This is a genomic window from Paraburkholderia phymatum (assembly GCF_040965635.1).
Lineage (GTDB): Bacteria > Pseudomonadota > Gammaproteobacteria > Burkholderiales > Burkholderiaceae > Paraburkholderia > Paraburkholderia phymatum_B.
This window is the reverse complement of sequence record NZ_JBFRCH010000008.1, coordinates 171575-229245: the sequence shown is the minus strand read 5'-3', so window position 1 is coordinate 229245 and position 57671 is coordinate 171575. Positions and strand designations below refer to the sequence as shown.

Genomic DNA, 57671 nt, shown 5'->3' with positions numbered 1-57671 from the left:
GAGCATGAAGGGTGACGGCAAGCCCGTGTCGTTCATCGAAGATTGCGCAGTTCCGCTCGAACATCTCGCCGAATACACGAGCCGGCTGACGGACGTGTTTCATCGCAACGGCACGGAAGGGACGTGGTATGCGCATGCGAGCGTCGGCACGCTGCACGTGCGGCCTATTCTCGACATGCGCCGCGACGGCGCGAAGAAGATGCGTGCGATCGCGGAAGAAGCGGCCGCGCTCGTGCGCGAATACAAGGGCGCGTATTCGGGCGAGCATGGCGATGGCCTGTGCCGCGGCGAATGGGTTGCGTGGCAGTACGGTCCGCGTATCAATCAGGCGTTCAGCGAAATCAAGGCGCTCTTCGATCCCGACAACCGGATGAATCCGGACAAGATCGTGCGTCCGCCGAAGATGGACGACGCGCGCAACTTCCGCTTTGCGCCCAGATACAAGATACATTCGTTGAAGCCCGCGCTCGACTGGTCGTCGTGGAATGTCGAGCGCGATCCGCTGACGGGCGTGGAAACGGCGCCGGGAACGGGCAGCGATCTCGCGGGCGGCCTCGCGAAAGCCGTCGAGATGTGCAACAACAACGGGCATTGCCGCAAGTTCGATGCGGGCACGATGTGTCCGAGCTATCGCGTGACGAAGGACGAGCAGCATGTGACGCGTGGGCGCGCGAATACGTTGCGGCTTGCGCTGTCGGGGCAGCTCGGCGCGGATGGGCTCGCTAGCGAGGACGTGAAGGATACGCTCGATCTGTGCGTGTCGTGCAAGGGCTGCAAGCGCGATTGCCCGACGGGCATCGACATGGCGAAGTTCAAGATCGAGGCGCGCGCTGCATGGGCGCAAAAGCACGGCCTGCGTTTGCGCGAGAAGATGATCGCGTTCATGCCGCGTTATGCGGCGATGGCGGGCAGCATGCCGGGCGTGTTCGCATTCGCTGTGAACTTGCCATGGGTCAAGCACGCATTGGGCTTTGCACCGCAGCGTTCGTTGCCGCGCTTCGTCAAGCCGTTTCTGAGCAACGCCGATGTGAAGGCTGCATCTTTGAATGCGTCGAAAGAAGCACAGAAAGAAGTCCTGCTATTCGTCGATACGTTCAACAACAGCATCGAACCGGAGAATGCGCGCGCCGCGCAACAGGTGCTCGAAGCAGCGGGTTATACCGTGCACTTCAATACGCGTGCAGACGAGCGTCCTCTGTGCTGTGGGCGCACGTTCCTCGCAGCGGGTCTCGTCGACCAAGCGAAGCAAGAGGCGCGCAGAATGCTCGATGCGTTCGGGCCGTTTGTCGAGCGCGGCGTGTCCGTGGTCGGACTGGAGCCGTCGTGTCTGCTGTCGTTGCGTGACGAGTTTCTGCAATACGGCTTCGGAGAAGAAGCGGAGCATCTGTCGAAGCGTGCGATGCTGTTCGAGGAATTTCTCGTCAGCGAACAGAAGGCTGGTCGCCTGAAGCTCGAATTGAAGCCGCTAGGCGGTGGCGTGAATCAGGCGCTCGTGCATGGTCATTGCCATCAGAAAGCGTTCGATGCGTTATCGCCCGTGCAAGCCGTGCTGAAGTGGGTTCCTGAACTGAAGGTGTCGACGGTCGAATCGTCGTGCTGTGGGATGGCGGGCAGCTTCGGATATGAAGCGGAGCACTACGACGCGTCGATGGCGATGGCCGAGTTGTCGTTGCTGCCCGCCGTGCGCAAGATCGACGCGAATACGGTGATGGTCGCCGACGGGACGAGCTGCCGTCATCAGATTCACGATGGCGCGGGCGTGGAGGCGGTGCATGTTGCGCGGGTGTTGGTGCGGGCGTTGGGGTAGTGATTGCGGCGTTGACAGGCATTGGGTGCGGCCCACTTCCGCCTGCGCGGGCGGGCTTGCCCCGCCCGCAGATGACGCTGAATTGCGCGGCTCACAGCCCTGTTTTCTGCTCGTCCGTGGCGAGCAAATCGGCCGCTAACCGGTTGTAGCCCTGGGGCATTGCATCGCGTATGTCACCCGCGCCATACACCGTCGCGAAATAGACTGCGCCGTTGTACTCGATATAGGCACCCGCTGTGCCATTCCGGGAAAGATACCTGTACCCGCCCAGGGTCTGGATCGTGCCGCCAACGCGAGCCTGCGCCTGTTCCAGCGAAGCGAACCCCGTGTTGTTGCCGCTGAGCTCAAACATCAGGTGAGGAACCAGCACCTTCGCTGTCTGCCGATAGGTCTGCGCGCCCGCTGGCATCGGCGTAGTGTCGTTACCAAGCAGGAAGCTCAAGGCGTTGCCTCCCGCCTCGTCGATTCCGACTACCTTGTTGACTGGCTGGCCCGAGACGTCCTGAACCGTCAGCGTAATCTCGTACAGCGGCGCGGACATGCCGTTCATACCTAACTGATAGCCCTGCGATAGCCGCTGAAAAATCCGGGAATTGCTGCCGATGTCGCCGAAGTTGGGGTTGCGCGACATGAACAATCCTTCAGCCGTGATATAGCCTGTATCGACATCCGCGGCGTATGTGCCGAGGATGGTTTCAGACGACACGCTGAAGTTCGAATCAGTATCGCCTTTCACGTAGTAGCGGATTCGTCCAGTCCCTGTGGGATGCAGCCCTCCAGCAGGAGGCATGTTCGCACCAAACTCATAGTAGCCGGCCCCGCTGCCATCCATAAAGACGCCGTCGAAGAAACTGGCGTTTGTTGACGGCGTCGCTGACGGGGCCGACGACGAAGCACCCGAAGCGTTCGAGTCGGACGACGGATTGCCGCTGCTGCCACCACCGCACGCACTCAGCGCGACTGCGACCATTAATGCTGCGGACGCAGCGCCTTTACGTGCTATTCCGTGTCTCAGGTTCCATCGAAACAGCATCCTTCTTTCTCCTTTAAATTTCGACTCCTGTGTAATTAGCACATGGCAGTCCGTTGGTTTTCCGCACAATCAGAACTGCACCGTTGCCTGGACCCCGACCGTCACGCGCGCCGTGGGAAACCCGGCCGGTTTGTAAATGGGGGTTCCCGCGAACAGGTCATACGAGAGTCCCGCATACTTCGCCGGCACGCTGCCGCGAATGCCGATGACCGCGCCCGCCAGTAGCGTGCCCGCCAGTATTGCTGTGTTCGGGCCGAACACGCGTCCGTAGTCGATCCCCGCATAGAGAGCCTGTCCTGTTTGTCCTATCGGCCATTGCAGTTCGTTGCGCCAGTAGAAACCTTTCTCTGCCGCGAGCATCGTTTCGCCGTCGAAACCGCGCACCGTGTAGCGGCTGCCGATGGTCAGGTCGTCGATGAAGAACAGCGTGTCGTTCGTGAACTGGCCGTGAACCGTCGTCACGTAGCGGAAGTTCTGTGAAGCGATCGCGAACGGCACTGACAGGTTCGCGTCGAGCACGATCATCTTGTACAGGTACGTCGGAAGTGCGCGAGGTTTGCCGTCGTCCGTGGGTGCATACAGGTTCGGGTCAGGGTCGCCTCTCGCACCAAGGCCGTGAATGCCCTGTCGATACGCAAGCGTGCCGTCGAACTGGGCCGCGCCGAAGTAATGCCGATCGGTCAGGCCTGCTTCGATGAACGTGTTGTTGCGGTCCTGAATCGGGATCGTCGTGCCGTCAAGGAAGCTCTCGCCGAAGCGCTTCGATAGCTGGAATCCCACGCCAAAGGCATCGTTCTGGCCGCGCGAGAGCACGCGCGCGAGACGCAGCGCGGCCGTCTGCGCATTGCCGCTCGATGCAAATGTCTGGTTCACGCCCGCGATGTTCTGATAGTAGGTCTTCGTGTTGCCCGACAGCGTCGCGGTCCAGTAGCCCAACGGGACGGAATACGAACCGTTGAAGCCATGCGAGCCCAGCGTCTTGTTGCCAAACGACAGGTCCTGGTTCGCGCCGAGCGTCAGCACGTCGTTCAGTCCGAGCGGATTGTCGAGGCCGACACTGATATTGCCTTGCCACTTGCCCGTTGCCTTCGTGCCGCTGTTGTCGACCGACGCGACGAAGCTCCAGGGCTTCGCGCGCTTCACCGCAATGACGACATCGCTTTCGCCTGGCGCTTCCGTTGGTTCGATCTTCATGTCCACGTCTTGTGATGCGACGCGCTTCATCTGCTCCAGTCCCTGTTCGAGGTCGCGCAGGTTCAGCAGGTCGCCGTCGCGCGCGGGAAACGCGGACTTCCACGTACCGCGCGTGTCGGGATCGGCGAACGTGATCTTGCGGATGACACCCGGCACAAGCGCGAAGCGCAGCGTGCCGGAAGACAGGTTCTGCTCGGGCAGCAGCACGCGCGAGGTGACGTACCCACGGCTCAGGATGGTCTGCTGCAATGCCTTCGCGAGGACATCGATACCCTGTTTGCCGACACATGCCCCTGTGTAGTGCTGAAGCCACTCGCGCGCGAACGCGAAGCGGTCCTGGGGTTGCGCCGATGCCCCCTGCCGCGGGATAACGTTCGGCGGTGTCGTCGGCGCATAGAGCTCAAACTTCGTGATGACAAAGCACGGAGCCTCGGCGGGCAGGTCGGGAAAGATGCCATCCTTCGGTACGTCGAGCGCACGACCGGGGCGGCGACGGCTTTCTCGCGCGCCTGCGCGTCGCGGCGCCGCTCGACCTGCTGTTGCTGTTCAGCGTTCGTTCGGGCCGCTGCTGCCGTTTTGTCATCAGCCGTAAAACTCTGCTACGCGTATGCTGCTAAGGGCGCATACGAAGCAGCAAGTGAAGTCAGGACAAGCTGTTTGCAGATACTCATTTGTCTTGTTATATGTCTTTATTGTTGGGGCAAGAATAGCCGCTATCCAGACCGTTTCGGACTACTGTGATTCAAGCCGCCCATACCTCGGAATGTATTGACGAATCGACCATCGATCATCAAGGGCGGGTGGCAGCAGATACAGATGGTAATGGCGCAACGGAAGTGTCATGCCCCACGCGCGCTTGCCAATATCAAGCGAAACTGGCTGTGCGACGCTCAGCGCCGTTGCTTCGGCGTTGCAGCGGGAATCATCGCCTGGGCAGATAATAAGTGCTCCCTGGCGTTGAACGTCATCGACGCGCAGCCAAGGCGTGGCCTGCGGCGAGGCCATATCCCAGTAGCGGGTGTGACGGCCTGTGTAGAAAGCAAATGACTGCGCCTCGTGAACTGCTCCGGAAACGATGGGAACATCGGCTTTCCCGGTTCGCTGTTTCCAGATGGCGTTGGCCGCAGCGGAGAGTTCGGCGCGAGGTTCAGCCGCATCATCGGTATTCCGGCGCACACCTGCATAACCCGCTACTGCTGCACCAGCCAGAACGAGCAACCAGTAGACGATCAGTACGCGCACCGCGCGCTCCACTCGCAAGGACACGCTTGCGTGCTGAAGCGTTACGAGCCACAGCGGCGCGAGCGCGAACCACTGCGCCATCCCCCACACCGATGCCATCTGGGTTCTCGCGGCGACAGCGATCGCGCCGACCATCATTAGCGGACCAAGCGCGAGCCACCACAGGTCGGGACACGTTGACGGTCTGACGTAGTTCAACGCCATCCGTTTCGGCGCCTGCAGACGCGCCTTATCGACGAGAAGAACGACGAAGCCGAAGCTGGGCAGCAGATAGCCAATTTGCGCGAGCGTATAGATGCAGTACCGTCCGATTGCCGTCAGGAACGTACTCCCACGGGTGCGTTGCTCCGCATAACCAAAAGTCTGGAAATGATGCGTTACCAGCCAGTGGACATGCGGTAGCAATATGACGAGGCCCGCACCTGCGACGAGCAGCGATTGCCAGCCCAGTAATCGTGTGCGCCAGACCGGCCGCACAAACAATGCAACAAGAAGCGCGACTAGCAGTACCACCGAAAAATACTTTCCGAGAACGGCAGCACCGGCCAGCGCGCCAAGAGCAAGTGCAGACCGCCATCCCCCCGTTTGCATGAAGCGTACGAAAAAGTAGGCAGTCCATGGCCATACCGACAGCAGCACGGCGTTTGCATTGAATTTGATCGCGAGATTCGAATAGAGCGGGGAAACCGCCATCGCGAGCCCAGCTACGACCGCCAGCCGACGGGGCAGGAAACGACCTGCTAACGCGACAATCCCCAGCAGTCCGATCATCGCGTTGAGCGCTGATAGTGCAAAGTACGCGATATCAATGTGAGGAAATACCCGGAACCAAAGAGCGGTAATCCACGCGAAAAGCGGTGGATGCTTCGCGTAGCCCGCCTGCCATTCGATGCCCCACACGTAGTTCTCAACCATATCGCCCTGCGTGTCGAGATTTCCGCGCGAGAGCCACGCGGCAATCGTCCACACTACGGCATGAACTGGAAGCAGCGCGAGCAGGCGCAAAGCAACGGGTTCGGCAGCAGAGTCCGAGGGCGAATCAGCGGTGGTCTCGATTAGTATTGCGGTTTGCGTCATGTAAATATCTTCTTCGCGAATCAGATGCGGAAAGAGCACCGGTTTTCAGGTTTGGCGGATGCGGAACGTCCAGATGGCATTTGACGTGTAGGTCAGCACCAGCACGCAGCCTGTCGTTATGCATTGCGCGGGCAGCCAGGCCATGTGCGTCCAATGCGCGAGTGCAAACATCAGTGCTCCGTTCAGGCCGAGGCTGGCTGCCGCGGCCGTAAAAAATCGAGAAGCTGTCTTTCTGTGTGGCTGCGTGCTGCGAAACGTGAAACGATAGTTGAAGTAGTAATTGACGAGCGCTCCGGCGACCGCGCCAACACATGAGGCCGCGACGAGGCCAAGCATGTGCACTGACACGAGCGTGACAAGCACGAGGTACTGGACGAGCGTTCCTATCGCGCCGACGCACGCGTAGCCGGCAAATCGCAACATTGCGTACCGCATCACGGTTGACCCAGCCGGTATCTATCACGCACGACATAGACCGGGCGGTGCTTCGATTCCATGTAGATGCGGCCTACGTACTCGCCAATCACTCCAATGCCCACGAGTTGCATACCGCCAAGGAAGAGCACGGCGGTGATGATCGACGCGTAGCCGGGAACATCGACGCCTCTCAGCCATGTACGCACGATCAGATATCCCGCATAAAAGATCGCAAGGGCCGCCGTTATTCCGCCAATGTAAGTCCATACCCGCAGCGGTAATGTGCTGAAACTCGTCAATCCTTCTAGTGCGAGGTTCCAAAGCTTCCAGCCTGAGAACTTGGTCTTTCCGCAAACGCGGGAGCGCCGGACGTACTCAATTTGAGCGGTACGGAAACCGACCCAGGCGAACAGTCCCTTCATGAACCGCCGGTTTTCTGGCAACTGCTTCAGCGACTCCACCACCTGCCGGGACATCAGCCGAAAGTCGCCCACGTTCTCTGGAATCACGATGTCCGCGACGGCATTGTGGACGCGATAGAAAAGCGCTGCAGTTCCCCGTTTTGCAAAGGAGTCGGTGCTTCGCTCCACACGCTTCGCGACTACAACGTCGTATCCATCGCGCCATCGCTCGACCAATTGCGCGATGACTTCTGGCGGGTCCTGAAGATCGGCGTCGAACGGAATCACCGCAACTCCCTCGGCGTCGTCGATGCCAGCAGTAAGTGCCGCTTCCTTGCCGAAGTTGCGTGACAGATCGATCACGCGGACGCGGAAGTTGGCTATGCAGGCGGCAAGCATGAACGGGCCGCTGATCGCAGCGACCGACATGTTCTGCTGGCTGACCTTCGCGAGATAGACGACGGGCACGAGCACCGACTGCCCGTCGTCTATCTCGGTCTGCATGATGATGACGTTGCTCGTGAGCGCCGCCACCTGTTCTGGCGACAGGGGCTCATGCCAAGCGCAAGATTCAGCGATTGCGAGAGCGACGCGCCTGCCGCAAGCAGAGACTGGTACATCGACTGGAGGTCGGTGTACGGGCCGAGCATCGCCTTGCCCGTTAGCGACGTGATCTGGTTGCGCACGAGTTGCTGCTCGTAGAAGCCGTCGCCGAGGCGCTTTTCCGTCGTCTGCGGATTCAGGCCAAGCTGTTGCAGGTAGTAGTCGCTCGAAATGAACGTCTTCTGGTTCGTGAAGGCCGGATTCGTTTCGATCAGGTAGGGCGCGCCCGGCATGGTTGCCGGACTGAACAGTCCGCCCTGGCGAACGGTGAGGTTTTGCCGGACGTTCTGCGCCGTGGCGCTGGCGATAACGGGGTTGACCATGCCCGAGCCGCCATTGACGGTAGCCGCGCCGGACTTCGCGCCGCTTGCGCTGCCGCTTACGCCGCTGACAGTGACACTGGACAATGCCTGACCAGGCGCGAGACCTAGCGACGGGATGCCCGCGTTGCCCGCCGTGTTGTTGATCGATACACCCGTGCCGGAAAGCGAACCGCCCGCGACGAACGTCGATTCGTAGCCCGGCAGCGCGTAGGTGCGGATATCGGCAGGCGCGGCCTGGGCGTAGCCGCCCGGATGGGAGCCAGCGAACGGGGCGTCGCCAAACGGCAACGTCCAGTCCCCAATGCTATGGTCATAGTTCGTGTAGTGATAGTACCCGGAGTACGTTACCTGTACCTGGGGCGCGGTCTGCCCTTGCCAGCTGCTCTGGTCGAGCGTCACGGGCGCGGCGATGTTGCCAGCCGCCGCGACCGCACTCCAGTAGTTCTGGAACAACCCCACGTTCGACGCGTCGAGGTTGCCACCGGCGATGATCTGTGCCTGCGGGCTGATGCCCGTGATCAGGTTCGCGAGCGCCACGCCCGTAAAGGTCGTGTACTGGTAGCCGCTGTTCCATTGGCCGCCGTGTGGAGGCTGGGTATACGCGCCGCCGACGAGGCTCGGGTCTCCCTGGGAGGACCAGCCGACATACGGATGCCCTGCGGAGCAGGCGGTCACGTCGAGGGCCGTGCAGCCGGACAGGCTGATGCCGAGTTGGGCGAGCAGAGTTGGGTCGACCGGCTGGTTAAGACCGGTCGTCGTCATCGTCGTTCGCGAATTCGTCACCTGACTGGCGTGCAGTTCCATGTCGCCGGCCGATTCGATGAGGCCCGACTGGTTACGGATAGCGTTCGCATTCGAGTAACTGCCGTCCGCATTCTTTCCGCCAGCCAGCACGACCTTGCCGAGACCATAGATAGCGGTCGTCGCCTGCGTGTCGGTCGCCGTGGTGCCGTCGCGGTTCTCGATATCGGGCGCGAGCAGTTCAAGTTTGCCGTGGCTGTCCGTAGCGCCTATGAGCGCGGTCGGCCCGACGTTGGTAATGCTGCTGTTCGCATTGAGTGACACGCTGCCGCCCACGATGGCGTTCGTGTTTTCCAGCGTGTTCGAATGCGTGGTGAGCGTGCCGCCCGCCATCATCACGCCGCTGTTTTCGATATCGCCCGCGTTGACGTTCAGGTCGTTCACCGCCTGGACGACTGCGCCATTGGTGAAGGTGCCAGGCAGCGTAAAGGACAGGTTGTGACCCGCGTTGAACTGCACATCGGCGGTGGGTGCGAAGTCGCCCTGGAGGCTCACCGCCACGTCATTGGCGGCGTTATAGGCCCCGCCGCCCGTGAGCGTCGATGCACTCACCGACAGGTCGTGTGTGGCACCCATCTGGCCGTTTGTGTTGTTGATCGCGCCCGTGGTCGTAACCGTCACGTCTCCCGTCGTCCGCGCAACGTTACCGATTGCGCCGTTTGTGTTGTCCAGCGTATCGCCCGCCACTGCGACGTTCGCGCCGCTCACCTAGCCGCCTTGGGTATTCACGATCGATGACGCGTTCACATCGACATCGCCATTTCCCGTGACCTGGCCGCCGCTGTTCACGAGTGCGCTGCCGCCCTGTACGGTCGTGTTGCCGGTGCCGAGGTTGCCGATGACGCCGTTCGTGTCGTCAATCGATGCAGCCTGCACGGCAAGCGTGCTGGCGTCGCCTGCCGCGGCCGTACCCGACTGTATCTGTCCGTTCACGTTCGTCAGCGCAGCGCCACTGGTGAGCGAGAGGGACGACAGCGTGCGCATGGCGCCGGACGTATTGTTCACGCCGCCCGCGATGATGGCCGTGAGATTCCCGAGTGCCGCCAGCACGCCCGTGGTGTTGTCGAGACTCCCGGCCCGCGCAATGAGCTGGCCTGCCGTGATGACCTGGCCGCCCACGTTCGTGAAGGTGCCCGCACCGTTGCCTGGCGACAGCGTGAACGTGCCCGTTCCGGCGTGGAGGATCGATCCGCCGTTGTTGTTGATGGCCCACGGCGTGAGGCTGAAATCCGTGCTGTTGGTTTGCAGCGTGCCGCCCGCCGAATTATCGAAGGTGCCGCTGATGGCAAGGCCCATCGGCCCCGTGCCATATTGCGTAATCGAGCCGCCGCGATTCAGGAGGTCCGTTGCGGATAGTGCAAGCTGGTTCGCCTCGATGTCGCCAGCGCTGTTGTCCAGTGTGCCGGTCGTCGTGATTGACAGGTCCGGCGCAACAATCTTGCCGCCGTTGCTGGTCATCGAGCCGGTATGAATCGTTTCCTTCGAACCTGCGCCGAGTTCACCCCTGTCGTTCGTGAGCGTGCCGCTCGTCACGCTCAGGTTCGTGTTCGACAGTACCTTGCCGTTGGTATTGTTCAGCGCGCCGCCGACCGTCGCCGTGATGCTGCCCTGGCCTGAAACGGAGCCGTTCGTATTGTTGAACGCGCCTGCCTGCGCAACGACGTTGCCGTTGCTGGTCGCCGCGCCGCCCACCTTCGATATCGCGCCCGCGCCGTTGCTCGCGTTGATCGTCAGCGTGCCCGTGCCGGCATGGGTGACTGCACCCGCGTCGTTGTTAATCTGTGCGCCCGTGATAGTCAGGTCCAAGGCGTTCGACGGGATCTGCCCGCCGTCCGAGTTGTCGAGCTTGCCGCCCGCGCTGACCGTTTGCGCGGAAGTGCCCGATTGGGTGATCGCGCCGCTCTCGTTGATGAGGTCGCCCGGTGTCAAAACGGCAACCACATTTCCGTAGATGTTGCCATTCGAGTTGTTGACAGAGGCGCCGGAAACCGTGGTGGTTGTGCCCGAGAAGGTGCCGCCCGCATTGGAGAGTGCGCCGCTCGCCGTGGCCGTGAGCGCGCCGCCCGCCGAGGCCGTTCCGCTGTTGACCAGACTCGACGCCGAGAATGCCAGTGAGCCGACCGCGCTGAACTGCCCGAGGTTCGTGAAGGCGTAGGCATTCGCCTGCACGTTGCCGTTGCCGCCTATTACGCCGCCGATGCCGTGTTCAGCAGCGTGCCCGTAATGCCAAGGTTCAGGCCGTCGCCATTCAATGACGTGATATGGCCCGCCGTATCGTCCAGTGATGCGGCGTACAGTCCGAAACCCGCTGCGCTCTGCATGGTCCCCTGGTAGTTGGAGACCGTGCCCCCGTGAATCTGCATCGCGCCCTGCGATACAAACTGGCCGCCCTGGTTCGACAGGGCACCGGCCGCCGTCGCATTGAGCGGTCCCTGTGCCGACACGTTGCCCGCATCATTCGAGAGGGTGCCCGCGCCGAGCGTGACGGCAACGCCAGTCATCGTGCCGTTGTCGTTGACCAGTGCGCCTGTCGCTGTGCATTGACCGTGCCCCCGGCGCTCGTGGTCGCACCGGCAAGGTTCAGGTCGCCCGCGCTGGCATTCAGCGTGAGATTGCCGTTCGCCGCCGTCTCGCTGCCCGCGAGATTGACGCCGCTGCCCGAGAGCGTCGCATTGCCGCCCGCAACATTTTCGCCGGTCGCACTCAAGTGGCCAGTCGTTGCAACATTCAGGTCGCCCGCGTTACCGACCGAACCATCGCTGTTCACGCCCGCGCCGAGCGTGCCCGTCGATGCGACGCTGCCCGCGCTGATGGTCGTGATCTGCTTCGCGGCGAGCGTGCCGCTGTTGATGAGCGCGCCCGACGTGTTCACGCTGACGTTCTGCTGCGCGTAAGTCGTGCCGCTGTTGCCGATGCCATCGCGCGCATTCGCGGCGATGTTACCGCTTGCGTTCGTCTGTCCCGCGAGCACGAGCTGGCCTTGTGTCGTCAGGATGAGGTCGCCTGCCTGTGCCGCGAGCACGCCCCTGTTCGACACACCGACGCCGTTCTCCATACCCACCAGCCAGATGCGGTTCGCGAACATGCCGCCCAGGTTGCTCACGTCGATGGACACGCCAGGCGCGGGGCCATTGCTCGCGATCGGCGTCGCGTTGAGCGTGTCGTGGTCGATGCCGTTCGCGCCCGTGATGACGTTCAGGTTCTTCGCGTAGATCGCGGCATTGGCCTGAACGGCACGCGCCAATAAATCAACCTGATCGACATTCGAAGCATTGAACCCCACGCCCTGGACCGTGATGTTGCCCTGGGTCACGTTGAATCCCGACACCGAACCGTCCGGCGCGAAGTTCGGCGTGCCCGTCGTCAGGACCGCGCGCGAAGTGTTGATGAAACCCGCGCCGTCCAACAGTAGTCTATTCGGATTCGCGACGATGACTTCGGCGCTGCGGCCTGCAACTTCGAGATAGCCGCGCAGTTGAGACGGCGAATTGCTGTTGACCTGGTTGACGATCACGCGCGCCGAGTCGTTCGGCCCGAAGTTCGGGTTGCCGTTCACGTAGCCCGCAAGTTGCGTGTTCGTGATCGTCGGCGAGTTGTTCAGTATCGCGCCCCGGTTCGATACGTCGAACTGGTTGTAGGTGTTCATCGACACGCCCGAGCCAGACGGACGGTTGATGTTGACCTGTGGCAGCCCATTCGCCGTTGAAATGACGGAAGGTGCATGCGTGCCGCCCGGCACGATCTGCGCGAACGCAAGCAGCGGCGCGACGGCCATCGGCAGCGCGACGAGACTGCGAAGCGGTGAGCGTGTTTCCTTTATTGACGTACGGCCTGCGCGCGTCTCGCCCGATTTACCCGTAGCGGTTGCGGTTTCCTCGACGGCCACGAGCATCCCGCGAATCCGGCTGAATACAAGCCGGCAATTATTATTGTTCATTTACTTTGGTATACGAACTAAACGAGATCGTAAACCTAATCGAAGATGCGCAGCGTTTCTGTCAACGTTTGTCAAACGCTAGCGCGGGCGCAACTCTCCAAGAGAAATCGATGTTTTCTGATTGTTGGCCGCGTAAATTGCGTTTACCGGGCAGACGAAAAAAAGCCCGCGATTGAGGCGGGCTGAATAGCGGTGTTCAATCCACTGGATTTGCGAGTCAGGCGGGCCACGCAGCGATGCCTTCCGCCGTATGCCCATGCGCTGACAGGGACGAAAGGCGAAGTGAACTTACAATAAAAAATCTCAACGCGCGACATCCCGCAAGAACTCGGACACCTTCGCGAGCCCCGCAACCAGCACATCGCGATTGTTCGCATAGCCGATACGCACATAACCTTCCACATCGAGCGCGCTGCCCGGCGTGAACATCACGCCCGTCTTTTCAATCAGCGCGACGCAGAAATCGAGCGACGGCATATCGACATCGACACGCACCAGCGCCGTCGTGCCCGACTTCGGCTTCACCCAGGACACCAGCGGCTCTTTCGCGATCCACGCATCGAGCAGCGCGAGGTTCGTGCGCAGAATGCCGTGATTGCGTTCGAGAATCGCGGTGCGGTTTTCGAGCGCGATCGACGCGAGCAGATCGTTGAGCATGCCGACACTGATCGTGTTGTAGTCGCGATGAATCCGCACTCGCTCGATGATGTCGACAGGCGCGGCGATCCAGCCCACGCGCAGGCCCGCGAGCGACCACGTCTTCGACATGCTGCCTGTGCTGATGCCTTTCTCGTAGACATCGGCGATCGATGCCGTGAAGCCGTTGCCGTCCTGATCGGTGCCGCGATACACCTCGTCGCAGAGCACATAAGCGCCGCATGAGCGTGCGATCTGCGCGATCTGTTCGAGGAGTGCGCGGTCCATCAGCGAACCCGTCGGGTTGTTCGGATTGTTGATCGCGATGACGCGCGTCGTCGGTGTCACCATGCGCTTCAGTTCGTCTAGATCGGGCAGGAACGCGTTTTCCTCGCGCAAACGCAGAATGTCGACTTTCGCGCCGTAGCTCTCGGGAATCGAGTAGTGCTGCTGATACGTGGGCAATACAGAGATCACATGATCGCCGGGTTCAACGAGCGTTTCGTAGACCAGTGCGTTCGCGCTGATCGCGCCATGCGTGATCAGCACGTTCGGCACACGCTGCTTCTCATACAGCGACGCGACGTTGCTGCGCAGACGCGCGGTGCCGTCGATCGCGCCATACGTCAGCTTCATCGGCAGAATTTCGTCGAGCAGCGCGTCTTCCTTGCCCGCGATCTTCAGCAGTTCGCCGACCGTCAGCGATTCCACGCACGTTTCCGCCAGATTCAGTTCGCAATGGTTCTCATAGAGATCCATCCAGCGTTCGACTCCAAATTCCCTGATTTGCATGAGTTCTGTCCTCGAGTGAAAGCAGTGGCATGGGGCGCGGCAAATGTGGCGTGCACAGCGCGGGTTCGTGTCGACTATAGACTATTTTGTCTCAAATGGACAAGATGAGTCTATCGAGCCAGCGAACAGCTTCGACGGATGAGCGCGCGTCAGAGGACGTCGCGCTCAACGCGTTCAACGAAGAGAGTCAGGGAAGAGAGTACGCCCGAAAGCGTCGCGAGCCGCGAAGCTTCAGCCCGCGCGCAACGCCTGGCGATAGACGGCGGGCGACACGCCGGTGCCTTGACGGAACCGGTGGCTGAAGTGGCTCGCGTTTGCGTAGCCGCATTGCGTCGCGATTTCGGCGAGCGGCATCGCCGTCGTGCGCAGCAGCGTGCGCGCGCGTTCAAGCCTTTGCCGCGCGATCCACGCATGCGGCGGCAGACCGAACGACGTGCGGAACATCCGCGCGAGATGAAATTCGGAGAGGTTCGCGACGGCGGCCAGTTCGCCGAGCGTGAGCGGCTGAGTCAGATTCGTGTCGATGTAATCGCGCAGACGGCGGCGCGTCGCGACGGCAAGACCGCCTTTGAGCACGGCGTCCGTGCGGTTCACACCCTGCGAGCGCAACAGCAGGCTCAACACTTCGTGCGACGTTTCGTTTGCACGCAAGCGGCCGTCGGCGTCGTCCCAGGTGTCGTTTGCGAGCGACTGGCACAGGCTCGAAATGCGCTCGTCCTCGAAGTACGTGCGATCGGCCAGCGTCAGTTCGCGCGGCTCGCGGTCGAGTTCGCGGATCGCGCGCTGCGTGAAGTGCTCGGGCAGGAAATACAGATGCATGAAGTGCATATGGCCGCGCACCCACCAGCGCGACTCGTGATCGCCGGGCAGCGCGCACAGGCGGCTCGGCGCGCCGTAGCGTCCCGGCAGCTTTTGACGCTCGGTGCGATAGCCGCCGTCCAGATAGCACGACAGCGTGTGATGGCCGGGCTGATCGTAGACCGTCTCTGCCTCTTTGGTCTCGCGCGTCCAGATCGCGATGGCCAGCTTGTCGCCGAGCCACGCGAAACGCTCGAGCGTCGCGTTCGACTCGCTGAGCGTCTGGCAGACCGAATGCAGGCCGAACGGCGGATCGGCGGGGTCGGTTGTGGCGATGGACGAAATGTTCACGTGAACGAGGCTGAAACGAATGAGACGTCGTTCGACAAGTATACGGCCTGATGCGTTACGCCTTCGTCGGCCGCTCGAAAGTGCGCAATTCTGGACAATCGAACGGACCCGCACGGGCGCATAGTCGGGCGGACCGTAGACCGTATTGTGTGGCGCACTGGCAATGAATCTCTTCCTTTATGTCGTGACCGTGCTGATCTGGGGCACCACCTGGATCGCGATCAAGTGGCAGCTCGGCGTCGTGCCGGCGCCTGTGTCGATTGCTTGCCGTTTCTGCCTCGCGGCAATCGTGCTGTTCGCGCTGCTCAAGTTCATGCGCCGTCCCGTGTGGCCGCCGCGTGCTGCATGGCGCTTTCTCGCGGCACAGGGCCTCGCGCTCTTTTGCGTGAACTTCCTGTGCTTCTACTATGCGGAAAGCGTCGTGCCGAGCGGTCTTGTCGCCGTCGTGTTTTCGACTGCGCCGCTGCTGAACTCGCTCAACGGGCGGCTTTTCATGGGACGCCCGTTGCAGCCGACGGCGGTCGTCGGCGCGGTGCTCGGGCTTGCGGGCATCGTGTGCCTGTCGTTGCAGCAGATGGCGGGGCATCTCAGCGATCACGCGGCATGGCTCGGTCTTGCCGTCGCGTTCGCAGGGACGATGTGCTTCTCGGCGGGCAATCTGCTGTCGAGCCGCATGCAGTCGATGGGCCTGCATCCCATCGTTACGAACAGCTGGGCGATGCTGATCGGCGCGGGCGTGCTGACGCTCGGCAGCCTCGCCGCCGGCTTGCCTTTTGCGCTCGAAGCGGACGCGCGTTATTTAGGCGCGCTCGCCTATCTTGCCGTGCCGGGCTCGGTGATCGGCTTCACTGCGTATCTGATGCTCGTCGGCCGCATCGGACCCGAGCGCGCCGCCTATTGCACGGTGCTGTTTCCGTTCGTCGCGCTTACGGTATCGACGGTGTTCGAAGGCTATCGATGGTCGGCGCTTGCCGTCGTCGGGCTCGTGCTCGTCGTGGCGGGCAATCTCGTTGCGTTCGGCGTGACGCAGCGGCTCTTCGTGCGGCGTGCCCGTACCGCGTGAGGCTTCATTGCGACATGTCGCCGTGCGAACGCGGACAGCCATGCCGCTAACATCCCGACGTTCTCGCCGGACGCCATGTGCGATGAGCGTGGAGTGAACCGGCGTTGACCGCCGCCAGTCGAACAAATACCCACCGACGCATGCCGTCTGTGCGAATGGACGGCTGTGCGCGATGGGTATATAACGACATTACCGATTCCTTCACGATGTCAGAACAGGAGTGACGATTCATCATGACGCGCGATGATCCGGGCAAGCAGAAAACTGGCGAACAGCCGGACCTCGAACACCTCGATGCAGCCGTAACGCATGTGGATCAAATGGTGTCGTCGGGCAACATTGCCGTGAGCGCGGCGCGCGGCATCCTCTACAGCCTGATCGAAACGCTGGGCGCGCTGGTTGGCGATCCGGACCTGCCGGAGCATGCGCGTTCCGGCTACGAAGGTTTGCTCGAAACGGCCCGCGAATTGCGGGTCAAGCTCGACCGCTGACGGCTGGTTTAACACCTGCATGCATGCGGCGCTTCGCCGGCGCCGCATGCGTCGTCTGCAACATCTGGTCACAGGATTTCGGCATCGTCGTCCGCCTGTGATACAAAGGGCGCTCGTTTCGAACCGCCCATCTTCTCCTGATGCTTTTCTCGCTGGTTTCCCTTCGCGAAGCGGCGCTGCTTGCGCTCGGCATCGTCGTCGTGCTGATCACGCCCGGCCCCACGAACACGCTGCTCGCCGCCGCCGGCTTGCGCCAGGGCGCGCGCCGCTCGCTGCCGCTGATCGGCGCGGAACTGGCCGGTTATCTCGCGTCGATTTCCGCATGGGGCTGCTTTCTCGCGCGCGCATCGCAGACGGTGCCGTGGCTGCCTTCGGTGCTGCGCATCGCGAGCGGTCTCTACATCGCGTATCTCGCGATCGATATGTGGCGCGCGGCCGTCGCGCTGCCTGATTCGATGGCGCCGGCGAACGGACCGCGCGCGCTCTTCGTTGCGACGCTGCTCAATCCGAAGGCCTTGCTGTTCGCGGGCACGATCTTTCCGCCGATTGCCTTCGAAAGCCTCGCGGGCTACGCATTCGCGATGGCCTTGTTCGCGTGCCTGCTCTTGCCGATCGCGCTCGCGTGGATCGCGTTCGGCGCGGCGCTCGGCAGCGGCAAGCTCAAGTGGCTCGATCCGGTGAAGATGCAGCGCGCCGCGTCCGTCGTGCTCGGGATGTTTTCGTTGTCGCTCGCGTGGGCAGCATTGCACTGAGCACTGTGAAAGTGCGCGCTCAATCGTCGGCGGCGGCGAGCGCCTGGGCGAGGCCATCGGGCGCCGACGTGATCTGCAATAGCGGCGTGCCGTGCCAGTCCGCGCAACGTTGCAGCGCGCGCCGCAACTCCGACGTGAGCCGGCCACTCACGCGCACGCCCGGCTCCAGGTGCAGCGACTTCACTTCGAACACGCCGCTCGCGCGATGCGCCTTCGCATCGACACGCCCGATCAGCTTGCCGCGATTCAGGATCGGCAGCACGTAGTAGCCGTATTTGCGCTTCGCAGCAGGCACGTAGCACTCGATCACATAGTCGAAATCGAACAGCGCGGCGACGCGCTTGCGGTCCCAGACGACGGGATCGAACGGCGAGAGCAGCGTCGTCACCGTCGATGCGAGCTTGCCGTTCGACGCGTCGTCGATGAGGGGCGCGAAGTCGCGATGCACGAACGTGTCCTGTTTCCAGCCGTCGACGCGCACGGGCGTCAGTTCGCCTTCGTCAGCCAGCCGGTTGAGCGCGTCGACGTAGGGGCGGCGCGGCATCCGGTAATAGTCGGCGACCCAGTCGGCGCGCACGATGCCGAGCGCGCGGCAACTGCGCCGCAGCAGTTCTTGCGCGATAGCATCGGCGGGTTGCAGATCGCGCGCATCGCTCCAGTGCGGCAGCACGCGCTCCGTCACATCATAGACGCGCTGGAAATTGCGCCGCTCGGCGACCATCAATTCGCCGATCGCGAACAGCACTTCGAGATGCCGCTTCTCCGGCTTCCAGTCCCACCAGCCATTGCCTTTGCCCGCCTCGCGCGCGAAATCCGCCGAGCGCACCGGCCCCGTCGCGCGGATGTGCGCGAGCAGCTTGTCGATGTCCGCCCGGTACTGCGCGTGCCAGTCGGCGGCATATTTCCAGCCCATGTCGGAGGGATCGAGCATCCGGTGGCGCATCAGGCCGTAGTCCTCGATGGGCAGAAAACACGCCTCGTGCGACCAGTATTCGAAGAGCCGGCCTTCCGCGAGATGTTCGTCGAGCCATTGCGACTGATAAGGCCCGAGCCGGCTGAACAGCACCAGGTACGGACTGCGCGCGACGACGTGAATCGTGTCGATCTGCAGATGCGCCATCTGCCGGATCGCGTCGAGCACGTCGGCTTTGGTCGCCTTGCGGCGCGGCGGCGTGAGCAGGCCTTGTGCGGCCAGATGCAGCGTGCGGGCGGCGGAAAGAGGGAGAGCGATCACACTTTTATGTCGTAGCGGGCCGAGTAGCAGCATGGACTCGCGCCATGCGTGACTTCGCTACTGTAGCGTGATCGGAGAAAACGTACGGGCGGTTTGCATCTTCGGCCCGTATCCGTATGCCTATAGACCCGCGTCACCAGCGTCCGTGACCGTGATGTCTTTCCCAGCCACGATGACGCCAGTGATCATGCCCATACCAGCGCGGGCCGCGCCAGTAGTCGCCCCGATAGCCGCCGTAGTAGACGGGCGGTGGCGGAGCGTAGTAGACGGGCGGCGGGGGCGCGTAGTAGACGGGCGGCGGCCCGTAGACGGGCGGGCCCAGATAGACGCCGACGCCGACATGGGCCGCAGCCGCCGTCGATGCACACGCCGCCGCGAGGCCGACGGCCGCCAATACGATCGCACGTTTGCTCATCCTGTCCTCCTTTGTCGACCAGAGTTGGCGCTTTAGCTGTCGGCTGGAGTTAGTGCTTCAGCACTTACTCCAGCCCCATGCAGAGCTCGACCAGAGTTGGCGCTTTAGCTGTCGGCTTGAGTTAGTGCTTCAGCACTTGCTCAGGTCCCATGCAAAGCGCGACCAACGTTGGCGCTTCAGCGCCCTACTCAGGTCGCATGCAACGCTCGCAAGACCCCGTCGACGTCGCCCGAAGCGGCTGCGCGTTTCTAACGGGGCGCTGACTAAATATTACGAAGAAGAAAGCATCGCAGGTGCAAGCAGACGGTGGCGAATGTAACGACCGGTAAGCGGACGCGCTGCCCGCCGCAATAGGCGCGGCCGGCCGACGCGATAAGACGCGCCAGCCGGTGCAGGACAGAAGAGGGAGGAAGAATCAGGCGCCGAGCGCGATCGTTTCGCCCGTGCGCTCCGCGAGCATCTGATGGATCTGCGCGACGACTTGCGCGCCTTCGCCGACGGCAGCCGCGACGCGCTTGATCGATCCCGCGCGCACGTCGCCGATCGCATAGACGCCATCGACGGACGTCGTCAGATCGCACGCCGAATTCGCGCCCGTGATCACAAAGCCCTTCGCGTCCAGTTCGACGCCGCAGGTGCGCAGCCAGTCCGTGTTCGGATCGGCGCCCGTGAAGAGGAACAGATGCCGCGAATCGAAACGGTCGCGGCCGTCCGCGCAAGGACGCTTCAGGCCGATTTGCGCGAGCCCCGCCTCGTTGCCTTCGAGCCAGCCGATTTCCGTGCCCGGATAGACGGTGACATTGGGCAGCGACGCGATACGGTCGATCAGATAGCGCGACATCGTCGCTTCGAAACCGCTGCGCCGGATCAGCACGTGAATGTGCTTCGCGTGCGACGCGAGATATACGATGCCCTGGCCCGCCGAGTTGCCCCCGCCGACGAGCACGATCTCCTCGTGCTTGCAGAGCTTCGCCTCGACGGGCGACGCCCAGTAGTAGATGCCGCGTCCGTCGAAGTGGTCGATGCCTTCGATCTCCGGGCGCCGGTACACCGCGCCGCTCGCGATGACGATCGAGTGCGCGCGGATGCTGCCCTGGCACGCGAGTTCGAGCCGGTACGGACGTTCGTCGCAATGCAGCGACTTGACCCTGACGGGAATGGCGACGTGCGCGCCGAACTTCTGCGCCTGCACGAACGCGCGGCCCGCGAGCGCCTGTCCGGAGATGCCCGTCGGAAAGCCGAGATAGTTCTCGATGCGCGAACTCGCGCCTGCCTGTCCGCCGGGCGCGCGGCCATCGAGCACGATCACCGAGAGGCCCTCCGACGCCGCATACACGGCCGTCGCCAGCCCGGCCGGTCCCGCGCCGACGATGGCCACGTCGTACACGAATTCGGAATCGAGATCCGGGATCAGGCCGAGGCACGTCGCCAGTTCGGGGTCGCTCGGATGGCGCAGCACGGAGCCGTCCGGGCAGATCACGAGCGGCATGTCGTTGGGGCCCGCCGCGAACTGCTCGATGATGCGCAGCCCGTCTTCGTCGCGCTCGTCGAGCACCGTGTGCGGATGGCCGTTGCGCGACAGGAAGCCCTGCAGCGCCACGAGCCGCCGGTCGTTGCTCTTGCCGACGATGATCGGTCCGCCCGCGCCCTTCTCGATCAGCCCGACGCGGCGCAGGATCAGCGCGCGCATGATGCGCTCACCCAGTTCGGCTTCTGCGACGATCAGCGCGCGCAGGCGATCGGGCGCGATCAGCAGGGCTTCGCCGGCTTCGAGCGCCATGCCGTCGACGAGCGCCGGCTTGCCCGACAGCTGGCCGACCTCGGCGAGGAACGAGCCCTTGTGATGCTCGTTGATCAGGTGTTCGCGCCCAAGACCGTCGCGCTGATAAATCTTGACCGAGCCCGACAGCAGCACGACCATCCCCGGCCCGCGCTCGCCCGTGCGGAACAGCATCTCGCCCGGTTCGAAACGGCGCACTTCGCCGAACTTGCACAGCCGCTTGATCTCGTCCGGCTGGAGTTCGGGGAACATCTGATGACGCCGCATCGAAAGCATCGAGTACGGTGCGTCATTGATGACGACATGCTGCGAGTCTTCGCCCTCTCGCGTGACACCCATCGGTTTCGCTCCTTGCAGGGCTGCGCGCCGGGAAGGGTCGCAGCCGATGTGATTGTCGGTTCAGACTGTTTTCGGCGTGATGCCGACGGCGACCGTCGGCTCCGGTTCTTCCGCGAGCGGCTCGAGGTGCCGGCCCGCGTCGCGCCATGCGTCGAGGCCGCCGCGCAACGGCAGGACGTCGCTGAAGCCGGCCTCCGTCAACTGCTTCGCCATCCATGCCGCCGATACTTCGTTCGGGCACGAGCAATAGATCACGAGCTTCTGGTCGTGCGGATACTGCGTGACGATTTCGTTGAGCTGGCGCTCGTCGGCGAACACCGAGCCGGGGATCACGAACGGATCGAGCTTGCGCTTTTCCTGCGAGCGGATATCGAACAGGACGGGCGAACGCTTGTCGAGCATCAGCTTGTACAGCTCGTCGACATCCATGCGCGCGGTCGCGAGCTTCCTGATCAGCTGACGGCGCCGGTACCACCGATACGCGCAATAAATGGCCAGCAGCACCGCCACGACCACGGCCGTCATCTTGCCGAGGCGGCTCGCGCCGGCGAACAGCATGTCGATCTGCTGCGCGAACACGACGCCGAGCACGAGGCCGAGGCCCGACCAGAGCGTCGCGCCGATGCCGTCGTACGCGAGGAACGTGCGGTACGGCGTACCCATCGCGCCCGCCATCGGAATGGAGACGATCGACAGCCCCGGCACGAACTTGGCGACGGCCAGCACGCGCACGCCCCAGCGGCCGAAGAAGCGCTCCGTCTTCTTCACGCAGGTATCGCGCGACAGCGACAGCTTGCACAGCGTTTTCAGCGTGTTGCCGCCATAGATGCGGCCGGCCGCGAACCAGGCGCTGTCGCCGATCAGCGTGGCGAACACGGCGAGCACGAGCACAGGCACCACCTGCGCTCCGATCGAGCCAGGATGCATAGCGGCCATCGCGCCGAACAGCACGAGAGAAGGCATCGCGGGCACGGGCAGCCCGATCGACGCGGCGAGCACATTGGCGAATACGATGGCAGGCCCGTACTGCTCGACGAGATCATGTAGCATCGGCTTACTTTCGCGGCCGTTTGGGCCGGAAGACGACTTGGTGGACTCAACGATTATGGACGCATTTTCACCGCGTGCAAGAGAGGTGCGGTCTGCGCCGAGGATACTGCGGAAAAGCGGAAAACTCGTATCGCTGCGCGCTTCGAAATGAAGTGTTCGGCGCGCCCGCCGAGCGTCATGCAACGTCATGCGACGTTCACCGGAACCAAAAAGGTGAGGGCGGCTGCGCTAAAAACAAGAGGCGCGGCGCCGTAGTACGGACGCCGCGCGATCTTTGTGAAGCGACTGTTGACTGCGGAGAATTATTGCCGGTGATTGTGCTGCTCGCCCGGTAGTTCGGCGCCATGCGCACGGATGGCTGCAATCAGTTCCGCCGGCGTGATTTCATAACGCACCTCGCGGTGGATGCCTGGCTTGCGTTCATCGACCTCGATCAGAAGAATGCCTTTACCGTCTTCTGTCGATTCGAGGCGCAGCGAGCGTAGTTCGCGACCCGTTGCGTCGTCGTGCTCGGTGAGCAGGGCCATTGCCCCGGAAGACCCGGTGGTGCGCATCGAAAATTCCCTCTTGCGTGATTGAACAACGTTGCCGAATAGGCATTGTAAGGGGTAGCGCCGCGCGCCGTCTGTCGCGTGGCGCTCACACTCCCGCGATTATGCGGGCGAGCCGTTCGTGGCGCATAAAAGGAACCAGACGCAGAGCGCAGAATCAAGACTGGTGCGGCTTTGGGCGGGATGCGGCGATTTTTTCACGGGTCACACGCTCGCGTGCGGCGCGATCGAGCCTTGCGTAAGACGCGTTCGCCGCGCCCGTTTGCGGCGAGCTTTCGCGCGCTGTCATGGCAGTGACGTTTGAGTGTATTAGCGCAAGTTTCAGGAGGCGGCGTCGCGGCGCGCTGCGCTAAAGTCGGTACTGTTGGAAGGCAGCTTGGGCAGCATCGGAACGCAGCGTCGGAATGCAGCATCGCGGCGAATCACGAAACATCGATTTCGGATCGATGCCGCGTTCGAGCGCCGCTTGAGTGAACTTGCAGGAGGGTCTCATGAAGCAATGCATGTCGATGCCGAGTCCGCTCGGCGATATTCTGCTGCGCGCGGAAGACGATGCGCTGACGGGCGTGTTTTTCGTCGGACAGAAGTATTTCCCGGCCGCGGACGCCGCGCTGGCGACGCTCACGCCTTCGCGCGTGCTGCTTCAGGCGCGCGAGCAACTCGGCGAATACTTCGCGGGCGGGCGGCAGCAGTTCACGCTGCCGTTGCGCATGCTGGGCAGCCCGTTCCAGCGCGACGTGTGGGAACAGCTCGTGGAGATTCCGTACGGCGAGACGGCCGGCTACGGCAGCATCGCGCGGCGGCTGGGCTTGCCGATGTCGGCGTCGCGCGCGGTCGGCGCCGCGAACGGGCGCAACCCGATCTCGATCGTCGTGCCGTGCCATCGCGTGATCTCGGGCGCAGGCGACCTGACCGGCTATGCGGGCGGACTGCATCGGAAAGAAGCGCTGCTGATGCTCGAACGCCCGATGTCGAAAGCGCCTCAGCAGCTCGAATTGCTCGCTGCGCTGTGAGCGAGGCGCATACGCGGAAACAAACGGGAGCCAAGAAAAACGAGCGGATAAAAAATAGCCCGTCCACAAAAGGGGCGGGCTACATAAACGCCGTTGTTACTCGGGTCAGCCGGCCCGCACACAATCCTGGGCGCTGACGGTCGTATCTTTATCTGACGAAAGCGCGTTGTCGAGATGGGAGTAACGATGATCCATCAGACCAAAGCGTCTTCTTCGGAGTCGGCGCGAACCGTGTGAACAGGTGTCGCCGGGCTGCGCAGCGGCTCGGCCGCGCGAGTGTGCGCCTTGCGCGGGGCGCGCGACGTGGGCGTGCCCGATGGCGCGCCCGACACCGTGAAGAGCCGCACGGCTTCGTCGAGCACATAGGCCTGTTCCGCGAGACGCTGCGCCGTCGCGGCGGCCTGCTCGACCATCGCGGCGTTCTGCTGCGTCGCGCTGTCCAGATGCGAAACGGCCTGATTGATCTGGCCGATGCCATCGGCCTGTTCGCTGCTCGCATTCGCCACTTCGACGATCAGCGACGACACGCGCGCCACGGCCTCGTCGATCACGGCCATCTGCGCCGTCGTGCGCGCGACCAGTTCGGTGCCTTGCGCTACCTCGCTCACCGTCGTATCGACCACCTGCTTGATTTCCTTCGACGACGCCGCGCAGCGCTGCGCGAGCATGCGCACTTCGCTCGCGACGACCGCGAACGAACGGCCCGCCTCGCCTGCGCGCGCGGCCTCGACGGCGGCGTTGAGCGCGAGGATGTTGGTCTGGAACGCGATGCCGTCGATCACGCCCGTGATGTCGGCGATGCGCTTCGATGCTTCCGTGATGCCCGCCATCGTCTGCTCGACCTGCTGCGCAACCTGCCCGCCGAGCGCAGCGGCGGCCTGCGCGTCACGCGCGAGATCAAGCGCGCGCACGGTCGTGTCGGCGTTCGCCTGAACGGTCGTGGTCAGTTGCTCCATCGTCGCCGCCGTTTCTTCAAGCGAGGCCGCCTGCATTTCCGTGCGGCGCGCGAGATCGACGTTGCCCGTCGATATTTCGTGCGCGGCGTCGAGCATGCCGCCGATCTGCGAGCGCACGTCGAACACGATCGCGGCGAGATTGGCCTTCAACTGGTTGAGCGCCTGCAGGACGTCGCCGAGGTCGTCGTGGCGGGCGATCGTCAGGTCCTGGGTCAGATCGCCGGCGGCCATGCGCGTCGCGAACGACGACATCTCGTCGACGGGTTGAGCCAGGTGGCGCGACAGCAGATACGCAGCGGCGGCGCTCGTCGCGGCCGTCACGCCGAACGCGATCCAGAACGGCAGCGGCGGCAGCCCGCCCCACGCGGCGAGCCCCGCCGCAAGCAGCGCTACGGGCGCGACCGTATAACCGATCGTCGCGCGGGTCGCGACGGGCAGACGCATCATTGCCTGCAGCCTGCCGACGAGTCCCGTGCGCACGACCACGCCCCGATGCAGCCTGTGGCCATGCGCCTCGCCCGCGCGCATCTTCGCGTACAGCACCTGCGCGTTGCGCACCTCTTCGCGGCCCGGCTTCACGCGCACGCTCAGATAGCCGACGGGCGTGCCGTTCTCGACGACGGGCGTGACGCTCGCGCGCACCCAGTAGTGATCGCCGTTCTTGCGCCGGTTCTTGACGAGCGCCGACCACGGCTGGCCCGCGCGGATCGTCGTCCACATGTCGGCGAACGCTTCGGCGGGCATGTCGGGATGGCGGATCAGGTTGTGCGGCTGGCCGATCAGCTCTTCGCGCGAATAGCCCGACACGGCGATGAAGGCGGGATTGCAGTACTGGATCTTGCCTTTGAGATCGGTCGCGGACACCAGCATCTGCGACGAAGGGTAGTCGTACTCGTTTTGTGTAACCGGCTGATTGTTGCGCATTGCGTTGTTTGCCCTGGACTGCCGGATGCCTGCGCATCCGATTGAATCTCCATGGTTTAACGGCATCGCCTTCCGGGGCTTGAGGGTATCCCTGGTATTCGAGTCGGGTAAGCGTGCGACGCGGCATTAGCGCGGCCTTTGAATTCCGGCAAGCGGCAGCCGTCGCACGGAAACAACGCCTTTGAGCGCGCATTGAGCGTACGCTTTCGGGAGAAGCCCGTTTGCCGAAGCCTCGCCGGATTCCATCGACAGGCATTCGGACAGGCGGTGCGCGGCGAACTGTTTTTCGCTTTACTTCCGATTCACGCGAACTCGATAATTGGCTTTCTGTACGCGTTTTGTAAGTTATATTGCGGCGCGTCGGGGTGTTGCTATGCAACACAATTGATGCGCGCCACTTGTGCATATGGCTGTCGTTCCTATAAAAAGTCGCCTTCGAATCCGAATCGACTCAACCTTGGGAAGCCGAGCATGTCCGCGAACAAGATCAACAAGACAGCCGTAGCGGCAGCCGCAGCCGCCGTACTACTCTCGCTCAGCACAGGCGCGAACGCGCAGAGCAGCGTCACGCTGTACGGCGAGCTGGACACGGGGCTCGCCTATATCAACAACGCCGGCGGCCATTCGCAGTGGAAATCGACTTCGGGCCTCGTCGACGGCAGCTACTGGGGCTTGCAGGGCATCGAGGATCTGGGCGGCGGCAACCGCGCAATCTTCCGGCTCGAGCGCGGCTATTCGGTGACGACGGGCGAGATGTTCAACGATCACCCGTACTACGTCGGCCTCGGCAACGAGAAGCTCGGCACGGTGACGTTCGGCCATCAGTACGACCTGATCCACGACTACTTCGCGCCGTTCACGCTGACGGGCGGCACGGGCGGCACCGCGTTCGCCCATCCGTTCGACAACGACAACGCCAACAACTCGTACCTCGCCGCAAACTCGGTCAAATATGCGAGCCCGTCGTTCGGCGGCCTCACGTTGGGCGGCATGTACGCGTTCTCGAATGCCGCCGGGCAGTTCGCGAACAACCGCGCGTACAGCTTCGGCGCGAGCTACCAGAACGGCGCGCTCAACGCGGGCGCCGCATATCTGCATGCGAACGGGCGTGGCAACACGGCGGCGGGTGCTTATACCCCCGTAGTGCTGCCCAGCGCGACGGATGTGTTCGATGCCGGCGTGCAGACGCAAAATACGTATGGCGTCGGCGTGAGCTATGCGATCGGCGACTTCACGATGGCCGCGGCCTGGTCGCGCTCGACGTACGCGGGCGTCGTCGTAATCGATACGGGCGACGCGTCGCCGTCCATCGGCTTTTCCAACTACGAAGTCAACGGCATCTACCAGCTGACGCCGACCATTTCCCTCGCCGGCTCGTACACGTACACGAAGGGCTCGGGCGCGCACTGGCACAACGGCGGCGTGCAGGCTGACTATCAGTTCTCGAAGCGCACTGACACCTATCTGGAAGCGATCTATCAGCACGCGTCGTCGGGCGCGCCTGCCGTCATCAATACGGCCGATCCGTCGTCGAATCACAATCAGGTGCTGATCGGCGCCGGCCTGCGGCACCGCTTCTGACGGACGGGCAAGCGCGGCGCGCCGTCGGTCGTCGCGCCGTCACGCGCGCTGCTTCATCAGGCCTTCGGGCGCCTGCGGCTCGCTGAGCAGGAAGCCCTGCACGTAGTCGCAATTCGCGCGGCGCAAGATGTCGAGCTGCGCCGCGTTTTCGACGCCTTCCGCGATCACGTTGATGCCGAGCTTGTGCGCGAGCCCGATGATGCCTTCGACGATCGTCTGGGTCGTCGGGTCGTGCTCGATCTTCGATGTGAAATGCCGGTCGATCTTCACCGTGTGCGGCGCGAAGTCGGCGAGATACATCAGGCTCGAATAGCCCGTGCCGAAGTCGTCGATCGCGATGCGCACGCCAAGCCGCTTCAGCTCGACAATCGACTTTTGCGCCTGCTGCGGATTCTTCATCAGTGCCGTCTCGGTCAGCTCGATTTCGAGCTTGCCGGGCGGAATGCCATGCTGCTTGAGCGCGCGGCCGACATCGCGCACGATCTGCTCGCTGCCCAATTGCCGCGCGGACACGTTCACCGAAATGCCCAGATTCATCGCGCCCGCCTGACGCCACGCGGCCAGCTGGCGCAACGCGTGATCGAGCACCCACACGCCGATATCCGACACGAAGCCGGTCTCTTCGAGCAGCGGAATGAAATCGCTCGGTGAAATCAGACCGCGCGCGGGATGCTCCCAGCGGATCAGCGCTTCGGCACTGTGCACCGCGAGCGAGTGCGGCTCGTGAATGGTCTGAAAATGCAGGAAGAACTGGTTCGTCGCGAGCGCCTCGGGCACGTCGCGCTCGAGTTCGAAATCGCCGATCGTGCGCGCGGCTTCTTCGCCCGCGAACTGATAGCCGTTGCGGCCCATTTTCTTCGCCGTGTACATCGCGACATCCGCGCTGGAGAGCAGCGCATCGTGGTCGCTGCCGTGTTCCGGATACACCGAAATGCCGATCGACGCCGTGATGAACGCGCCCGCTCCGCCTTGCAGACGGTTCGCCGAAAGGCTCCCGAGCAGCGCCTGCGCGAGCGCTTCGAGCCCCGCCTTGTCGATGACGCTGCCGATCAGCACGGCGAACTCGTCGCCGCCCAGCCGCGCGACATACGCATCGTCAGGCAGCGAGCTGCGGATGACGCCGCCGACGTCGCGCAGCAGATGATCGGCGGCGAGATGGCCGAGCGTATCGTTGAGCACCTTGAAGCGGTCGAGGTCGACGAACATCAGGCCGAACGGCTTGCGCGCCGCGCACCGGCTTTCGATTTCGCGCAGCAGCGCGGCACGGTTCGCGAGGCCCGTCAGCGAATCGGTATAGGCGAGCCGGTCCAGTTCGGCGATGCGTTCCTGTTCGGCCGTCACATCCTCCGTGATGCCGACGATGCGCAGCACGTTGCCGTTGTCGTCGACGACGGGGTAGCCGGTGCTGCGCAGCCAGTGCACCGTGCCGTCGGCTTTTCTGATCCGGTACTGCGCGCGTCCGTCCGTCGACTCGGCCATCACGCGGCGCATTTCCGCCTGCAGCGCGACCCGGTCTTCGGGCACTACGAGGTCGAGCCAGCCGTTCGGGTTGCGCAGCAACTCCTCGCGATCGATGCCGAACACGTTCGACGAGCCCGCCGTGACGTAATGGAAGTACTCGAAATTCGCGCTGTACGAGAAGAACACGAGCTGCAGGTGCGCTTCCATTTCCGACATCAGCTCGCTCTTCGTGCGCAGTTCCGCGAGCAGCCGCGTCTGGTTCGAAATGTCGAGCGACGCGCACACCACGGCAATCACGTTGCCGTTGTGGTCCTTGATGGGGATGAGCTGCGAGTCCCACCACTTCGGCTGGCCCGCCGTCGTCGTGCAGCTGCCGCGAAACGACGCGGCCGTGCCGCCGAGCGCGTTTTTGAACGCGGCCATCGCCGCGTCGTGGTCTTCGCCTTTCCAGAAGCCGAGCCAGTCGGCGCCCTCGAGTTCGACGGGCGACGACGCTTCCATCAGCATGGCGCCGTAGTCGTTGATGCGCAGCATGTGCCCTTGCAGATCGAGCAGCTTGACGCAATCGCGGCTCGCGTCGAGGAACGAACTGGCTAGCGCCATTGCCGCCGCCTGTCGCGCCTTTTGCGCGGCGAAGCGCTGTCGCGTCGCGATCATCGCGAGCACGCCTGCTGTCGCGCCGATTCCGGCCTGCACGCCGATCGGCATGACCGGCCAGCGCAATGCCATTTGCAGCGCGACGCCTGCCGTGCCCGCGCCGATTCCCGTCGCGACGCTGATCGCGAAACTCACAGGCCCGAGCGCGCGCCGGCTCGACCACGCGTCGAGCACGAGCGCGAGAAAGTGCTGATCTTGACGCGACGCTTTCGCCGCATTGCGGCGCCATTTCAACGGAAGGCTCGTCGTCATTGCGGACCCGCCTTCAGGAGGACACGCGAAACATCGCGCAGGATCGCCGGCGCGGCGTGTCGATCGATAGAGCATGCGCCGCGCATGTGAGCAAACTCACGCGCGGCGGATGCTGCATCGATCGGTTCGGGAAAAGAAATGCCTGTCATGGAGCCAGCCGCTGTGGCGGTAATTATTGCTGCGCTTGCGAGGCGGCGCTGATTTAATTGTTTACGGCGCGCCGGAGTTTTTGTTTAGCCTGTCGAATTGTGCCTGTTTTTACGGGGTCGAACCATAACGTCGTCTGTCGTTGCACGTGCAACGAAGCGCGATGAAGAACGTTTGCTTACCTAATCTTTTCGCGCCGGTTTGCGAAATCCGATGTGAAGCGAATCGCTTGTGCATGAGTGCGTGCCGCCGAACGGCCGCGCCGTCGCCGGCGATATATGCTGACGATCCCGCGCCGGCTTGCTAAATTCGGTGTTCAGGCACCGCAATAGCCGCGCCGGCGGGCGGTTGTGCCGCGATCGCCGCACTGCGCAACCGCCGCATTTCCGCGGCCGCGACGGCGTCGTTCGGAAGAAGACCCAGCAAGGAGACCCCATGCGCGCCGTATTCCAATACCCGTTTCCCGTCACCGAGCGCAACGTCGCGCGCGACAAGGTGGTCAGCGCACGCGCAGCCGTCGAACTGATACGGCCCGGCGACACTGTCGCCACGGGCGGTTTCGTCGGCGTCGGCTTTGCGGAGGAAGTGGCGATCGCCCTCGAAGAACGCTTCTTCGCTGCGAACGCGGCGACATCGGGCGGGCCGGGCGCATTGGGTACGCCGGACGCGTCGAACGCGCATCTCGATCTGACGCTCGTGTATGCAGCAGGCCAGGGCGACGGCAAGGCGAAAGGGCTGAACCATCTCGCGCACGAGGGGCTCGTGCGCCGCGTGATCGGCGGGCATTGGGGACTCGTGCCGAAACTGCAGCAGCTTGCGATCGACGGGCGCATCGAGGCGTACAACCTGCCGCAAGGCGTCATTTCGCACCTGTTCCGCGATATCGCCGCGGGCAAGCCGGGGCACCTGTCGACGATTGGCCTCGGCACGTTCGTCGATCCGCGTCATGGCGGCGGCAAGCTGAACACGCGGACCACGGAAGACCTGGTCGAGCTGATCCAGATCGGCGGCGGCGAGCATCTGTTCTACAAGACCTTTCCGATCGACGTCGCGATCATTCGCGGCACGACGGCCGACGCGAGCGGCAACGTCACGATGGAGCGCGAGGCGCTCACGCTCGAAGCGCTCGCGATTGCGATGGCGGCGCGCAATTCGGGCGGCATCGTGATCGTGCAGGTCGAGCGGCTCGCCGATACGAATACGCTCAATCCGCGTCAGGTGAAGATACCGGGGATCATGGTCGATTGCGTCGTGGTCGCGCGGCCCGAGCATCACTGGCAGACGTTTGCAGAACCCTATTCGCCGGCGTTCGCGAGCGAGTTGCGCGTGCCCGCGAATTCGGTGCCCGCGATGGAGCTGACCGAGCGCAAGGTCATCGCGCGCCGCGCCGCGATGGAGCTGATGGCCAACAGCGTCGTGAATCTGGGCATCGGCATGCCGGAAGGCATCGCGAACGTCGCAAACGAGGAGGGCGTGATCGACCTCTTCACGATGACGACCGAGCCCGGCGTGATCGGCGGCATTCCGGCGGGCGGGCTGAATTTCGGCGCGGCGACGAATACGCAGGCGATCATCGATCAGCCGTATCAGTTCGACTTCTACGATGGCGGCGGTCTCGACGTCGCCTTTCTCGGGCTCGCGCAGGCCGATCGCCAGGGCAATCTGAACGTCAGCAAGTTCGGGCCGAAGCTCGCGGGCGCGGGCGGCTTCATCAACATCAGCCAGAGCGCGAAGCGCGTCGTGTTCGTCGGCACGTTCAACGCGGGCAATCTCGACGTGACGATCGCGGACGGCCACCTGCGGATCAATCGCGAGGGCACGTGCCAGAAGTTCGTCGATGAAGTCGAGCATCGCACGTTCAGCGGCGAATATGCGGCAAAGCGCGGACAGCCTGTGTTGTACATCACCGAGCGCTGCGTGTTCGCACTGACGCCGCGCGGACTCGAACTGACGGAAGTCGCGCCCGGCATCGACGTGCAGAACGACATCGTTGCGCAGATGGGCTTCACGCCGATCATCGAGCGGCCGCCGCGTCTGATGGACGAGCGCATCTTTCGCGCCGGGCCGATGGGCTTGCGCACGATGCTCTTGTGCCTGCCGCTCGAAGAGCGCTTCAATTACGACGCCGGGAAGAACATGTTCTTCGTGAACTTCGAGGGCTTGCAGGTGACGTCGGCGGAACAGGTCGACGCGATCCGGCAGCAGGTCGAGTCGCGCCTGTCGGGCGCGCGGATCAAGCCGCAGGCGATCATCAACTACGACAACTTCTCGATCAATCCCGAGCTGATCGGCAGCTATTCGGCGATGGTGACGAAGCTCGTCAACACGTTCTATTCGGGCGTGACGCGCTACACGACGAGCAGCTTCCTGCGCATGAAGCTCGGCGACGCGCTGGAGGAGCGCAACGTCGCGCCGTATATCAACGAACGTCCGGGCGACGGGGCGACTCATCGATGAACAAGCGTGCGTTGCCGACCTGATTCGCTCACGATGACCATGCGAAAATAGCGCTTTCTGTACGACAGATTACGCATTCAAGAAGTCATCATGAGCGGTTTCATTCCCAGTGTCCCCGGCAAGAGCGAGAGCGATTTCGAAGTGAGCGCGGGCTCGAAGCTTGCTGGCTACCGGCGCTTTTTCGGCGTGCTGCGCGTCGTGCGCAAGACGGACGGACGTCTGCTGTTTCCCTTCGACGGCGCGCCCGATCTCGGCCCTTTTCCAACCAAAGAGGAAGCGCTCGCGGCGGCACAGGTGTACGGCGAACACATCGTCGAAGGCGATCTCGCGCGGCCCGAAATGTGAGCGCGCGGGCGCCGGCGAAATTCTGTTCAGGCCCCGCGCAATGCGCTTGAAGCGCGCGCATCGCCCGACTATCGTTTGATTGGATCTTGCCGGAGACGATCATGCGCGCTGATGCCGTCGATGTGCATTTCGACAGTGCACACCTGTTTCTTGACCTGTCCGACGGCCGTGCCGTCGAATTTCCCCTCAACTGGTTTCCGACGCTCGCCGCGGCCACCGACGCGGAGCGCGAGCACTTCGCCATTTCGCTCGACAAGCAGCAGCTCTTCTGGCCCGAGCTCGACGAGGACATGGACGTGACCGCGTTGCTGTTGTCGCTGCCGGAGTCGATGCGCCATTAGCGGCAGCGACCCTTTCGCTTTCGCGCGAACGCGCGGCTGTGTGTCGAATGCGAGGACGCGCCGCGAGCGGCAGCGCCCCGAAAGCGGCTGATTGTGCGCGGCGCTGAACGCAAAGCCGTTATTGATCGCAAAACAAAAGGCGACCCAAGGGTCGCCTCGATGACAACATGAAAGGCGCACGAGCCACACGCCCTGACGCCGTCAATCCTTAAACCAGACCTGTCGCGTAGTAAAGCGCGATCACGAAAAACACAGCGAGCGTCTTGATCACCGTGACGGCGAAGATATCGCGGTACGACTCGCGATGCGTCAGCCCCGTGACGGCCAGCAGCGTGATCACGGCGCCGTTGTGCGGTAGCGTATCCATGCCGCCGCTCGCCATCGCGACCACGCGATGCAGCACTTCCATTGGAATATGCGCGGCCTCCGCGCCCTTGATGAACAGATCCGACATCGCCGCGAGCGCGATGCTCATGCCGCCCGACGCCGATCCCGTGATACCCGCCAGCGAGCTGACAGACACGGCCGCATTCACGAGCGGATTCGGAATGCTCTTGAGCGCATCGCTGACCACGAGGAAGCCGGGCAGCGCCGCGACCACGCCGCCGAAACCATACTCCGACGCGGTGTTCAGCGAAGCCAGCAACGCGCCGCCGACAGCCGCCTTCGTGCCCGATGCGAAGCGTTCCTGCACGCGGCCAAATGCGGTGATGACGACGAGCAGAATGCCGAGCAGCAGCGCGCCTTCCACCGACCAGATCGCAACGACCGACTTGATCGTCGCCGTCACGGCCGCGCCGTGGTTGCCCGGCAGCACGTCGGGCGCAACGGTGTAGCTCGCGCCGTACCAGTCGGGAATCATCCGCGTGAGCACGAAGTTCGCGACGCCGACGAGAATCAGCGGCGCAATCGCCAGCAGCGGATTCGGCAGCCGGTCGGTTTCGACGCGTTCCGGCTCGTTGACGAGCGACGTGCCGTAGCCTTCGCCCTTCGCCATTGCCGAGCGGCGGCGCCATTCGAGGAATGTCAGGCCGACGACGATGATGAACAGCGACCCGGCGATGCCGAGTGCGGGCGCGGCCCACGCGGTCGTCTTGAAGAACGTCGACGGAATGATGTTCTGGATCTGCGGCGTGCCCGGCAGCGAATCCATCGTGAACGAGAACGCGCCCAACGCGATCGCGCCGGGCATCAGGCGCTTCGGAATATTGCTCTGGCGATACACCTCGGCCGCGAACGGATACACCGCGAACACGACGACGAAGAGCGAGACGCCGCCGTATGTCAGCAGCGCGCAGACCGCGACGATCACCGCGTTCGCGCGCGAGCGGCCGATATAGCGGATCGCCGAATGCACGATCGACGCGGCGAAGCCCGACAGTTCGATCACCTTGCCGAACACGGCGCCGAGCAGGAACACGGGGAAGTACAGCTTCACGAAGACGACCATCTTCTCCATGAAGATGCCCGTGAACACGGGTGCGACGGCAGCGGGATCTACGAACAGCACTGCGCCGAGCGCGGCGATGGGCGCGACGAGAATCACGCTGTAGCCGCGATACGCGGCAAACATCAGGAACGCTAGGGCGGCGAGGACGATGAAAAAAGCCAATTGAGTCTCCAAAGCTTGGTTGTTCTACCGTGGACGCGCGCGAAGTTCGGCGCGACGGCCGGCGCCGCTGACGCAGATTCCGTGCCATGCCCGTCAGACGCGGCTCGACGGCATGACGGGCTATTGACAGGCGTACCACCGGCCACATTTTCAGCGCGGCGATTCGAACGAATGTACAGAATCGTCTCAAATGCGAGACGAATTTCCGTCCGTCGGATTCGATGCGGCGAAGCATACCCTATCAGTGGGGTTGTTGCAGGTCTCGATCTTGAGATAATCTGTCCACAAATTGAGACAACCACAATAAAGACTACACGGAGACAGCGTCAACATGATGAACGACTGGTCGGGCTTGCCCGCGACCTACAGCGACGTCCTGCGCCGCGCGATGGACTCGCTTTTCCGCACATTCGAAAACTTCAGCGAAGGCACGTTCATCGTCGATGCCGATGCGCGCGTCGTGTGGATCAACAAGCGCTACGCGGCGCGCTTCGGTTTTGCCGATCCGCAGCAGGCGATCGGCCGCGATTGCGAAGCGGTGATACCGAACAGCCTGATGCGCGAAGTCGTGATGACGGGCAAGCCCATCCTGCTCGACATTCTCGAAACGGATCGCGAGCCGCTCGTCGTCACGCGCCTGCCGTTGAAAGACGACGCGGGCAAGACGGTCGGCGCCGTCGGCTTCGCGCTCTTCGACGAAATGAAGGCGCTCACGCCGCTTTTCTCGCACTACTCGCGCGTGCAGCAGGAACTGATCGCGACGCGCCAGTCGCTCGCGCAGGCGCGGCGCGCGAAGTACACGTTCGGGAGCTTCGTTGGCACGAGCGCGGCGAGCCTCGAAGTGAAGCGCCAGGCGCGGCGTGCGTCGCAAGTCGATTCGCCTGTGCTGCTGCTCGGCGAAACGGGCACCGGCAAGGAGCTGCTCGCGCACGCGATACACGGCGCGTCGGCGCGCTCGACGAAGCCGCTCGTCACCGTCAACGTCGCGGCCATTCCCGATGCGCTGCTCGAAGTCGAATTCTTCGGCGCGGCGGCGGGCGCCTATACGGGCGCGGATCGCAAGGGCCGCGTCGGCAAGTTCGAGCTGGCCGACGGCGGCACGCTCTTTCTCGACGAGATCGGCGATATGCCGTTGCCGCTGCAAGGCAAGCTCTTGCGCGTGCTGCAGGACCGCGAATTCGAGCCGCTCGGCTCGAATCGCATCGTGCGCGCGGACGTGCGGATCATCGCGGCGACGTCGGCCGATCTGCCCGCGCTCGTCGCCGAGGGCCGTTTCCGCCCGGACCTGTTCTACCGCCTCAACGTGCTGACGATCCGCGCGCCGGCGTTGCGCGAGCGGCAAACGGATATCGAAGCGCTCGCGTATACGATCCTCGAAGATCTGTCGACGCAGGTGCGCGGCAGTCACTTCGAACTGCAAGACGACGCGTTGCGGCTGCTCTGCGCGTATGACTGGCCCGGCAACGTGCGCGAGTTGCGCAATACGCTCGAGCGCGCGGTGATGCTGTCGGACAGCGAGCGCATCGATGCGCGCGCGCTCGCGCCGTTCATCGGGCCGCTGCGCGGACAGGCTGCGTTCGAGCCGCCAGCATCGGTATCGGAAGAGGCATCGGCCGCGACCGCCAAGTCGAACGATGCGCCGCCGCAGCAGTGGGCCGATGCAATGGCCGCGTTCGAAAAGCGCTTTATCTGCGATGCGCTGCGCGCCTGCAACGGACGCGTGACGGAAGCGGCCGCGCGCATCGGCATGGGGCGCGCGACGCTGTACAAGAAGATCGCGGCTTACGGCATCGACGTGTGAGGCTCGCCGCGAGCGGCGCTGCGCAGTACGATCGTCATTCGACACGGAAAGCACGACGCAAGGAGACAAGGCCATGACACGCCGGGGCGCGGGCATGAGTGCGGGCATCATGCTGTTCATCGCGAGCGCGGCTTGCAGTGCGCTGCATGCGCAGCAGGCGCCGATGGCTGGTTCGGGTGCTTCGGCTGCTCCATCGACGGAAAGGCGCAACTGGTACAACGATCCGTTCTTCGCGCTCTCGCATGCGATCGCCGATTGCCCCGTGCCCTTGGGTCCGATGATGACGCGCGCGCAAATGGAGGACGACGCGCACTATCGCGCGGAACGCGGCACGACGTGCTGGCTCGCGCACAAGTGCACGAAGCCGAACTCGTACATGTACGACCCGGAGATCGCCGACGCCATCCACGCGCGCTTCACGAATCCGCATGCGTTCGACGGCACGAGCCTGTGGATCACCGTGCAGCGCCGCTTCGTTTACGCGGAAGGATGCGCGCCCGCATCGTTCGACAGGCACGCGTTGCAACAGCAACTGGAAGCGATACCCGATGTCGAACAGGTTTTTGTGCGCATCGCGACGGGCACGCGTGGGGCGATGCCCTACAAGACGCTTGCGGAGCCCGACCGACAGCCAGACATAAAGTCCGATGCACAGCCGCAGTAGCCTGACGACGCAACGCAAGGCGGCCATGGCACAATCGCGTTCGTCGAAAAACAAGCAGCCAACGGGGTCTTCCATGAAACGCAGTCATACATTCGCGGCGCGCCCGGCGCATTGGGTCCGCGGCGCGTCGCTTGCCGCCGCGCTAGCGATGACGGGCGCGCTCGCCGCGTGCAGCAGCGCGCCGCCCCTCTTCTCGCCGGACGGCCGGCCGACTACGCTGGTCCAGTGCCCGGCCGGCTCGGACAACTGCGAGCAGCAGGCGCAGGCGATGTGCGGCGGCGCGTTCGATACGATGCGCACCACGACCAACAACGGCGTACGCAGCCTGTTGTACGCGTGCCGCAGGAAGTGAGCGGCGCGTTTTTCCCGTTCAGTTTTCCTCGACCGTAGCTGGTTTCGCTCGCGACACGGGACAGCGCGCGCAGCCCGCGATCTCCCCGTAGCACACACTTCTTCGAAACGTTGCACCGGCACGCGGCGCGAAGTATTTCCGTGCGGCACCTAACGGAACGCAACGATCTCTTCGTATAAATTGCCCGGTAAAGAATGCGGCGGGATTCAGCGGCGCTGGATACCAGACACGCGGCTCATCCGATTTTCGGAAAGCGTGCGACTGCACAACGAGAGAGAGAGAGACCAGGTCGCACGAGATTTTCTGCTGCATATTTCGTGCTATCCAATAACGGCTTGCGAGGGACCACGGGGAAGGCAATGAATCACGAACAGATCGAAAAGGATATCGAGCACCTCGAACACGTGATATCGCGCATTTCGGCTGCCGACGGCATTCCGCTGTCATACTGGCGCAGCCGGATCAATTCGGTGTCGCTGGCGGCGCAGGTGCCGTCGCAGGTCAGGCGTGTTCAAAAGCTAAGCGACGCACTGCACGCACTCGAAGTTCGTTGCAAGCGCTGAGCGCGCTGCGCCATTCGCGCGATGCGTGCCTTGCCAACTGCCCACGAGGACCGTCGATGCACAGAGCAGGATTCTCGGCCGCGCGTCTTGCCCGGTTGACCGATGCAATGCAAGGCTATGTCGATCGCGGCGAAGTGGCGGGCGTCGTCACGCTCGCGTGGCGCAACGGCGAGACGGGGCTCTTCGACGCGCGCGGCTGGCGCGACGAAGCTGGGCGTCTGCCGACGCAGCGCGACACGCTGTTTCGCGTCGCGTCGATGACCAAGCCGGTGACGAGCGCGGCGATCATGATGCTCGTCGAAGAAGGCCGCCTCACGCTCGATGCGCCCGTCGCGCAGTGGCTGCCGGAACTGTCCGCGCCGCGCGTGCTGCGCGATCCCGCCGGCGCGCTCGATCAAACCGAGCCGTCGCGCGCGCCGATCACGGTGCTCGATCTGCTCACGCATCGCGCGGGTTTCGCGTATCACTTCACGTCGACGGGGCCGCTCGCCGATGCCTACGCTTCCGTGTTCAACGGATTCGATTCGGGCCACGGGCCGGATGCGTGGCTCGCGCGCGTCGCGACGCTGCCTCTGATGTTTCATCCCGGCTCGCGCTGGCACTACGGCATCGCAACGGATGTGCTCGGTGTGCTGATCCAACGGATTAGCGGCCTCGCGCTTGGCGACTTCTTCCGCACGCGCATCTTCGAGCCGCTCGGCATGCGCGACACGGCGTTCTGCGTGCCCGATGCGCAGCTTTCGCGTCTCGCCACCGCCTACGCGATCGATCCCGGCTCGCGCCGGCGCATCGTCGAAGACCGTCCGCAAGCGAGCCGCTGGGCCAACCCAAGGCGCTTTCAGAGCGGCGGCGGCGGGCTCGTGTCGACGGCGGAAGACTATTTGCAGTTCGCGCGGCTGTTGCTCGGACGCGGCCGCGTCGGCGATGTGCGTCTGCTGTCGCATCGTTCCGTCGATCTGATGCGCACGAATTTTCTCGCGCGCGACCAGCGCCGGATGCCGTCGATCGGACACGTGCAGTGGTCGGGGCAAGGCTTCGGCCTCGGGCTTTCGATCGTCGACGATCCGGCGCAGCAGTTGCCGCTCGGCTATCGGTCGACGGGATCGTTCGGATGGCCAGGCGCATTCGGCACAAGCTGGTTCGCCGATCCCGTCGAGAACATGATCGGCCAGATGTTGATCCAGCGGCGCTCCGTCGAACCGTTCGACATGGTCGTCGAGTTCGAGCGTCGTCTGTACGATGCGATCGACGACTAAATTCGTCATGTTTTGACAACGCGCACTACCGATGCTTTTCTGACGGCACTACACTCCTACCCGGCACTTTTTACGTCCGATACGGTCACAGTTGCCGTACGGACATGCATGGAGACCTTGCCAGATGGCCACATACAAACAGTTGACCGCGCAACTCGAAAAGCTCCAGAAGGAGATGGAACAGGCGCGCGAGCAGGAAGTCACGCAGGCGATCGCCGAGATCAAACAGAAGATCGCCGAGTACGGCATCACGGCCGAAGAGCTCGGGTTCTCGGACAAGGCGCACGCGCCGCGCAAGGCCGCGCTGCCGCCGAAGTATCGCAATCCGAAGACGGGCGAAACCTGGAGCGGCCGTGGCCGCGCGCCGGCCTGGCTCGCGGGTAAGAATCGCGAGAAGTTTTTGATCGGCGCATGAGTTGCGCCGGGCTATTCGCCAATGTATGACGCGCACATAGGCGCGTCGATTTCTTTCGTCCCAGTTCTTCTTGTCCCGCAGCGGCATCGTTCATTGTCTGAGTCAGACGTGCAGTGAGCGAATGCATAGGTGCCGCGCGCACCGTTGCGGCATCCCGAAAATCCTCACCTTTATGTGATCGGTTCGCGTCGAGGCTCGCGAGGTCGACATTCGCGCGGCGCGCGAATGGCCTGTCGAAGTAGTTACGCTCACGCTTTGCCCAGTCCGCGCGGTCGTCTGAAAAGCCTTGTGCGACAAGCGCTTGCGCGTGCCGTTGAAAGCGCGGCCGCCCGCTGCTTCTTCCGGTTTTGTTGATGCAAACGGCGCATGACGATCGCGCGTCGGCTTTGCGCCAGGCCACATTGGCCACCGCATTTCGCATCTCCCGAAAACGCTCACCTCAACCCTTGCCATTCGCCGATAACCCTCGCTCAGTGGAAACCCGGAGTTGAGCCCGCCTCATACCCCGGATCAAAAAACATCGATTCATGGCTTCCCGACGGAAGCGCGCGCGTGCGGCGTCGGTCTCGCGATCGCGTGCAGCCGGCTCGGTTCGGCCGTCGGCACATTCCTGCTGCCGCTCGGCATCGCGCGGCTCGGCTTTCATTCGACGATGCTCGCGCTGGCCTCGGTGCTGCTCGTCGGCATGATCGTGTCGATTGCGTGGGCGTCCGAGACCAAGCATCTGACGCTGAACCTGGCGAGCGGCGCGTAGCGGTTCGCGCGTACCGGTTCGGTTCTTCGGCATGAGCCCGAAGCCCCGTTGTGGGGCTTCGGGCTTTCTGCTTTTTTGCCGCCTGTCGGGATTTTTCGAATTTTTTCTAATGCTTCATCGGCTCGAGCTTTTTAAGCTTTCCTTCGTGTCGGACATCACCGTAGCGCATCTCAATTTTTTGGGACTTGTATGAGCGATTCTCGATGTCGACCTTTCCAGGATTTCGTTCGTGCAGGGCGCCGACGAAATGGACAAGCGGGCGCTGCTGATCGGCCAGCGGTGCGACGTGACGACACTAAAGTCCGCTGAGTTTCACAAACCACGTTGTTCTTCATTTAGATATCGGGAGCATTCAATGCAAAAACGCATCATTTCCGCAGCGGTCATCGTTGCTACGGGCGTCGTCAGCCTCATGTCGATTACGGCACACGCCGCCGACGGCACGATCACAGTCAACGGCGCCGTGTCGGACACGACCTGCTCGATCAATGGCGTGGCAAGCGGGTCGCCCGCCAACGTGACGACGACGTTGCCGACGGTCCCGACGGGTTCGCTGGCGAGCGCCGGTGCCGTCGCCGGCACGTCGAACCTCGGCGACATCAAGCTGGCGCTGAGCGGCTGCTCGGGCGCCGCGACGAAGGCGGTTGCGCACTTCGAGAACGGCCCGACCGTCGACCAGAGCAGCGGTTATCTGACGAACCAGGCTTCGGCATCGCCCGCGCAGAACGTCGAAGTGCGCCTCCTGAACGCGCAGATGCAGCCGATCAACGTCCTCACGGGCACCAACAACGAGATCGCCACCAACGGCGCAACGATCTCCGGCGGTGCGGCCGTGTTGAACTACTTCGCGCAGTACTACGCGACGGGCAAGGCGCAGGCGGGCAGCGTCAATACGACCGTGCAGTACACGATGCAATACCAGTAACGCGCGGTACAAGGCGCTTGCGTCAGCAAGCGCCTTGATGACGGATGAATGTCGGAACGGGATCAAAGGTCAAGGCGATGAAAGCGATGTATCGATGGATGGCGGCGCTGGGCTCGATGAGCGCGTTGTTGATGGGCGTGGCCCATGCGAGCGTGACGGTCGGCGGCACGCGTGTCGTGTATCCGCTCGATCAGCGCGAAGTGACCGTCAAGCTGAACAACGACAGCCGCATGCCGTCGCTGGTTCAGGTCTGGATGGACGACGGCAACGCCGACGCAAAGCCCGGTGCCGGCAACGCGCCCTTCGTGATCACACCGCCGATTTTCCGCATGGACGCGAGCAAATCGCAGACGCTGCGTGTCATGTACAGCGGCGCGGCACTGCTGCAGGATCGTGAGTCGGTGTACTGGCTCAACGTGCTCGACATTCCGCCGAAAGCCGACGCGACGCAGGACGCGAACACGCTGCAGCTCGCCTATCGCACGCGGATCAAGGTGTTCGTGCGTCCGCGAAAATTGCCGGGCTCGCCGGAAGAAGCGCCGCGCCAGCTGGACTGGAAGGTCGTGCCGGCGCCGCAAGGCAAGGGCCAGGCGCTTGCCGTGTCCAATCCGACTGCGTGGCACGTGTCGTTCAGCGAGATCGACGTCACGTCGAATGGACGCACATTCAAGAACGAAAGCGGCGGCATGGTCGCGCCGCACGGCAAGGAGATCATCCCCGTGCCGCAGATGGCCGGTGTGCAGTCGGCCAAAGTGCACTACGTCGCCATCAACGACTTTGGCGGCGCGATCGAAGGCGACGCGACGCTCACGCCGTAACGCCGAACTCATTGCCTTACCGAGGCGCCCGCATTCAGGACGCCTAATGCCTTCAATTGCCTCGTAAAAGCCGGTGCGCGTCACTCCGCGGTGCGCGCTGCGCCTTTGTGCGCGCGGCTTCAGAGCAGTTTAGAGATCGGAGTCGCGCTGAGTATTTCCATCTCGTAGATCCATAGCATCGATTCGCACCCATCGAGAGACCTCCGTTTCACAGCAATCGAAGTCGGCACGTCATGAAGCATTCGCATTCCAGACAATCGCAAGCTCCTACTGGGCAACCGGCGGCTTGGTTCGTGCTGAATCCCGTCACGGCAGTTGTGCTCTCCGTATTCGCGGTGATCGGTTGTGCGGGTTCGGCGCATGCGGACGCGGCCGAGCCGGCTGAATCGAACGGCACGGTTGCATTCGACACGACGTTCCTGCAAGTCGATCCGGGCGAGCGGGTCGACGTAGCTCGTTTTGCGCGTGGCAACGTAGTGTCGCCGGGTGCCTATACGGTCGACGTCTGGGTCAACGACAACCGCGTGGCGCACGATAGCGTGCGCTTCGTCGCCGCGCACGAGGGCGATAGCGCGCATGCGTGCCTGTCGCGCAAGATGCTGGAAGGACTGGGTATCGACTTCGAGAAGATCGGGGCGGACAGGCAGCGAGGCGCGGCGCAGTCAACAGCCGACGAATGCGTTGATTTGAGCGCGTTCGTTCCGGGCGCAACCGTCGATTTCGACTTCACCGAACAGAAGCTGGCGCTCTTCGTTCCGCAGAAATACATGCGCAATGCGGCGCGCGGCTACGTGCCGCCGGAGCTGTGGGAAAACGGCGTGAATGCGGGCTTTCTCAGCTACAACGCGAACGCCTACCAGTCCAATAGCGGCGGCCTGCATTCGACGCAGGCGTATCTCGGCCTGAACGCCGGCGTAAACATCGGCGCATGGCATTTCAGGCATCAGTCGTCGGTGACGGCATCGACGGGGCAGCCGACGCAGTTCGACAACATCGCCACCTACGTTCAGCACGACGTCACGAAGCTGCGCTCGCAAGTGACGCTCGGCGACGCGCAAACCACGGGCGACGTGTTCGACAGCGTGTCGTTTCGCGGCGCGCAGATCGCCACCGACGATCGCATGCTGCCGGAATCGCTGCGCGGCTATGCGCCCGTCGTGCGCGGCACGGCCGATTCGAATGCGCGCGTGTCGGTGCGCCAGAACGGACAGGTGATCTACGAAACGAACGTGTCGCCGGGTGCGTTCGAAATCCGCGATCTGTATGCGACCGGCTACGGCGGCAATCTCGACGTGACGGTGACGGAAGCCGATGGACGCACGAAGAATTTCGCCGTGCCTTATGCATCCGTCGCGCAGTCGCTGCGTCCGGGCACGACGCGCTTCGCCGTCACGGCGGGCCAGCTACGCGGCAGCTCGCTGCAAACGAAGCCCGGCTTCACGCAGTTCACGCTGCAGCGCGGGCTCACGAATCTCGTGACGCTGTACGGCGGCGCGATTGCGTCGAACGGCTATCTGGCGGCGAATGTGGGCGCGGCGTTCAACACGAAGCTGGGCGCGTTCGCTGCCGACATCACGTCGGCGCGCACGGAGGTGCCGGGCTATGCGACGCAGCAAGGCCAGAGCCTGCATATCGGCTACAGCAAGTTCATCGATCCGACCGACACGAACATCGCCGTCGCCGCCTATCGCTATTCGGGTGTGGACTATCTCAACCTCGCCGACGCCGCCCGAACGCGCGATTACGCGATCCATGGCGGCAACATCAATGCGGCCTATCGCGAGCGCGGACGTCTGCAACTGACGGTCAACCAGAATCTGAAGGGCCACGGATCGGTATTCGCCACGGTGTCGTCGCAGCACTACTGGAATCGCCCGGGGCACGACCTGTTCTATCAGGCGGGCTATTCGAGCGGTTTCAAGTACGGCACGTACAGCGTGACGGCGAGCCGTACGCGCAATTCCGATGGCGCGTTGTCGGACGAGATCATGGTCAGCACGACGATCCCGCTCGGTCATACGCAGCACGCGCCCATGCTGTCGACGAACCTGAACGTGGGCAGCGGCACGTCGAGCATGCAGGCGAGCATCGGCGGCACGGCGGGCGAAAACAACCAGTACTCGTATAACGCTTACGGCACGGTGAGCCGGGGTTCGAGCGAGGCCGTCAACGCCAGTGCAGGCGTGAGCGGCGTGTACCGCGCGCCGTATGCGCAGGTGACGGCGTCGGCGAGCGGCGGCGCGCAGTCGTCGCAGATGTCGGCGGGCGTGAGCGGCTCGATCGTCGCGCATCCGGGCGGCGTGACGTTCTCGCAGACGGTCGGCGACACGTTCGGCATCGTCGAGGCGAAGGGCGCGGAAGGCGCGATGGTGTCGAGCGCAACGGGCGTGAAGGTCGATTCGCATGGCTATGCGGTCGTGCCGTACCTGATGCCTTACGGCATGAACACGGTGGATCTCGATCCGAAGGGCTCATCGACGGATGTCGAATTCGAATCGACTTCGGAGCGCGCCGTGCCGCGTCTCGGCTCGGTCGTGATGTTGAAGTACAAGACCGTGACGGGCCGCGCGGCGTTGATCCATGCGCCGCAACTGGGCGGTGGAACGCTGCCGTTCGGTGCCGATGTGGTCGATGCCGGAGGTCGCAACGTGGGTGTCGTCGCGCAGGACAGCCGGATTTTTGCGCGCGGTCTGGAGGACAACGGTTCGCTGACCGTGAAGTGGGGCGACGAGCCGGGCCAGCAGTGCAGCGTGAAGTATTCGTTGCCAGTGAAGGGTGACAAGGCGGGTGCGGCTTATACGTCGGTGGAGTCGCATTGCGCGGGCACTGCACCGGCTTTGGCTGCACGCGATTGATCGATCAGATCTGCAAATATCATTTTGATAACGGATGACGTCATGAACATCAATGACACGTTGCGCCGGCTCGTGCGCGTATTTGCAATGCTGACGCTGGTAGTTGGCTTCGCCAGTCAGGCCCATGCTGAATGCCCGACGTCGACCGGCTTGCCGGCGACATTCACCTATGGCTCCGTGGCTGTGTCAGCCAGCGTGGCGGTCGGAGACGTCATTCCGGGTACTGTGCGAGCGTTCACGATCATCGGAAAGTGCTCCTTGAATTCGCTTTACAACATGCCGATTGTCGCGTGTCCGCCGAGTGGAACCGCCGTGCCCGGTATGACGGGCGTCTATCCGACGAATGTCGCGGGCATCGGTATGAGAATGCGCGACGCCAATGGAAATCCGATGGTAGGTACAGGAGCGTGTTCGATGAGCTCGTCGCTGGGGTACACGGGTGCGGATGGCAGCTTCAACGTGTCCGGCTCATTCGAACTGGTCAAGACAGGAACGGTAAGTAGTGGTTCGATCTCGGGCGCCTCGTACAACACGGGCGTTTTGAACACCGGGTACGTGTTGAACAACGGTTCCAGCGCGATGTCCATTGCCAATGGTACGCAAGTGCGCGTCGTGACGTGTTCGGTAACTGCGGCCACTGCAAACCAGACCATCCCGCTTGCGACGGTCAGCCCTTCGATGTTTCCGACGGCCGGGTCCGTCGCCGCGAAAACAGGTTTTTCGATTGGTTTGAGCTGCCAGTCTGGCGTGAAGGTTGCCGTTACGTTCAGTTCGACATCGGGCAATTCAGGGGTCGCCTCGGTTCTCGGAAATCTCGGTACGGCGCAGGGCGTGGGAGTTCAATTGCTCGACTCCACACAGACTCCGATTACACTCAGCTCGCCCCTGACGTTGACATCAAGCACGACGGGCAATATGTCGTTTCCCTTTTATGCACAGTACTATCGTGTGGGTGCGCCGGCGGCCAAGGCCGGCAGTGTTCGCGCGACAGCCATCTTTACGATGAGCTATCAATAGGCTGGTCCACGGGCCACATCGGTTGCCGATCCCCCTGACAGTGAGCGGAGGAGAGTCCTCCGGAGGGCTGGGCTGGCGCTCGCTAAACGGCAAATCGCGCTCGACGGTGGCATGGCGTGTATCATTCAGTCCCGGCGCTGCCCGACACCGGTGATTCTGCCCTCTATACTGCGCGCGCGTTATGGCCATATTCCGGTCGCGCTGCCGCGAAATCCCAAGCAGGCAGGCGGGCCGCACGCCCAGCCCGAACTCCTAACCGCCTCACACGATGTCAGTTTCCGAACTCAAACGCCGCCGTACCTTCGCGGTCATTTCCCACCCGGACGCGGGTAAGACTACGCTCACCGAAAAGCTGCTGCTGTTCTCGGGCGCGATTCAGATCGCGGGCACTGTGAAGGGCCGCAAGAGCAACCGCTACGCGACGTCCGACTGGATGGAGATCGAAAAGCAGCGCGGCATTTCCGTCGCGAGTTCGGTGATGCAGTTCGAGTACGGCGACTGCGTGATCAATCTGCTCGACACGCCGGGCCACGAAGACTTCTCCGAAGACACCTACCGCGTGCTGACGGCCGTCGATGCCGCCGTGATGGTGATCGACGGCGCGAACGGCGTCGAAGCGCAGACGTTGAAGCTGCTCGAAGTGTGCCGCAGCCGCAAGACGCCCATCGTCACGTTCATCAACAAGCTCGACCGCGAAGTGCGCGAGCCGCTCGATCTGCTCGACGAAATCGAACAGCATCTGGGCGTGTCGGCCGTGCCGTTCACCTGGCCGATCGGCATGGGCAAGGACTTTCAGGGCGTCTACGACGTCCAGAACGATCAGGTGCGCGTGTTCCGCGCGGGACAGGACACGCTCGGCGGCGAAGTCGAGACCGTGCGTGCGCCCGGCGACGAGGAAGGCGAGCGCCGCTTCGGCCACGCGTGGGTGCGCGCGAAGGAAGAGATCGAGCTGATCACGGGCGCGACGCCCAGCTTCGATCGCGACGAATTTCTCGCGGGCCAGCAGTCGCCCGTGCTGTTCGGCTCGGCGATCAACAACTTCGGCGTGAAGGAAATTCTCGACGCGCTCGTCGATCTCGCGCCGCCGCCGTCCGCGCGGATGACGGTGCAGCGCCCCGTGCAGCCCGACGAGCCGAAGTTCACGGGTGTCGTGTTCAAGGTGCAGGCGAACATGGACCTCGCGCACCGCGACCGCGTCGCGTTCATCCGCGTGTGCTCGGGCCGTTTCGAGCGCGGCATGGCGCTAAAGGTCACGCGCAACAACAAGACGTTCCGCGCGAACAACGTCGTGACGTTCCTGTCGCAGCGTCGCGAAACGGTGAGCGAAGCGTACGCGGGCGACATCATCGGCATTCCGAATCACGGCACGCTGAGTCTCGGCGATACGCTGACGGAAGGCGAACTGCTGCAATTCGTCGGCTTGCCGTTCTTCGCGCCGGAAATCTTCCAGACGGTCGAAGTGGTCGATCCGATGCGCGCGAAGCAGCTCGGCGAAGCGCTGAAGCAACTGGGCGAAGAAGGCGCGATCCAGGTATTCAAGCCCGTCGTCGGCGGTCTGATGATTCTGGGCGCTGTCGGGCAACTGCAATTCGAAGTGGTGTCGCACCGGCTGTCGACGGAATACAAGGTCGACGTGCGGATGTCGCCGGCGCGCTATCGGATGTCGCGCTGGGTGACGTGCGACGACGCCGCCGAGCTGCGCCGCTTCTGCGATTCGTACTCGCCGCGTATCGCTTACGATGCCGCCGAAGCGCCGACGTACCTCGCGTCGCACATCTCCGAAATCGAAGTCGCGCAGAAGGCCTGGCCGAAGATCGTGTTCAACGAGCTGCGCGAGCATTCCGGCGCGCCGTTCAGGAAAGCGATGTAACCGCGCGCGAATCGTACGGTTTGCCCCACGATTCGCCGCCGCGAAATGACAAAAGCCGTGTTCGCCAAAACGAACACGGCTTTTTGCTTTGGACGCGTCACGCGTTGCGACAGCGCTCTACGACATCTCCAGCACCTGCTCCCGCAGCCAGCTTGCAAACGCCTGCACGTGTCCTAGCGTCTCGTGGCGCGGCGCGATATCGAGCCAATACCCATACGGCCCGCTGACCTCGACATCCGACATCGGCGCAAGACTGCCTTCGCCGAGTTCCTCGACGATCATGTTGCGATCGACGATCGCAAGTCCCACGCCTTTGCGCGCGGCATCGCGCCCGCACGGACATCACGGTGTCTCCGCTCTTCGCCTATCCTGATGAAATCGCGCGCGCGTATTGGCCAGATGCGGCCCAATCCGGCCCAATCCGGCCCAATCCGGCCGAACCCCGCCGAATCCGCCGCGCGCCCACCTCACTCGCGGAGCAATCGTGACCGTACGCAATCTCGACGCGTTGTTTCGACCGAAGTCCGTCGCCGTGATCGGCGCCTCGAATCGCGAGGGCAGCACGGGCGCGATGGTCTGGAAGCGCCTGATCGAAGGCGGCTTCGACGGCCCCGTCTGGGCTGTCAATCCGAAGTACGACATGCTCGACGGCCATGCGTGCGTCGGCAACGCGGGCGATCTGCCCGACGCGCCGACGGTCGCCATCGTCTGCACGCCGCCGTCCACGTGGCCGGGCATCGTCCACACGCTCGGCGGCCATGGCACGCGCGCCGCGATCATCGTCGGCGAGGCGCGCGACGACGACGGCCGCGCCGACGTCCAGCACACGCTCGCGGCCGCGCGGCCGCATCTGCTGCGCGTCGTCGGGCCGGGCAGCCTCGGCATCGTGACGCCCGCGCTCAAGGCGCATCTCGGCGCGCCTTCCGTGACGGTGCGCTCGGGCGGCGTCGCGTGGGTATCGCAGTCGAACGCGCTGACGAACGCGGTGCTCGGGTGGGCACATGCGCGCGGCCTCGGCTTTTCGCACGCGGTGGCGCTCGGCGACGAAGCCGACGTCGATGCCGGCGACGTGCTCGACTATCTCGCGAGCGACCCCGGCACGCGCGCGATCCTGCTCGAAGTGGATTCGGTGAAGGCGGCGCGCAAGTTCATGTCGGCGGCTCGGGCGGCGGCGCGCAACAAGCCGGTGCTCGCGCTGCGCTCGGGCCGCAGCGACCCCGCCGATGCGCTCTACACCGCCGCGTTCCGCCGCGCGGGTGTGGTGCGTGTCGACGCCCTCGACGATCTGCTCGACGAAATCGAAACGCTCGGCGTGGGACGCGTCGCGGCGGGCGCGATGGCGACGCTGATCACGAGCGACCGCGGCGTCGCGACGCTCGCTACCGACGCCTTCAAGGCCGCAGGCGACACGCTCGCGCCGTGTCCGCCGGGCGCCGTCGATGCGCTTGCGCAGGCTTTGCCGCGCGCGAGGCCTGGCAATCCGCTGCTGCTCGGCAGCGACGCGCGTGCCGAGCATTTCGGCACGGCGCTGAAGGTGCTCGCCGATCAGCGTTCGACGGGCACTGCGTTCGTCGTGCATGCGTCGACGCACAGCGCGCCCGTCGAGGAAGTCGCGCAGGCGTTGGTCGCGAACCAGCGTTACGCGTATCGCGGGCTGCTCGCGTGCTTTTTCGGCGGCGTGAAGCGCGAGACGCGCGATGCGTTGCACGAGCACGGCATTCCCGTGCACACGACGCCGCAGCGTCTCGCGCGCGCGTTCGAGCGTCTGGTCGAGTACCGGCTCGTGCGCGAGCTGCTGATGCAGACGCCCGAAGGCCAGCCCGCGCGCGCGCCCGAAGCCATCGACGCGGCCCAGGCGCAGGCGTGCGCGGCGCTGTCGTCGGGCGTGACGTCGCTCGACGGCGACGAAGCGGCGCGACTGCTTGCGCACTTCGGTTTGCGCACGGTGCCCGACGATGCGCGCGAAGATGCCGTCGTCGACATCACGGTCGAGCTGCGCGACGACGACAACTTCGGCCCCGTGTTCCGCTTCACTGCGCCGCCCGAGCACGACGAGGCGCGGCCGATGTGCGTGTTCGGCCTGCCGCCCCTCAACCCGGTTTTGTCGGACGACATCCTGTCGAATTCGGCGTATGCGCGCGAGGTCGCGCCCGAGCCGGTTCTCAATGCGCTGACGTCGATTTCGCAGGCGGTGTCGGAGATACGCGAGATCGTCTCGCTCAAGCTCGTGCTGCGCGTAATGAAAAACGGCGCGGCCATCGTCGCGCCGCACCTGCGGCTGTCGGCGAACCGCACGCGTTTCGCGATCATGCCGTATCCGCGCCGCTACGAAGAAACGCTCGACTGGCGCGGCCAGCGCATCACCGTGCGGCCGATCCGTCCCGAAGACGAGGACGCGCATCGCGAGTTCGTCGAGTCGATGACACCCGACGATCTGCGCTTGCGCTTTTTCGGCGCAGTCGGCCGGTTCGACCATTCGCAGCTTGCGCGCATGACGCAGATCGACTACGACCGCGAGATGGCGCTAATCGCGACGATGCAAAACGATGACGGCTCGATCCGCACGCTCGGCGTCGTGCGCGCGGTCGCGGACCCCGACAACGAAACGGCCGAGTTCGCGATGGCCGTGCGTTCGGACCAGAAGGGCAAGGGATTGGGACGTCTGCTGATGGAGCGCATCATCGCGTACGCGCGCTCGCGCGGCACGCATTGGCTCATCGGCGAGGCGCTGCGCGAGAACTCGGCGATGATCGGGCTCGCGACGGCCGTCGGCTTTACGGCCACGCGGACGGAAGATCCGGGCGTCGTCGGCTTCAGGATGGCGCTCGATCAGCCTGAGGTGAAGGGAGAGGGGCAGAACGATAGACAAAAAGGCGTCGCGCCAGCCTACGGCGCGTCGCGTTCGTGCTCTGGCACGCGCTGACGTGAGCGCTGAGCGCGTGCTCGTCGCGTCAGCGAAAGTGCGAAGTCGACCTCATCAAGCCGCGAGCTTCGCCGCCGCCGCGTCGACCTGTTCGCGCGACACCGACAGTTCCTCCAGCCACGCGGGCGCATAGGCCGCGCCCGTTTCGCGCTCCAGACGCGCGATCGTCGCGGCGCAGCGCATCGCGTCCTTCGGCGTCGCGATGAACGCCTTTACCGACTGCCCCGCCGTGAACGCTTCGAAGAGTGGCACGCGCACTTCGTCGGGCAGTGCGCGCGTCCATTGATACGGCTTGCCGTTGAACGTCAGCGTCGGCGGCAGCACGCGCTCTTTTTTCGCGGCGGGAATCAGGCCGAAGTTGCGGGCCGCGTCGCCGATCTGGTCAGCCGAAAAGAGTTCGTCGGGCGTGATGTCGAACTGCGCGATGAAGGTTTCGATCTGCTTCATCGCGGCGGCGCGGTCGTCGCGCTTCTGCTGCGCGCGAGCCACGATGTCGCGCAGTTCATCAGCTTCTTCGCTGCTGATCGTGAAGCTTGCCTGCTTCTGCTGGAGTTCGGAAAAACGCTGGAATTCGAGGTCGGACAGAAGTTTGGCCATTGCGTATCAGTGAGCACGCATGCGCAAGAACGCATGCGGCGAAAGTCGTCGATTCGGAAAAGGGCCGACATTCTAACGCAACGTGTTTGCGCATTCGAATCGAATGCCCGTGCGATACGCGGCAGCGTGCGCATCGCGCGCTCAGGAAGCCGCGCGCATCTCCGGCTCCGCGAACATCGACAGGCCCTGCACCGTCTCGCGCAGCATCTGCGTGACTTCGTCGAGCGACGGCGCAACGTATTCGTCGATGCGCTTGAGGAACGGACACGTCATCGCCGCAATCGCCTGGCCCGATGCCGTCAGCAGCGGAAACGTCAGATCGGTCACGCCGAAAATCTGCTGGCTGTCTTTCTGCGAGAAACCGGCCGCGCGGATTTTTGTGCACGCGGCTTCGAGCGCGTTGTGATCGACGGTTACTTCGCCCTTGACCTTCGTGTGCTCGGCGAGCATGTGCCTGCGCTGCTCGGGCGTCTGGAACGCGAGCATCGTGCGTCCCGAACTCGTGTCGATCAGACCGACGCGCGCGCCCAGCCGCACCGAAATGCCCCACGTGCCCGGGCCGTCCACCTGCGCGATCACGAGCAGATTGCCGCGGTCGTAGACGGCCAGATGGCACGACTGCTCGGCTTGCGCCGCGAAGCGCTGCATCCGCGGTAACGCCTCGGAAATCAGCCGGTTCATCGGCGGATGACGATGCGCGAGCGCATAGAGCTTCAGGCTCAGCGAGTAACGGTCGCCGCCCGCCGATCGCACGACGTACTGGCGCGCGACGAGCCGCTCCAGCATCCGGTACATCTCGCTGGCGTTGCGTCCCAGCAGCTTCGTGATCTCGGCGCGCGTCAGGCCGCCCTTCTGCTCGGCGAGCAATTCGAGTATGTCGAGCCCCTTGTCGAGCGCAGGGGCGCGATAACGGTCGGCGTCTTCCTTGTCTTCCACGTCCATCGTCGTCTATCGGTTGATGTTTGACATTTGCATCGATTATCGGCCGTCAACGGACTGACACACAGGGCACGGCGCGCCAGGCCAGGGAAAATACCCACGCCTGGCGGTCGGCCATTGGTTGACTTGCCAAAGTTCGAATATGAATAATACGTTCATTAATGAATGAAGAGAATGGCATGACCGATCCCCGCCTGATTTTGCTGAACCCCGACGACAACTGTCTGATCGCCGCCGCGCGGCTGGATGCAGGGACGCAGATCGATATCGAAGGCGAGCGCGTGACGCTCGCGAATACGATCGATCTCGGCCACAAGGTCGCGCGCCGTCCACTGCGCGCCGACGAAAAGGTGCTGCGCTACGGCGCGGCGATCGGCCATGTGACGGCCGACGTCGCGCGCGGCGAGCATCTGCATACGCACAACCTCGAAAGCGATTACCTGCCTACGTATACGCACGCAGCAGGCCACGCATTCGTCCATCACTGACGCGGGCGAGAAACTCATGACCGATATTTCAGCAGCAGTAAACGGCGCAGCGCTGCAAGGCTATCTGCGTAGCGACGGACGCAAGGGCATCCGTAACGTGGTCGCGGTGGCGTACCTCGTCGAATGCGCGCATCACGTCGCGCGCGAGATCGTCGCGCAGTTTCGTCCTTCGTTCGATGCGTTCGACGATCCTTCGGCGGATCACGAGCCCGTTCATCTGATTGGCTTTCCCGGCTGCTATCCGAACAGCTACGCCGAAAAAATGATGGAGCAGCTGACGACCCATCCTAACGTCGGCGCTGTGCTGTTCGTGTCGCTCGGGTGCGAGAGCATGAACAAGCACTATCTGGCGGATGTCGTGCGCGCGAGCGGACGCCCCGCGCACGTGCTGACGATCCAGGAAAAGGGCGGCACGCGCAGCACGATTCAATATGGCGTCGACTGGGTGCGCAATGCGCGCAGCGAACTCGCGCAGCAGCAGAAAGTGCCGATGGCGCTGTCCGAACTCGTGATCGGCACGATCTGCGGCGGCTCGGACAGCACGAGCGGCATCACCGCGAATCCCGCCGTGGGTCGCGCGTTCGATCGTTTCATCGAGCAGGGCGCGACGTGCATCTTCGAGGAGACGGGCGAACTGGTCGGCTGCGAGTTCCATATGAAGAGCCGCGCGGCGCGCGACGATCTGGGCGACGAGATCGTCGCGTGCGTGGCGAAGGCCGCGCGCTATTACTCGATACTCGGTCACGGCAGTTTCGCGCCGGGCAATGCGGACGGCGGGCTCACGACGCAGGAGGAGAAGTCGCTCGGCGCGTATGCGAAGAGCGGTGCGTCGCCGATCATCGGCATCGTGAAGCCCGGCGACGTGCCGCCGACGGGTGGTCTCTATCTGCTCGACGTCGTGCCTGACGGCGAGCCGCGCTTCGGCTTTCCGAACATCAGCGACAACGCGGAAATCGCCGAGCTGATCGCGTGCGGCGCGCATGTGATCCTGTTCACGACGGGGCGCGGATCGGTGGTCGGCTCGGCGATCTCGCCCGTCATCAAGGTCTGCGCAAACCCGAACACCTATCGCAATCTGTCCGGCGACATGGACGTCGATGCCGGGCGTATTCTTGAGGGCCGCGCGACGCTCGACGAAGTGGGCCGTGAAGTCTTCGATGTCACGCTCGCCGTCGCGCAGGGCGCGGCGTCGAAATCCGAGTCGCTCGGGCATCAGGAGTTTATTCTTACGTACAAGACCTTCGAGCCCGTCGGGCCGGCGTGCTTGCCTTTCCATGCGGCCCCGCCACAACGGGTCGCTGGTTTGACGGAGCGGTGAGCGCTGCATCGCTTTGCGCGCACGATATGAGCCAATGGGACCAGAGTCAGTGCTAAAGCACTAAGTTCAGCCGACAACTAAAGCGCCAACTCTGATCGACCGCTCTGCATGGGATCAGAGTAATGGTGCTCTGCATGGGGCCGGAGTAAGTGCTAAAGCACTAACTCCGGCCGACAACTAAAGCGCCAACTCTGATCGACAGGAGACACACGCAATGACAAACGCGCCGGGTTCAAACGTGCGCAAGCGCCGCCGCATCGGCGCCCGCGCGCTGCAAGTGACGGGCCTCGGTCTCGGCACGGCGCCGCTTGGCGGGCTCTATCGCGATCTGTCCGACGAAGAGGCGTCCGGCGCTATCGAGGCCGCGTGGGACGCGGGCGTGCGCTTCTTCGACACCGCGCCGCACTACGGCCATACGAAAGCCGAGCATCGTCTCGGCGATGCGTTGCGCCGCTATCCGCGCAGCGAATTCGTGCTGTCGACGAAGGTCGGCCGTCGCTTCGTGCCGCGCAAGAATCCGTATGACGGCAGCGAAGGCTGGCAAAACCCGCTGCCGTTCGAAGCGATCTACGACTACACGCGCGACGGCATTCTGCGTTCGTTCGAAGACAGCCAGCAGCGACTCGGCATCGTCGATATCGACATACTTCTCGTGCACGACATCGGCCGCTTTACTCACGGCGAAAGCAACGACCGTTACTGGCAGCAGCTGACGCAAGGCGGTGGCTTTCGCGCGCTCGACGATCTGCGCTCGCAAGGCGTCGTGAAAGCGGTCGGCCTTGGCGTGAACGAAGGCGCGGCGGTACTCGACGCGATGCGCGACTTCGACATCGACTGCGCGCTGCTCGCCGGCCGCTATACGCTGCTCGAACAGGCGACGCTCGACGATCTGCTGCCCGAATGCGAAAAGCGCAACGTCAGCATTCTGCTCGGCGGCGCGTTCAATTCGGGGATTCTCGCGCGGGGCGTCGAAGGCGATCTGAAGTTCAATTACGGAGACGCGCCCGAGGAAGTGATTGCGCGCGTCGCCCGTCTGGAAGCGGTGTGCAAGGTGCATGGCGTGCCGCTTGCTGCCGCTGCGTTGCAGTTCCCGTATGCGCATCCCGCCGTCGCGACGGTGCTGACGGGCGCGCGCAATGCGGACGAACTGCGTGAGAACGTCGCGTCGTTCGATCGACCGATACCCGCTGAACTGTGGCATGCGCTGCGCGACAAGGACCTGCTCGATCCGCGCGCGCCCGTGCCAACGAACTGATTGCTCAACGACATCATGCAAATCGACGCACATCAGCATTACTGGAACCCGGAGCGCGGCGACTACGGCTGGCTCACGCCCGATCTCGCCCCCCTCTATCGCACGTTCGGTCCCGCCGATCTCGCGCCGCTGCGCGAAAAGGCGGGAGTCGCGCGGACGGTGGTCGTGCAGGCCGCGCCGACAGTCGAAGAAACGCGCTATCTGCTCGAACTCGCGCGCAACGAGGCATCGATTGCGGGCGTCGTCGGGTGGGTGCCGATGCTCGACGCCGATGCGCCCGCGCTGATCGAGGCGCTCGCGCGCGAGCCGAAATTCAAGGGCGTGCGGCCGATGCTGCAAGACCTGCCCGACGACAACTGGATCGCGAATCCCGCGCTGAAGCCCGCTGTCGATACGCTGATCGCGAACGATCTCGCCTTCGATGCGCTGATCTTCACGCGCCACGTCGACGCGCTCCAGACGTTCATCGAGCGCTTCAACCCGTTGCGCATCGTCGTCGATCACGGCGCGAAGCCGTCGATCCGCGACGGCAGCGCGGGCTGGCACGCATGGGCCGAAGGCATTACGCGGCTCGCGCAATGGCCGCATGTGCACTGCAAGCTGTCGGGTCTCGCGACGGAAGCTGCGCAAGGCTGGACGGAAGCGACGCTGCGTCCCTATGTCGATCATCTGCTTGCCGCGTTCGGGCCGAAGCGCTTGATGTGGGGCAGCGACTGGCCGGTGCTGAACCTGAACGGCGACTATCTGCTGTGGCACTCGATCGCGACGCTGCTCCTCGCGCAACTCTCCGACGCGGAGCGCGATGCCGTCTTCGGTGGCAACGCCGCTGCGTTTTATCGCCTTTGAATCGGGCCTCTGAATCTCGCTTCTTAATCGGGCCTCTGAATGCGGGCTCTGAACCGCTCGACGACGTGTCCACGATCTTGCCGGTGAGCAGCCGCTGCAATACCCGGTATGACTCAAACGCCAATCCAACGGGAGCCGTAGATGATACAAAGACTGGCCGGCAAGACGGCCTTGATCACCGCCGCGGGGCAAGGCATCGGCCTCGCGACGGCCGAGCTTTTCGCGCGTGAAGGCGCGCGCGTCATCGCGACCGACATCCGCATCGACGCGCTGAAGGACAAACCCGTCGAAGCGCGCAAGCTCGACGTGCTCAACGGCGCGGCGATCAAGGCGCTCGCCGACGAACTCGGCGCGATCGACGTGCTGTTCAATTGCGCGGGCTACGTGCACGCGGGCTCGATTCTCGATGCGAGCGAGGAGGACTGGGACTTCGCCTTCGATCTGAACGCGAAGGCGATGTACCGGATGATCCGCGCGTTTTTGCCCGCGATGCTGGAGAAGGGCGGCGGATCGATCATCAACATGTCGTCGGCGGCTTCGAGCGTGAAGGGCGTGCCGAACCGCTTCGCGTATGGCGCATCGAAAGCGGCCGTGATCGGGCTGACCAAGTCCGTCGCCGCCGATTTCGTCACGCGCGGCATACGCTGCAACGCGATCTGCCCGGGCACGGTACACTCGCCTTCGCTCGAAGCGCGCATCGCGGAACAGGCGAAGGCGCAAGGCGCGACGGTCGAAGCGGTGCACGCGGCGTTCGTCGCGCGCCAGCCGATGGGCCGCGTGGGCAAGCCGGAAGAGATCGCGGCGCTGGCGCTGTATCTGGCGTCGGACGAATCGGCGTTCACGACGGGCCAGGCACATGTGATCGACGGCGGCTGGTCGAACTGAGCCGCGCAGAGTAGGCATCGATGAACCTGAATCACTGAACTGAGGAAACTGCAGCGATGAAATTGCTTCGTTATGGACCGAAAGGCCAGGAAAAGCCGGGCTTGCTGGATGCGCAAGGCAAGATTCGTGATCTGTCGAAAGTGGTCGCCGACATCGACGGCAGCACGCTGACGGATGCCGCGCTTGCGAAACTGCGCGCAGTCGATCCGGCGTCGCTGCCGGTGGTCGAAGGCAATCCGCGCATCGGGCCGTGCGTCGGCAAGATCGGCAAGTTCGTGTGCATCGGCCTGAACTACG

Annotated in this window: 45 protein-coding genes and 4 pseudogenes (2 of these 49 running past the window's edge); 28 read left to right on the top strand and 21 right to left on the bottom strand. The window is 63.7% G+C overall.

Features of this window, described 5'->3' with window-relative positions; all coding sequences use genetic code 11:
• Positions 1 to 1807, top strand: partial view of an FAD-binding and (Fe-S)-binding domain-containing protein gene (locus tag AB4Y32_RS17900; RefSeq protein ID WP_368722612.1) — the 3' portion only. 1217 nt of this gene lie to the left of the window's left edge; 1807 of the gene's 3024 nt are visible here — the last part of the coding sequence; the start codon falls outside the window, past its left edge; its stop codon occupies positions 1805 to 1807.
• Between the two features lie 91 nt (positions 1808 to 1898).
• Here the strand turns inward: AB4Y32_RS17900 and AB4Y32_RS17895 are convergent, their stop codons facing one another.
• From AB4Y32_RS17895 to AB4Y32_RS17845, 10 genes and pseudogenes are all read right to left on the bottom strand, one after another.
• Positions 1899 to 2840, bottom strand: a complete 942-nt coding sequence (locus AB4Y32_RS17895; protein WP_368722611.1) for a hypothetical protein — start codon at positions 2838 to 2840, stop codon at positions 1899 to 1901.
• 69 nt (positions 2841 to 2909) lie between these two features.
• Positions 2910 to 4705: pseudogene (locus AB4Y32_RS17890) on the bottom strand (ShlB/FhaC/HecB family hemolysin secretion/activation protein).
• Between the two features lie 61 nt (positions 4706 to 4766).
• A complete protein-coding gene (locus tag AB4Y32_RS17885) occupies positions 4767 to 6353 on the bottom strand; it encodes a glycosyltransferase family 39 protein (protein ID WP_368722610.1) in 1587 nt (528 codons plus the stop codon).
• A gap of 45 nt (positions 6354 to 6398) precedes the next feature.
• The gene (locus AB4Y32_RS17880) at positions 6399 to 6776 is read right to left on the bottom strand and encodes a GtrA family protein (protein WP_368722609.1); all 378 of its coding nucleotides are present in this window, start codon (positions 6774 to 6776) and stop codon (positions 6399 to 6401) included.
• Between the two features lie 11 nt (positions 6777 to 6787).
• A complete protein-coding gene (locus tag AB4Y32_RS17875) occupies positions 6788 to 7675 on the bottom strand; it encodes a glycosyltransferase family 2 protein (RefSeq protein ID WP_368722608.1) in 888 nt (295 codons plus the stop codon).
• The gene (locus tag AB4Y32_RS17870; RefSeq protein WP_368722607.1) at positions 7660 to 9606 is read right to left on the bottom strand and encodes a hypothetical protein; all 1947 of its coding nucleotides are present in this window, start codon (positions 9604 to 9606) and stop codon (positions 7660 to 7662) included. The genes AB4Y32_RS17875 and AB4Y32_RS17870 overlap by 16 nt, the downstream gene beginning before the upstream one ends.
• Complete coding sequence (locus AB4Y32_RS17865) at positions 9607 to 11067, bottom strand: beta strand repeat-containing protein (protein WP_368722606.1); 1461 nt, start codon at positions 11065 to 11067, stop codon at positions 9607 to 9609.
• Positions 11068 to 11252: 185 nt separating this feature from the next.
• Positions 11253 to 12835, bottom strand: a pseudogene (locus tag AB4Y32_RS17855) (two-partner secretion domain-containing protein); the annotation flags it as partial.
• A gap of 303 nt (positions 12836 to 13138) precedes the next feature.
• On the bottom strand, positions 13139 to 14263 hold the full coding sequence (locus AB4Y32_RS17850) for an aminotransferase (protein WP_368722603.1): 1125 nt from the start codon (positions 14261 to 14263) through the stop codon (positions 13139 to 13141).
• Between the two features lie 231 nt (positions 14264 to 14494).
• Positions 14495 to 15412, bottom strand: coding sequence for a helix-turn-helix domain-containing protein (locus tag AB4Y32_RS17845; protein ID WP_368722602.1), 918 nt, complete (start codon positions 15410 to 15412; stop codon positions 14495 to 14497).
• Between the two features lie 163 nt (positions 15413 to 15575).
• Here AB4Y32_RS17845 and AB4Y32_RS17840 point away from each other — a divergent pair, with 163 nt between their 5' ends.
• The 3 genes from AB4Y32_RS17840 to AB4Y32_RS17830 all read left to right on the top strand — a co-directional run bounded on the left by AB4Y32_RS17840 (position 15576) and on the right by AB4Y32_RS17830 (position 17718).
• Positions 15576 to 16475 (top strand): DMT family transporter, encoded by a 900-nt coding sequence (locus AB4Y32_RS17840; RefSeq protein ID WP_368722601.1) that lies wholly within the window; start codon positions 15576 to 15578, stop codon positions 16473 to 16475.
• 233 nt (positions 16476 to 16708) lie between these two features.
• Positions 16709 to 16966: a hypothetical protein gene (locus tag AB4Y32_RS17835; protein ID WP_342940091.1), complete on the top strand. Its 258-nt coding sequence runs from the start codon at positions 16709 to 16711 to the stop codon at positions 16964 to 16966.
• Between the two features lie 140 nt (positions 16967 to 17106).
• Complete coding sequence (locus tag AB4Y32_RS17830; protein ID WP_368722600.1) at positions 17107 to 17718, top strand: LysE family translocator; 612 nt, start codon at positions 17107 to 17109, stop codon at positions 17716 to 17718.
• 19 nt (positions 17719 to 17737) lie between these two features.
• Here the strand turns inward: AB4Y32_RS17830 and AB4Y32_RS17825 are convergent, their stop codons facing one another.
• The 5 genes from AB4Y32_RS17825 to AB4Y32_RS17805 all read right to left on the bottom strand — a co-directional run bounded on the left by AB4Y32_RS17825 (position 17738) and on the right by AB4Y32_RS17805 (position 23090).
• Positions 17738 to 18952 carry a winged helix-turn-helix domain-containing protein gene (locus AB4Y32_RS17825; RefSeq protein ID WP_368722599.1) on the bottom strand — a complete coding sequence of 405 codons (1215 nt, stop codon included), beginning with the start codon at positions 18950 to 18952 and terminating at the stop codon, positions 17738 to 17740.
• 133 nt (positions 18953 to 19085) lie between these two features.
• Positions 19086 to 19367: a hypothetical protein gene (locus tag AB4Y32_RS17820; RefSeq protein WP_368722598.1), complete on the bottom strand. Its 282-nt coding sequence runs from the start codon at positions 19365 to 19367 to the stop codon at positions 19086 to 19088.
• A gap of 415 nt (positions 19368 to 19782) precedes the next feature.
• Positions 19783 to 21486 (bottom strand): FAD-dependent oxidoreductase, encoded by a 1704-nt coding sequence (locus AB4Y32_RS17815; protein WP_368722597.1) that lies wholly within the window; start codon positions 21484 to 21486, stop codon positions 19783 to 19785.
• A gap of 60 nt (positions 21487 to 21546) precedes the next feature.
• Positions 21547 to 22536 carry a DedA family protein/thiosulfate sulfurtransferase GlpE gene (locus tag AB4Y32_RS17810; protein WP_368722596.1) on the bottom strand — a complete coding sequence of 330 codons (990 nt, stop codon included), beginning with the start codon at positions 22534 to 22536 and terminating at the stop codon, positions 21547 to 21549.
• Between the two features lie 302 nt (positions 22537 to 22838).
• Positions 22839 to 23090: a hypothetical protein gene (locus AB4Y32_RS17805; protein WP_012403560.1), complete on the bottom strand. Its 252-nt coding sequence runs from the start codon at positions 23088 to 23090 to the stop codon at positions 22839 to 22841.
• Positions 23091 to 23578: 488 nt separating this feature from the next.
• Here AB4Y32_RS17805 and AB4Y32_RS17800 point away from each other — a divergent pair, with 488 nt between their 5' ends.
• On the top strand, positions 23579 to 24100 hold the full coding sequence (locus tag AB4Y32_RS17800) for a methylated-DNA--[protein]-cysteine S-methyltransferase (protein ID WP_368722595.1): 522 nt from the start codon (positions 23579 to 23581) through the stop codon (positions 24098 to 24100).
• A 194-nt stretch (positions 24101 to 24294) separates the two neighbouring features.
• Here AB4Y32_RS17800 and AB4Y32_RS17795 read toward each other — a convergent pair whose 3' ends face one another.
• Positions 24295 to 25980 carry a methyl-accepting chemotaxis protein gene (locus AB4Y32_RS17795; RefSeq protein WP_368722594.1) on the bottom strand — a complete coding sequence of 562 codons (1686 nt, stop codon included), beginning with the start codon at positions 25978 to 25980 and terminating at the stop codon, positions 24295 to 24297.
• A 471-nt stretch (positions 25981 to 26451) separates the two neighbouring features.
• On the opposite strand from AB4Y32_RS17795, the gene AB4Y32_RS17790 reads away from it, so the two are divergent.
• Positions 26452 to 27561, top strand: coding sequence for a porin (locus AB4Y32_RS17790; protein WP_368722593.1), 1110 nt, complete (start codon positions 26452 to 26454; stop codon positions 27559 to 27561).
• Positions 27562 to 27600: 39 nt separating this feature from the next.
• Here the strand turns inward: AB4Y32_RS17790 and AB4Y32_RS17785 are convergent, their stop codons facing one another.
• Positions 27601 to 29931: a putative bifunctional diguanylate cyclase/phosphodiesterase gene (locus AB4Y32_RS17785; RefSeq protein WP_439899802.1), complete on the bottom strand. Its 2331-nt coding sequence runs from the start codon at positions 29929 to 29931 to the stop codon at positions 27601 to 27603.
• Between the two features lie 582 nt (positions 29932 to 30513).
• Between AB4Y32_RS17785 and AB4Y32_RS17780 the strand changes: the two genes are divergently transcribed.
• The 3 genes from AB4Y32_RS17780 (at position 30514) to AB4Y32_RS17770 (ending at position 33221) form a co-directional block, all read left to right on the top strand.
• Positions 30514 to 32535, top strand: a complete 2022-nt coding sequence (locus tag AB4Y32_RS17780; protein ID WP_368722592.1) for an acyl CoA:acetate/3-ketoacid CoA transferase — start codon at positions 30514 to 30516, stop codon at positions 32533 to 32535.
• A gap of 90 nt (positions 32536 to 32625) precedes the next feature.
• Entirely contained in the window at positions 32626 to 32880 is a 255-nt protein-coding gene (locus AB4Y32_RS17775) for a DUF6723 family protein (RefSeq protein WP_087736484.1), read from the top strand.
• Positions 32881 to 32981: 101 nt separating this feature from the next.
• Positions 32982 to 33221, top strand: a complete 240-nt coding sequence (locus tag AB4Y32_RS17770) for a DUF2442 domain-containing protein (RefSeq protein ID WP_087736651.1) — start codon at positions 32982 to 32984, stop codon at positions 33219 to 33221.
• 208 nt (positions 33222 to 33429) lie between these two features.
• On the opposite strand, the gene AB4Y32_RS17765 is transcribed toward AB4Y32_RS17770, so the two are convergent.
• Positions 33430 to 34833, bottom strand: a complete 1404-nt coding sequence (locus AB4Y32_RS17765; RefSeq protein ID WP_368722591.1) for a GntP family permease — start codon at positions 34831 to 34833, stop codon at positions 33430 to 33432.
• Positions 34834 to 35164: 331 nt separating this feature from the next.
• Between AB4Y32_RS17765 and AB4Y32_RS17760 the strand changes: the two genes are divergently transcribed.
• The 12 genes and pseudogenes from AB4Y32_RS17760 to AB4Y32_RS17705 all read left to right on the top strand — a co-directional run bounded on the left by AB4Y32_RS17760 (position 35165) and on the right by AB4Y32_RS17705 (position 48123).
• Positions 35165 to 36634: a sigma-54 interaction domain-containing protein gene (locus AB4Y32_RS17760; protein WP_368722590.1), complete on the top strand. Its 1470-nt coding sequence runs from the start codon at positions 35165 to 35167 to the stop codon at positions 36632 to 36634.
• A 73-nt stretch (positions 36635 to 36707) separates the two neighbouring features.
• Positions 36708 to 37298 carry a BON domain-containing protein gene (locus AB4Y32_RS17755; protein ID WP_368722589.1) on the top strand — a complete coding sequence of 197 codons (591 nt, stop codon included), beginning with the start codon at positions 36708 to 36710 and terminating at the stop codon, positions 37296 to 37298.
• 73 nt (positions 37299 to 37371) lie between these two features.
• Positions 37372 to 37650, top strand: a complete 279-nt coding sequence (locus AB4Y32_RS17750; RefSeq protein ID WP_368722588.1) for a hypothetical protein — start codon at positions 37372 to 37374, stop codon at positions 37648 to 37650.
• Between the two features lie 359 nt (positions 37651 to 38009).
• Positions 38010 to 38213 (top strand): hypothetical protein, encoded by a 204-nt coding sequence (locus tag AB4Y32_RS17745; protein ID WP_368722587.1) that lies wholly within the window; start codon positions 38010 to 38012, stop codon positions 38211 to 38213.
• Between the two features lie 56 nt (positions 38214 to 38269).
• Entirely contained in the window at positions 38270 to 39469 is a 1200-nt protein-coding gene (locus AB4Y32_RS17740) for a serine hydrolase domain-containing protein (RefSeq protein ID WP_368722586.1), read from the top strand.
• 124 nt (positions 39470 to 39593) lie between these two features.
• On the top strand, positions 39594 to 39884 hold the full coding sequence (locus AB4Y32_RS17735) for an H-NS histone family protein (protein ID WP_368722585.1): 291 nt from the start codon (positions 39594 to 39596) through the stop codon (positions 39882 to 39884).
• A gap of 532 nt (positions 39885 to 40416) precedes the next feature.
• Positions 40417 to 40638: pseudogene (locus tag AB4Y32_RS17730) on the top strand (MFS transporter); the annotation flags it as partial.
• Positions 40639 to 40993: 355 nt separating this feature from the next.
• A complete protein-coding gene (locus AB4Y32_RS17725; protein WP_368722584.1) occupies positions 40994 to 41563 on the top strand; it encodes a fimbrial protein in 570 nt (189 codons plus the stop codon).
• Positions 41564 to 41640: 77 nt separating this feature from the next.
• Entirely contained in the window at positions 41641 to 42381 is a 741-nt protein-coding gene (locus AB4Y32_RS17720) for a fimbria/pilus periplasmic chaperone (protein WP_368722583.1), read from the top strand.
• Between the two features lie 233 nt (positions 42382 to 42614).
• Positions 42615 to 45236, top strand: a complete 2622-nt coding sequence (locus tag AB4Y32_RS17715; protein WP_368722582.1) for a fimbria/pilus outer membrane usher protein — start codon at positions 42615 to 42617, stop codon at positions 45234 to 45236.
• Positions 45237 to 45278: 42 nt separating this feature from the next.
• The gene (locus AB4Y32_RS17710; RefSeq protein WP_368722581.1) at positions 45279 to 46253 is read left to right on the top strand and encodes a fimbrial protein; all 975 of its coding nucleotides are present in this window, start codon (positions 45279 to 45281) and stop codon (positions 46251 to 46253) included.
• A gap of 268 nt (positions 46254 to 46521) precedes the next feature.
• Positions 46522 to 48123 carry a peptide chain release factor 3 gene (locus AB4Y32_RS17705; RefSeq protein WP_368722580.1) on the top strand — a complete coding sequence of 534 codons (1602 nt, stop codon included), beginning with the start codon at positions 46522 to 46524 and terminating at the stop codon, positions 48121 to 48123.
• A 117-nt stretch (positions 48124 to 48240) separates the two neighbouring features.
• Here AB4Y32_RS17705 and AB4Y32_RS17700 read toward each other — a convergent pair.
• Positions 48241 to 48447 (bottom strand): annotated as a pseudogene (locus AB4Y32_RS17700) (LysR family transcriptional regulator); the annotation flags it as partial.
• A 160-nt stretch (positions 48448 to 48607) separates the two neighbouring features.
• On the opposite strand from AB4Y32_RS17700, the gene AB4Y32_RS17695 reads away from it, so the two are divergent.
• Complete coding sequence (locus AB4Y32_RS17695; RefSeq protein WP_368722579.1) at positions 48608 to 51046, top strand: bifunctional acetate--CoA ligase family protein/GNAT family N-acetyltransferase; 2439 nt, start codon at positions 48608 to 48610, stop codon at positions 51044 to 51046.
• 54 nt (positions 51047 to 51100) lie between these two features.
• On the opposite strand, the gene AB4Y32_RS17690 is transcribed toward AB4Y32_RS17695, so the two are convergent.
• Positions 51101 to 51643: a hypothetical protein gene (locus AB4Y32_RS17690; RefSeq protein WP_368722578.1), complete on the bottom strand. Its 543-nt coding sequence runs from the start codon at positions 51641 to 51643 to the stop codon at positions 51101 to 51103.
• 141 nt (positions 51644 to 51784) lie between these two features.
• Entirely contained in the window at positions 51785 to 52585 is an 801-nt protein-coding gene (locus tag AB4Y32_RS17685; protein WP_368722577.1) for an IclR family transcriptional regulator, read from the bottom strand.
• 176 nt (positions 52586 to 52761) lie between these two features.
• On the opposite strand from AB4Y32_RS17685, the gene AB4Y32_RS17680 reads away from it, so the two are divergent.
• From AB4Y32_RS17680 to AB4Y32_RS17655, 6 genes are all read left to right on the top strand, one after another.
• Positions 52762 to 53070 carry a UxaA family hydrolase gene (locus tag AB4Y32_RS17680; protein WP_368722576.1) on the top strand — a complete coding sequence of 103 codons (309 nt, stop codon included), beginning with the start codon at positions 52762 to 52764 and terminating at the stop codon, positions 53068 to 53070.
• A 16-nt stretch (positions 53071 to 53086) separates the two neighbouring features.
• The gene (locus AB4Y32_RS17675; protein ID WP_368722575.1) at positions 53087 to 54388 is read left to right on the top strand and encodes a UxaA family hydrolase; all 1302 of its coding nucleotides are present in this window, start codon (positions 53087 to 53089) and stop codon (positions 54386 to 54388) included.
• A 214-nt stretch (positions 54389 to 54602) separates the two neighbouring features.
• Entirely contained in the window at positions 54603 to 55643 is a 1041-nt protein-coding gene (locus tag AB4Y32_RS17670; protein ID WP_368722574.1) for an aldo/keto reductase, read from the top strand.
• 15 nt (positions 55644 to 55658) lie between these two features.
• On the top strand, positions 55659 to 56489 hold the full coding sequence (locus AB4Y32_RS17665) for an amidohydrolase (RefSeq protein ID WP_368722573.1): 831 nt from the start codon (positions 55659 to 55661) through the stop codon (positions 56487 to 56489).
• Positions 56490 to 56630: 141 nt separating this feature from the next.
• The gene (locus AB4Y32_RS17660; protein ID WP_368722572.1) at positions 56631 to 57374 is read left to right on the top strand and encodes an SDR family oxidoreductase; all 744 of its coding nucleotides are present in this window, start codon (positions 56631 to 56633) and stop codon (positions 57372 to 57374) included.
• A 56-nt stretch (positions 57375 to 57430) separates the two neighbouring features.
• Positions 57431 to 57671, top strand: partial view of an ureidoglycolate lyase gene (locus tag AB4Y32_RS17655; RefSeq protein WP_368722571.1) — the 5' portion only. The gene runs 608 nt beyond the window's last position; the window shows 241 of its 849 coding nt (coding positions 1–241); its start codon is at positions 57431 to 57433; the stop codon falls past the right edge of the window.

Excerpts from the sequence above, each read along its gene's own strand:
- AB4Y32_RS17895 (WP_368722611.1), bottom strand. The coding sequence starts at position 2,840 with ATGCTGTTTCGATGGAACCTGAGACACGGAATAGCACGTAAAGGCGCT.
- AB4Y32_RS17885 (WP_368722610.1), bottom strand. The coding sequence starts at position 6,353 with ATGACGCAAACCGCAATACTAATCGAGACCACCGCTGATTCGCCCTCG.
- AB4Y32_RS17880 (WP_368722609.1), bottom strand. The coding sequence starts at position 6,776 with ATGTTGCGATTTGCCGGCTACGCGTGCGTCGGCGCGATAGGAACGCTC.
- AB4Y32_RS17875 (WP_368722608.1), bottom strand. The coding sequence starts at position 7,675 with ATGCAGACCGAGATAGACGACGGGCAGTCGGTGCTCGTGCCCGTCGTC.
- AB4Y32_RS17850 (WP_368722603.1), bottom strand. The coding sequence starts at position 14,263 with ATGCAAATCAGGGAATTTGGAGTCGAACGCTGGATGGATCTCTATGAG.
- AB4Y32_RS17840 (WP_368722601.1), top strand. The coding sequence starts at position 15,576 with ATGAATCTCTTCCTTTATGTCGTGACCGTGCTGATCTGGGGCACCACC.
- AB4Y32_RS17835 (WP_342940091.1), top strand. The coding sequence starts at position 16,709 with ATGACGCGCGATGATCCGGGCAAGCAGAAAACTGGCGAACAGCCGGAC.
- AB4Y32_RS17830 (WP_368722600.1), top strand. The coding sequence starts at position 17,107 with ATGCTTTTCTCGCTGGTTTCCCTTCGCGAAGCGGCGCTGCTTGCGCTC.
- AB4Y32_RS17820 (WP_368722598.1), bottom strand. The coding sequence starts at position 19,367 with ATGAGCAAACGTGCGATCGTATTGGCGGCCGTCGGCCTCGCGGCGGCG.
- AB4Y32_RS17815 (WP_368722597.1), bottom strand. The coding sequence starts at position 21,486 with ATGGGTGTCACGCGAGAGGGCGAAGACTCGCAGCATGTCGTCATCAAT.
- AB4Y32_RS17810 (WP_368722596.1), bottom strand. The coding sequence starts at position 22,536 with ATGCTACATGATCTCGTCGAGCAGTACGGGCCTGCCATCGTATTCGCC.
- AB4Y32_RS17805 (WP_012403560.1), bottom strand. The coding sequence starts at position 23,090 with ATGCGCACCACCGGGTCTTCCGGGGCAATGGCCCTGCTCACCGAGCAC.
- AB4Y32_RS17800 (WP_368722595.1), top strand. The coding sequence starts at position 23,579 with ATGAAGCAATGCATGTCGATGCCGAGTCCGCTCGGCGATATTCTGCTG.
- AB4Y32_RS17795 (WP_368722594.1), bottom strand. The coding sequence starts at position 25,980 with ATGCGCAACAATCAGCCGGTTACACAAAACGAGTACGACTACCCTTCG.
- AB4Y32_RS17790 (WP_368722593.1), top strand. The coding sequence starts at position 26,452 with ATGTCCGCGAACAAGATCAACAAGACAGCCGTAGCGGCAGCCGCAGCC.
- AB4Y32_RS17785 (WP_439899802.1), bottom strand. The coding sequence starts at position 29,931 with ATGACGACGAGCCTTCCGTTGAAATGGCGCCGCAATGCGGCGAAAGCG.
- AB4Y32_RS17780 (WP_368722592.1), top strand. The coding sequence starts at position 30,514 with ATGCGCGCCGTATTCCAATACCCGTTTCCCGTCACCGAGCGCAACGTC.
- AB4Y32_RS17775 (WP_087736484.1), top strand. The coding sequence starts at position 32,626 with ATGAGCGGTTTCATTCCCAGTGTCCCCGGCAAGAGCGAGAGCGATTTC.
- AB4Y32_RS17770 (WP_087736651.1), top strand. The coding sequence starts at position 32,982 with ATGCGCGCTGATGCCGTCGATGTGCATTTCGACAGTGCACACCTGTTT.
- AB4Y32_RS17760 (WP_368722590.1), top strand. The coding sequence starts at position 35,165 with ATGATGAACGACTGGTCGGGCTTGCCCGCGACCTACAGCGACGTCCTG.
- AB4Y32_RS17755 (WP_368722589.1), top strand. The coding sequence starts at position 36,708 with ATGACACGCCGGGGCGCGGGCATGAGTGCGGGCATCATGCTGTTCATC.
- AB4Y32_RS17750 (WP_368722588.1), top strand. The coding sequence starts at position 37,372 with ATGAAACGCAGTCATACATTCGCGGCGCGCCCGGCGCATTGGGTCCGC.
- AB4Y32_RS17745 (WP_368722587.1), top strand. The coding sequence starts at position 38,010 with ATGAATCACGAACAGATCGAAAAGGATATCGAGCACCTCGAACACGTG.
- AB4Y32_RS17740 (WP_368722586.1), top strand. The coding sequence starts at position 38,270 with ATGCACAGAGCAGGATTCTCGGCCGCGCGTCTTGCCCGGTTGACCGAT.
- AB4Y32_RS17735 (WP_368722585.1), top strand. The coding sequence starts at position 39,594 with ATGGCCACATACAAACAGTTGACCGCGCAACTCGAAAAGCTCCAGAAG.
- AB4Y32_RS17725 (WP_368722584.1), top strand. The coding sequence starts at position 40,994 with ATGCAAAAACGCATCATTTCCGCAGCGGTCATCGTTGCTACGGGCGTC.
- AB4Y32_RS17720 (WP_368722583.1), top strand. The coding sequence starts at position 41,641 with ATGAAAGCGATGTATCGATGGATGGCGGCGCTGGGCTCGATGAGCGCG.
- AB4Y32_RS17715 (WP_368722582.1), top strand. The coding sequence starts at position 42,615 with ATGAAGCATTCGCATTCCAGACAATCGCAAGCTCCTACTGGGCAACCG.
- AB4Y32_RS17710 (WP_368722581.1), top strand. The coding sequence starts at position 45,279 with ATGAACATCAATGACACGTTGCGCCGGCTCGTGCGCGTATTTGCAATG.
- AB4Y32_RS17705 (WP_368722580.1), top strand. The coding sequence starts at position 46,522 with ATGTCAGTTTCCGAACTCAAACGCCGCCGTACCTTCGCGGTCATTTCC.
- AB4Y32_RS17690 (WP_368722578.1), bottom strand. The coding sequence starts at position 51,643 with ATGGCCAAACTTCTGTCCGACCTCGAATTCCAGCGTTTTTCCGAACTC.
- AB4Y32_RS17685 (WP_368722577.1), bottom strand. The coding sequence starts at position 52,585 with ATGGACGTGGAAGACAAGGAAGACGCCGACCGTTATCGCGCCCCTGCG.
- AB4Y32_RS17680 (WP_368722576.1), top strand. The coding sequence starts at position 52,762 with ATGACCGATCCCCGCCTGATTTTGCTGAACCCCGACGACAACTGTCTG.
- AB4Y32_RS17675 (WP_368722575.1), top strand. The coding sequence starts at position 53,087 with ATGACCGATATTTCAGCAGCAGTAAACGGCGCAGCGCTGCAAGGCTAT.
- AB4Y32_RS17670 (WP_368722574.1), top strand. The coding sequence starts at position 54,603 with ATGACAAACGCGCCGGGTTCAAACGTGCGCAAGCGCCGCCGCATCGGC.
- AB4Y32_RS17665 (WP_368722573.1), top strand. The coding sequence starts at position 55,659 with ATGCAAATCGACGCACATCAGCATTACTGGAACCCGGAGCGCGGCGAC.
- AB4Y32_RS17660 (WP_368722572.1), top strand. The coding sequence starts at position 56,631 with ATGATACAAAGACTGGCCGGCAAGACGGCCTTGATCACCGCCGCGGGG.